Below are 50,145 nucleotides of genomic sequence, written 5' to 3' on the forward strand. Positions count from 1 at the left end.
CCTATTTCGGGAATGGCTAATTCATCTGCGTTTTTTAATCTGTAAAAATCAAATATCATATCAAAACCTGTCCAGGATTCAAAATCCTGAATCGCTAAATGATTCGACAATAGCTCTTGTTCGACTTCTGCAGTGTTTGCATTGATTTGTACTAAATCTTTACCGGAAAGTTTTATAATAGCCGCCAGAAATTCAACCGGAAAATCTTCAGGCAAAAAACGCAGGCGAACCAATTCTTTCAAATGCCATCTTGTAAAATCCTCATAATCTTTAGCTTTCAGAATATCTTTATTCCAAATATCAGGACTTTTTATATTTTGCAAATGAGCGTACTCTTCTTCATAAAAAGGAAACAAGTTGTTAAACTTTGAAACGGAACCCACCACGATCGTTTCTACCTCAACTTCTGAATTAGAATGAATCGTCAGTATTTTATACGCTGGTTTATAGGCCGCCAATGAAGGCGTTTGAATGTTAAATAAAGTATTGCCTTTTGCTGTTGTTCTTACTCCTGTATCGTTAATATGCATGTGTCCGCCAAAATGAATTTGAATTCCTGCATCGGCAAATATCTGGGCAACTTCTTCATCCGGCACTCTGTCTAATTGCATTTTATGGGGACCAAACAACAGTTTTAATTCCGGTGAAGCATCATCGTTAAAATCAACCATTGGATAATGACTAAAAGCAATTACTATTTTCCCTTTTTGTCTGGCTTCTGCCGAGACTTTTTTTATCCAGTCTATTAAATGTTTTTTATAAATAAGCACATTATTGTAACCAATGCTGGCTCCGGAAAAATCATTAGGATTATCCAGCGCTCCTGATAATTTTTTGTTAGGAACATACACATTTGCGTCTATTGCCAAAAGCCAAACGCCTTTGATTGGCTCAACCAAATAACTAGCGTCCGGAAGTGATAAATTGGTATTTACAACAGCATACGTTCTTTTTTGTAATCCGGACTCTTTTAAAGCTTTGTCAAAATTATAGCCTTCATAAGTATAGGTCGAAAAAGGAGTTTCCCAATACAAATCATTTTTCTTTGGAAAGAATCCAAAATCAGCCATTTCATTTATGGTCTCTTTATATCCCCAGTTTTTTATATCAGATGTGATTATTGGTTCTAATTGATCTTTATCTTCGGGCAGATTATTTTTAGAGCTGCTTATAATTTGTTCTTTACCTCCTTTGCCTAAAAAATCTGTTTTAAGGGCTTCTTGAGAAAAAGGTCTTACTACATCATGATTTCCTGTTGTTACAAAAAACGACATGCCGTGTTTCCTGGTGTATTTATTCAATATTTTTTTTAATCCCCTAACATGAACGGGTTGTCCGTCATCACTAAAATCCCCCGGAAGTACAACTTGTTTAATTCCTCTTTTTGAAATGTCATTTAAAGCTTCTAAAAATGCAAAATAATTTTCGTTGAAAATTCTGGTAGAGTGTAATTGCGAATTCATTGTTCTTATATTGACATACTCTCCTGTTTCTGGGTTCTTAACTCCTTTGTAATTATTATCTTGAAATTTCCCGAAAATATCCTGCAAATGAACATCGGCAATAAAAGCAATTTTTACTGCAGTATTTTTTTCTGCCTGCTTTGATTTACAGGCATACATAAAAAGTAATAGCAATATTAATCCCAATGCTCTTAACATATAATTTATTTTATAATTATTTATTATCACTATCCGTGACGAATACCAAGCAAAAATAAGATGAAAAAGTTTGCCACGAATTTCTCGAATTTTTATTTCGAAACTGCCTAAAAAACTAGCCACAAATTGGACAGATTTACATAGATTTTTCAATCTGTACAATCAAAATAATTCAGGGTAATTCGAGAAATTCGTGGCAAAAAAACATGTTTGGTATTCTTTGTCCTGCAGGATTAAGAAATCATCATTTTATGAGTAAACGGTGTAAATCCTGTAATATAAACATGTACTCCGTTTGTATGCAAGCTGCCTTTGTGATAGGTGTATTCTTCACTATCTAAATTTTCTATGTTTAGATGTTCGCACTTTCCTGGTCCAAAATGTATAGCATCTTCTCCCGTAGCAACTTCTCCGAATCCAGATCTAAGAAAATAGTTCTTTTTTTCGTCTATTTCTGCTCCTTTGACGATGCTTTCTTCATTAAAACACATTTCAATTGTTACTTCAACGTTTGGAGGTCCGTCGACTTTAAAATCTAAACTCAGCGTTCCATTTTCTTCCGTGATTTCAATTATAGTAATTTGCTTTTTTACATTGCTTTTGGTTCTCGAATCAAAATCCATTTTATTCCAAAATCGACCGTCTGGTGATTCAGATAATTTATAATCCCCATCAGATCTGCGAAATTCTTCGGCAAGCGGCTGGTAATAATCTGCTTCTTTGGTTTCCTTCAGGATGTATTTATTTCCTTCTTTTACGATACCATCGCTGCTAAAATATCCCATTCTAAAAAAGGAAGTAGACAGTCGCATGTATTTTAGTATAGAATCTTGTTTTCTATACATTAGAAAATTAGGATTTGAAGATCTTCCGGAAACAATCTGAACCGGCTGATCGTTACCGCCAAATAGTGTCACGGAGGCTTTTCCGCGCCTGATTCTTGCCAGATTCGAGACTGCAAAAAACTTTTCAAAGTCATTTGCAACTTTACCTTCAACAGGAATTTGTTTCTGAAGTTCCTCATTTTCCATAAAAAAAGCTAATGAATCTGATAAGATATCGGTTGTAAAATCCGGTAGATTTTCAATGCCATTGACCATATACGCAAACATTGCATTATTAGTGCGAATTGCCATGTATCGATACTGCAAATAAAACTTCGTTACTGTTAAAGTCATAAACTGATCCTGCCTTTTCGAATCAACTGTAACCAAATCGCCATTGGGTTCTGTATAATAAAAATAAGTGGTTAGATTTTGGTTCACTATATCTAATAATTCCGGTCTATTAAGTGTTCTTGCCATCGTAATTAATGCTCTGTCAATTACTGCAGAGTAAATCCCGCTTCGTTCAGAATAATGCCCATCTTCATTGATATAAATACCTTCTGCCAGCCATTGATCAATTCTTTTAACATATCTGACATCCGGATACAGGGAATTAATATTGGCTAATGCCGCACAAATAACCCATCTGTGATTTGGAGTATGAACACCTCCTGTTACCATAGCCTCGCCAGCATTCAAAATAAACTTTTTAAATTTATCTTTTAATTGTACTAAATCGCTTTGTTTGTTATTTTTCAAAATAAAAGCAGCAAGACAAATATATTCTAAGACAAAAGCAGTATCGGGAGGAGATTGTCTGTTGCCTCCAGCATCTAATGTGCCATCGCTATATTGTTCTTTTAATAAAATATCTATTGCCTGATTCAGCTTTTCAACTAAAACTTTTGATTTATAATATTCAGATCCGGAATTAGCCATCGAAGCCGTCATTGTTGCAATGGAGTTGGCTACACCACGAAAACTGCTCAGTCTGATTGTGGGGTCAAGAGGTACTTTGCTGAGGATTGTTCTAACAGTGGCATCATTGTTTAAGATGAGCTTTTTCATTAATTGAATATCCTCTTTAGAAGTATTGTTTTTTAAAAACAAATCATTGGCAAAAATAGCATCACTAACTAAAGCTCCTGCCAATGTTAAACCTGATAATCTAATAAATTCTCCACGGCTAATTTGCTTTTTCATCTGTTACTATTTATTGTTTTGAGCGATAAAAGGCTTATTATCTATTCTTTGGATAAAGCTCCGGAGGAGCAACATATTTATAGCCAGTTAATGTCAGGTTAGTAGAATCAAGCTCCAGAGGAGCGATATGTTTACAGGCGACATAATAATTTTTCTTTTTTGAATCTGAATATTTCACCCCGATGGGGTTCTCTCTCATAAATTCATAAACTGCTATAAATATGCTGTTCCGCCGGGACTTCGAATTAATTTCAGTCAACGATTTCCTTATATGTAATTACCTATCATTTATTTTTGAACAGAGACCTAACAGGTTTTAAAAAACTGTTAGATTTAATGATCAACTACTTTTACTAATGTAAAATTTATTCCTAATGGGTTTTTAGTCATTTTACAGATTAAGGGAAAATCCGGATTTTTTATAATCCACATTTCTGTTTCATCAATTTGAGCAATCACGTGCAAAGTATCTAGTAATTTCCCTTCCAGATCAACACTGTTTTTAGGGGCATTTTTATCTAAAACATACGTTGTATTGTTATAAATAAACTTGTTGTTTTTTAGTAAATCGCGATAAGCTGACTGCGAAATCATAAAAAAAGTTTCTGTTGGTTTCAGGTTTAAAACCGGCGCATATTCTCCCTGATTGTAGCTTAATGCTGTTCCGTTTTTTAATGCTTCCGGCAACGTTCTAATGCTGCTTTTTACTCCTCTTGTGTCTAAATTTAATACAAGTGTATCGCCCGCCATTTTAGTAGTAAGCATTAGCGTTCTTGTCTGTCCGTGCAGTTTACAGATATAACTTAATTCTGTATTATTTTTAAGAGACGGAATGTAGTTTTGTGCTATTCCTATTTGATGTATTGTACACAAAAGAAGAATTAATAGTGCTTTTTTCATCTGTTGCATATTTATTTTGTTGGTGGTAAAATGGTTGTTCCCCAAGCCGAAGGTTTTGAATCCATTTCAAAAATCAATTCGCCTCCTTTAGCAATATCATCGTGTAAAATCCAGGCTTTATTGTATGGTTTTCCGTTTAATAATGCTGATTTTATATATTTGTTTTTATCACTCCCTTTCTTCGTGGTAATCTTAAAAATTTTGCCTTCTTCTAACTGCAAAGTAGTTTCTTTAATTAAGGGTGTATTTAATAAATAATATGGCTGTCCGGCATTTGGGTACAATCCCATCATGTGAAACGCCAGCCAGGAAGACATTGCTCCTGAATCATCATTACCGGGTAAACCTTCGTGCGAGGTATTGAAATTATCTTTAATAATGGCTCTGATTCTGTCACTGCTTAAATACGGTTTTCCTATCCAATGGTACAAACAAGGCGTTAAAAAAGAAGGTTCGTTGGCTACATTATATAATTTGGTATCAAAAAAAGTATCCAGTCTGTTTTTAAAAGCCACTTCTCCTCCTGATTTACGAACCAGCTCCGGAACATCATGAGGAATACTTAATGAATACTCCCAAGAATTTCCTTCGTAAAAAAACACGCACCAATGGCAGACATACCAAGGAGATTCAATAATAACAGGTGTATATTTAAAGGTTGGTTTCTGAATTTTTGATTCTCCAAAAACAACATCGTCAAGCCAATTTCCTGCTGCATCTTTTGGCATAATAAATCCTTTAGAACCTGTATTTTCATAATCAGAACGCCATAAATTTTGCCAATTGTCGGCTTGTTTTATGTATTGATTGTATATCTCTGTGTGATTTAATCCTTTGGCGACAGTGGCAATATTATAATCGTTATACGAATAATCTATAGTTCTGTTTCCTGCGCGATCTATACCATACGGCACATAGCCTAAACGTAAATATTCCATTAAACCACCTCTGCCCTCTTTCTCTTCATTTCCGCCGGGAGGCACTGTGGCATCTTTAATCATAGCTCGTAAAGCCACTTCATAATCTATCCCTTTTAGATTTTTTACAAAAGCATCGGCAAGTACGACAGAAGCATTAGAACCGCCTTGTGTACGTCCGTTATCATTACCGCTTCGGCCTTCGGGCAAATAGCCTTCATTTTTGTAAATGTTTAATAACGCATTGACAATTTCGACCTGACGTTTAGGATCTATTAATGTAATCAAAGGACTTGAACTTCTAAAAGTATCCCAAATACAATAAAAATCGTCATAATATGGTTCGTCATTTGTCCATAACGGATTTTCTCCTGTTCGGTTTACAGGCATAATCATGGTGTGATACAAACCTGTATAAAACATTTTTTTATACTCATCCGATGTATCTGCAGAAAGTTTTATACGGCTTAATAATTGTTCCCATTTATTTTCCAGGGAAACTAAAACGGTATTAAAATCCCAATGCGGAATTTCTGCTTCTATATTATTTTTTGCTTTTAATTCACTTAAAAAAGAGATTCCAATTTTAATATTGAGTTCCTGTTTGCCGTCTTTTCCGAAAGAAACTAAAGCTGCTGTTTTTTTTCCTGAATCAAATTGTGCGGATTGATTGTTGTAAAATTTTCCGTTTTTGTAAGTAACATATTTCGCAATTGGCTGATCAAAAACTGCCCAAAAATAAACGGTATAAGCACGACCATTATTCCATCCGCCTCTAATTCTGCTATAGCCACGAACTTCGGTATCAGAGACAATTTCTATTTGAGAACCTACAAATTGCTGGGCTTCTCTGGCGTTTGGTATTGCTTCTTCTCCTAAGAAAAAACCAGGATCAATCTTTAACTCTTTTGAGGTATTTTTGGGATATGTAATGCGATAAAAAGAAACTTTTTCGCCTGTTGTTATTTCGGTTTTTATCTGATTTTCTTTGAAAACAGTTTCATAATACCCCAATTTCACGTTTTCTTCTGCCCTATATGACGTTTGATCTAATTTATCTAATGTTCCTGAAAAGGGCATAATCTGAATGTTTCCGTATTTAGGTCCGCCTCCGGTTCCGCTTACATGAACCTGACTAAATCCTGTAACTTCTTTTGGTACTGGCAGCCAACCGCTATTGGGGCTTGATGTGCAGTCCGGACTTGGTTTTACCATTCCGTAGGGACACGAAGGTCCAATAAAAACTCTGCCAACGCCCTCTGAACCAATCATTGGATCTACGTAATCATGAAGTTGATTTTGCGCATTACTTTTAATAGTAAATAATGCTATTCCTAAAAATATGATAACCTTATTATTTATTTTCATTTGCAATTTTTATTTTTTAGAAAACATTTTTAATGCTTTGGCACACTAGACATTTCTAAATTTAATTCTCCTCCGCCTGTAATATCTTGATGCGAAATAGTAAAATTTTGTACTGCTGTATTGTTGTATTTTATTTTATTTATATAAATGTTATCTGCGTTATTATTAGCCGCTTCAATAACAAATTTTTTACCTTTATAATACTTTGAATTTAACTGAATTGAGATTTTATTGAATAAAGGACTTCCTATCTGATATTGAGGATTTTCATCTGTACCTCCATTCATTTGAAATAATCCAATTTTTAGTAATACATTCAAACTTCCCATTAAACCCTGATCTTCGTCTCCATTGTAACCTGTGTTTGTAGATAACCCGCTAAAGGTTTCTTTCACTACATTTCTCGTCCAATACTGTGTTAAATCCGGTCTGTCTAATACATTAAAAATATAAGATGTTTGTATAGAAGGCTGATTGCCAAAATTTATGGGAATACGGCTAAACTCAGGATGTAATTCGGCATTATGTGAAGTTCCTGAAGTGAATTTTAATTTTTGAGCCGTTTCAAATTGCGTATTTAATTTTGCTGCTGCTTTTTCTTTTCCGCCCATCAATTCTACTAAACCATCAATATCATGAGGCACAAACCATGTTGACTGCGCGCCATTTGATTCTATAAAACCATTTTCATATTTATACGGATCAAAGTTTTCAAGCCATTTTCCATCTACATTTTTAGGACGCATCCATCCGGTTGTTTTGTCAAAAATATTTTGATAATTTTTAGACCTCCCCATAAAATAGTTATAATCTTCTATATGGTTTAATTTCTTGGCCAATTGTGCTAAAGTCCAATCCTGATAAGCATATTCCAGTGTTTGACTGGCACCATCCTGATGGCTTCCAAATTCACCTTCAGGAAGCGGATATGGTACGTAACCTTTTTCTAAATAATATTTTAATCCTCCTCCGCTATTTGTATTGTGTTCATAGCCTGCTTTTCCCATAATACCATTTAAAATATGATTTTTTTTAAGGGCTGTATAAATAAATTCTAAATCATCTTTTACTATTCCTTTTTGAATGGCTGTAATGATAAAAGGTGTGGTCGAAGCTCCGGTCATCACAAAGGTATCATTGCCTCCGGATGGCCCGCGGGGAATCATGCCTCCATCTTTATAATATTGCATTAATGAATGTACAAATTCTTCCATTATCTCCGGATAAACAAGACCCCAAAGTGTATTTATCGTCCACTGAGCTCCCCAAAACGAGTCAGAGTTGTATTGATTGAATTTTGGTTTTCCATTTGCGTTTAAGGGCAATTGTCCTATTCTAAATTTTTCACCTGTGTTATCAGGATAGGCACCATTTGCATCACTAATCATTTTTCTTCCTTGCAAAGCGTGCCAAAGATCTGTGTAAAATCGTCTTTGATCTGTTTCGGTTCCGCCTTCTATTTGTATTCTGCCCAGCAAATTATTCCATTCGGTTTTTGATTGGGTAACTATTTGATCAAAATCCCAATGGGGCAATTCCTCTTGCATATTAACAGAAGCATTTTCTACAGATGTATACGAAATAGCCACTTTCATCAATACTTTTTTATCTGTTTTACCCAAATTAACTAAATAATTGCCTGTAGTATTATTGCGTTCTATTGAAGTAATGGGTTCATTAAGCTTAATTTTAAAAAATACCGTTAATGGTTTTGGACGTCGGAAATTAGTACTCAGTACCAATGATCCGGAAAGTTCATAATCGTTATTTTTTTCCAGAACTCCTTTTGTATTATTGCAGGGTCCTAAGATTGTATTTAGGTTAAAAAGGATTGCTTTTTGTGCGTTTTCCGGAAAGGTATATCTATGAAATCCTACTCTTTTTGTGCTGGTTAACTCAGATGTTATTTGATATCTGTCTAATATCAGATTATGATAACCTGGTGTTATTTTTTCGGTTTCATGACTGAATTTAGAATAAAAATCTGTAAAAATTTTTTCTTTATTTTCTTTAGAAATTATTACAGGCATTACAGAAACTCCAGACATCTGCCATTCATGAATATGGCTAAAGCCTTTTATTGTATCTGTCTTATACTTGTATCCGCCTCCCCAATCACCATTAATTTCTGTATCCGGACTTAAATTTACCATACCAAACGGACGACTTGCCGATGAAAAGAAAAACCATCTTGAATTTTCGGTATCAAGTAAAGGATATACCATATCTACTAATGGCTTCTTTTTTACAGAAGCATTTTTTTCGGTTTTACACGACACTAAAAAAATAAGAAAAAGACTTATTCCTATACGTCCTATTTTATAAATTTTATCCGGTTTCATTTTATTCTATTTATTGGCAGGGATATATACTTGTTTATTCTAACATGTAAAAGTGTAAATACGTGAGTTGAAAATTGACTTGAAAATCAAAATCAACTTTTAGATAAAAAGGAGAAGAAATTTTAATCTTCTTCTCCTTTTATAAAATTAAAATCTATTTACAATTTGCTTTTTCTAGTATCCGTCATTCTGGGTTAGAGCAGGATTTAGAACCAAAGCATTGGTTGGAATTGGGAAAGTACGACGATAGACATCTGAATTTGTTTTGAATCCCCATTGTCCTTCGTATTTACCAAATCGGATCATATCGTTTCTGTGCCATGCTTCCTGCACAAACTCGCGAGCTCTTTCTTTATAAAGATCTTCTAACGTTACATTACTCCAGGGAGCAGAAGTAGATCGATTAGCACGAATCATATTTACCAATGATAAGGCTGATTGTCCTAAAGTTTCATTTCCTCCTCGAAGAATTGCTTCTGCTTTCATAAGGATCACATCTGAATAGCGTAAAAATGGCACATCATTATTTTGATTACGACTTGTTGAAGTGGCATCAGGATAAAATTTGATATTTCTATATCCCATGTTCCATGCAATTTCATCATTTCCGCAATCAAATAAAGCAGGATTCTGACGAAGAACAATATCTGGTGTTAAGTTTACCTGATACGTGTAAGCTGCACTACCATCTGATCCTGTATAGAACTGATCGTATCCTTTTTTGGTTGTACTAACCGTTACCGGAGTAACACCATCATTCATAAATTGCAGGCCTGTTAACCATTGCTTGTTACGAATATCATTTACATCATCAAAATAGGCGTAGAATTCCGGCAAGGTACTTCTGGGTGCACTTGGTGTAAAAGGAATACCAAACTTGGCTCTTTCAGAACGGGGAACATCATAACGGGCATGATACATTTGACCATTATACCCTACAGTCACTGCCGAAGGATCATAAGGAACCGCAAAAATAAACTCTTTCATTAGTGGTCCGTTTGTTGGATAAAACATTTGAAGATAGGTACTTCTTGGTTCAATGGCATACAATCCGGAATTAATAACACCGTCGCAAGCTGCAATACAATCATTGTAACGTGGAGTTCCGGTATAAACAGCAGCATTCAAATACAATTTTGCAAGTAAAGCATTTGCTGTTTGCTTATTTGGTCTTCCGTAAGTTGTAATTCCAGAGGCTGGATTTAAGTTAGGGAGCGCTTTTTTTAATTCTCTTTCGATAAAATTGAAAACAACTTTTCTATCCGATTTAGGATGAGCAGTAAAATCTCCGTAAACGGTATCCAACGGCACATTTCCGTAGCTGTCCATCATAATAAAATAAGAGATGGCGCGCATGGTTTTTAATTCTGCAAGCATTGTAGCTTTATCAGCACCTTCCGGCATTGTTTTTTCTAAAATTGAAACTGCCTGATTACTTGTTCCTATCACTTTTGATGACCAATCCCAAAGACTCGAAATATTACCATTATCAGCTGTCCAGTCATGGTAATGCAGCATTCTGTAACCTTGGTTATCGTACCAGTTACCGCCTCTTGCCGGCATAATAGATTCATCTGTACTTAACGATTGTGTAAACCAGTAAGAGAATGAAAATTCTCCGCGAAAAGCGGCATACACCGGACCTGCTGTCTGGATATATTGTGTTGAATTTTGAGGAAAAACATCTGGTGTAAGCTGCGTTGTAATGGGCACATCAAGATCCTCGCAAGACCATAATAAACCAACCATAAGTATTGGAAGTCCTAAATATTTTAATATATTTTTCATAATTTTTTAGAATTTAATTTTAGAATATCACATTTAAACCAAACAAAAAGGTTCTGGTTTTTGGGTAAAAATTATTTGAATCTACCCCTGGTGCAGTTCCTCCTTGTTCTACCTCCGGATCTATTCCTGAATAACTTGTAATAACAAACAGATTATTTACTGTTTCGTAAATACGGATCTTTTTGATGTATTTACCCACTTTGCCAAAATTATAACCTAACGTCAAGTTGTCCAGTCGAAGATAACTTCCATCTTCTATAAAACGCGTTGAATATTTATACGCATTCAAATCATTGGGCGATTCATTTTGTGCATCGACAAGAATATTGGTTGTCATTGCAGTAGCTGGTCTGAACAAATCAGCACGAGTGGCGTTGAAAATTTTGTTTCCAAATACACCTCTGAAAAAGATGTTTAAATCAAAATTTTTGTATGTAAAATTATTATCCCATCCTAACAGAAATTTAGGCTGTGCACTTCCTGCATAATGATAATCAGTACCAATTGCAGGATTAGTTGTTAAGCTTCCGTCTTTAGCAACGTATTGAGAAACTCCGTTTGCATTTTTTCCAGCATATTGAAGTGTAAAGAATTGTCCTAATGGTTTTCCTTCTTTAAAAATTTGTAATGTACTTCCTGTCTGTCCTCCACCATCTGGCTGTACTCTGCGTATAGAATCTCCTCCAATAAATAATGGGTTTCTTAATTTTGTTATTTCATTCTTGTTCGTTGACCCGTTCAAAGTAGTTGACCAGCTGAAATTTTTAGTTTTAATGGCATTAATAATTAAAGAAGCTTCAACACCACGGTTTGACATATTTCCGCCATTGGCCACAATTGTTCCTACTGGTACTAATACCGGATTAACGGCATAGTTGAAAATCATATCTGTTGTTTTCTTTTCGTATACATCAACAGAACCGGACACTCGTCCTTTCAATATGGTAAAATCAACCCCAAGATTGGCAGTAGCTGTTTTTTCCCATTTCAAATCCGGATTAGCCGCCTGATTTGGTCCATAAGCTCCAATTTGTTGTCCGTTGTAATAAAATGTTCCAAGACTTCCTGAAATAAATTGAGATGTATAAGCATTAAATCCAGAAGAGTTCCCTGTTTGTCCCCAGCTTCCACGAATTTTTAAATCGGTAAAAACATTTTGGTTCTTCATGAATCCTTCTTTATCAATTCTCCAGGCACCACCTACAGAAGGAAAGTATCCCCATTGATTATTAGTTCCAAATACTGAACCTCCGTCTCTTCTAATGGTTCCTTGCAAAAGGTATTTGTCTTTGTAATTGTAATTTAAACGTGCAAATTGAGAGATCAAACGTCTTTTTTGATAGGCTTTACTGTCACCAAAATTTACAACATAACCATTAACAGAAGTATAATTACTTAATGCAAGGTTATTATAACTCACATTATCTACAGGAAAATTAGTTGCTGTGGCCTGAAATCCGTCTCCAAGAACATCTTCCTGCCATGAATAACCAATTACTGCCTTGATTTTGTGATTGCCAAAAGTTTTATCCCAGTTTAAAAAGCTCTCTACTATGGTATTGCTGTTTTGGTAAGAATTTCTTAACGCAGATCCGTTTACACCAAAATTTACTAATTGTTTTGTAAAAGGTGGATCTGGATTATTGTAGAAAGTGGCACTATTATATTTTTGATAATAACTATCATAATACTCTCCGTGTAATGAATTTAATTGTTGATAGGAGAAATTTAAATTATAAGAGAATCCATAAGGAAGTTTTAATTCTCCCGTAATACTACCCACAAAATTATTGGTTTTCGTATCATCATCACCATGATTAATTAAAGCAACGGGATTGAAATAACTGGTTTGAATAAAGTTTTCAAAATAAGATCCGTCCGGGTTTGTAACCGGAGAAACAGGAAGGTGGCTAACCGACTGTAAAAGTGCCGAGTTACGCTGCGGAACATTTGTATACTTACTATTAGAGTTCGTTACGTTTATACCAATTTTTAAGTTATCATCAAATGCAAATTGCTCAACAGCTAAACGTGCAATTATTCTTGAAAAATCACTGCTCAAGAGAACTCCTTCTTTGTTTACAGCGGTTACACTTGCAAAATAATTACCATGCTCTCCACCTCCGCTTAAGGAAAGGTTATGACTGCTTGATTGCGCTCCTGAATTTCTAAGAATTGCTTTTTGCCAATCTGTATTTGCTCCTTTATCATTTTCAGGGGTGAAACTTAAATTGTTCTTAGCTGTAAATGCTCTCAATTGATTCGCATCCATCATATTAAGCTGGTTCGAAACATTCTCAACACCAAAATAATTGCTATACGTAATTTGAGTTCTGTCTTTACTTCCTTTTTTTGTAGTAACCATAATTACTCCATTTGCAGCACGGTTACCGTAAATAGCAGTTGCAGCAGCATCTTTTAAAACATCAATAGTAAGAATGTCATCTGAAGCAATAACCGAAATATCAACGCCAGGAATACCATCTACCACATAAAATGGACCTTGCGAGCTATTTAATGTCGATACTCCACGTAAAACTACTGAAGATTGTTTCGTTGGATCTCCACTTGTAGAGACATTAAGCCCTGAGACTTTACCTTGCAGCATTTGACCAACATCACTAATTACCCCTCTGTTCAATTGATCTCCTTTTATAGAAGCGACTGCAGTTGTTAAATTTTTACGAGTACCTTTTCCATACCCCATTACAACAACTTGTTCTAAATTTGTAGAACCTGAAGTTAATTTAATAGTGTAATTCGTTTTAGAACCGTCTAATTTAATACGTTGTTCGTCAAAACCTATGTATGAAACTATCAATAGAGCATTTTTATTTGAAACGGTCATTTTGAATTTTCCATCAAAATCTGTTACAATATTGTTCGAAGTACCACTTTCAAGTACATTGGCCGCAGGTAACGGCATACCTTTTTCATCCAAAATAACACCTGATATTTCTGTTTTTTGTGCCCATGAGTTGATTGAAAGGCTAAGAAAAAAGGTTAGTAATAAAAGCTTAAGTTTTTCCATAATTATTAATTGGTTAATTGGTTAATATCGTAAAGCGAAAATAATATTAAAGAAATGTTAAGAAATGGACAGGTTATTCAGAAACATGGATTTTTTGATTAAACCCAATAAATACAGGGTATTAAAAAATAATTTTTATATTTTCATACCCTAAAAAACTGACACTATTTTAAAAAGTTCGTGGTTTAAAAACAACATGATTTGACATTTAAATTAAAACTGACCTTTTTTTTAAGATATTGTTAAGATCATATTACGGATTAATCTCGAATTACAGATTAGCATTTACTCCTTCTTTGTTTATTTATTTTAATGTTAAAGATAAAATATAAGATTATCAGGTTTTCGAGGTTTCAGACTTTTAAAATCAAAAATAGTTAGCCAAAAACGACCTGATAAGATATTGTCAACCATAATTTATTCCATCGGAACATTTCATTGGTAGTAGAAAAAAATAGATCGTGAGAAATATCGTCCTGTAAGGACGTTTGATAAATTGTGTGTCTAATCTGTATGTATTTTTGCCGTTATTATTTATAAAATCAAACGTTCCTACGGAACGTAAAAAAATATCGTATTTATTTGACTACCGATGAGATGTTCCAATGGAACAAAAAAGCGATGAGGTTTTAAAACCTCATCGCTTTTTACTTATTTAATTAGTGAGACAATACCAAATTAATATATGCTTTGCTTTACTCCAATTCTTTACTTTCACACCATTTTATTTCCCATTGCTTTATTGATCCTGTTACTTTCAATTCATCAAAAGGAGTATTATTAATTGCTGATTCTCGTTCTGCCTCTAAAAACATTTTCCATCTGGGCCAATAGAATCCTTTATACATACCACGCCATGATCTGGACGCATAATCATTCAAATGACCTTCTCCGCCCCAAAGCGTTATTAACATTTTTGCATTTTTTAAATACAATTTTGATTCATCAGCAGAACTTCCGTAATCCCAAGCCGATTTTAGCCAATAACTCAAATTATTAAAAGGTTGTCCAGAAATCATATTGTCTATATCTAAAGCCTGTTTTTCTATCGTCTTAAATAACTCATCTCCTTTTGCAATGTCTTTTAACTGATAAGCGGTCACGCACTCTATCAATAAATCATCAATACAAAGTGAGTAATAATGTCTGGAAACGTCTAATAAATCATAAAAGAAAAGGCTCTTCTTGTCAAAATTTTTAGCTTCTCTATTCAAAATATCTATAGCCTGTTTTAGTTTTTCTTTGTCTCCGGGATTTCCTTTAAAGTCTGTTATTTGTAATGTAGGCCGTTTAAAAAACAAATAAGCTCCGGCTTTATCATTCCACCAACGGGTTTCCCAATACTTAGTACTATATACGGATTCAATAAGCAATTGCCAGGCTTGAAAAACAGGTGCCGTTGTTGCTTTTCCATATCTGGCGTTCAAATATTGCTGCAGCCAATCGTTTACAGATTCTTTTCCTTGTGTCCACGGAAGATCATAAATATATTCGTAAACAATCGAGTTGTTGTTTAACCCCTCGGGCATTACTCCGTATCCTACAACATTTCCTTTATTGGAGTTTTTTAATAAACTCGTCAATTCATTTTTGTAGAAATTCAAATCTCCATAAACCGGATTTGATCCTCCATAATTATGTACATAACCATAAGTCCATTGTTTTCCGTAAAAGGCTTCCTGATTTTCCCATACTTTATACCTGTCATTAGCATAATCCTGAATTATCATTCTGTCGTCAGGCACTTTACTTAAAAATGCTTTAGTTGCTTCTTTAGTCCAAAATTCTTTATTATCCCCAAAAAGCCAACCCTGCATAACCCAAGTGGCTCCGGGTGAAGCCTCATTAATGGTTTCGAATATTGTATTGCCATAATCTGAAAGTTCTTCATTTTTGTGATCTTTAGAAACAGGCGGGGTTATTTCGTTAAAAGAATCGGCTAAATAAAAATCAGCTGGTCCGTAAAATTTAGTATAAATTTCTATAAAACGTTTTCCTAATTCTTTAAACAATGGATCTTTTGAATCTAACAAATAGGTACTCTCAAAACCTCCTCCGGACCAGGATTTCAATTCCGTTATTTTTGAATTAGGGTGTTGCTCCGCAAATACTTTGGGTACGTAACCACTAAAAGCGGGTACTACAGGATGCATACCCAATGCTTTCATTCGTTGCAATATTTGTTTTTGAATAGTACTCTTTTTAGTAATCCATTCCTGAGGCAAAGGTCCCTCCAGACTATTTATATTTCCCATTCTCTGCCATGGCAAAAAAGCCGGTCCTGTAAAGTGAGCTTCTAATTGACTGCGGGTCAATCCATATTCTTTCCATAATTCCTGCCAAACCGCTTCTTGCCCTTCCATTGCTGTTGGCAGATTAATACCATGAAGTGCCATCCAGTCAATTTCTTGTTCCCATCGTTTCCAATCCCACCAAGGAGTGGTATAACCAAAAGTACAAGCATTTAAATATTCTCTGTATTTAAACGGCGTTGATTCCTTTTTTGAATACTTTGGCCAACTTTTGGGTAAATCAATTCTGTTTCCTTCCCAACTGACTAAAACTGCTCCTATTTCTCTTAGAAAACGATACGTTGCATAACATAGTGCCGTATTAGAGGTTGCTTTAATTTTTACCCTGTTTTTTATAGTTTTAACTTCAAACCAATCCTCTCCATTGGAATCTTTGTTATCAACAATAAAAAAATCAAACTCATTCACTCTTTTTCCAATAAGCCTTTCCAGTACACCATATGCCATTTGGGTATCTTTCCCATTTTTGCTGTATCCGTTTGTTACAAATAAAAAAACAACAAGAAAAGAAATTAACCTTTTCATTATTCTGTTTTTAACGATTTCCTTTATCATTTTGTATGCTATTTTAATTCCTTAGACTAGTATTTTTTTATCAATTATGAAATTTATTTTGATATGCTTTTTTCTAAATTGTCTCCTGATTAATTGAGCACTTTCTTAACAAGAAGTAAATAATATTATTTTACCCGTTTAGAAGTGCCCAATCAAGATTTAAAAACAAAAACAAACTTTTTTATGAATCACAAAACTATCTAAACAACGTCCTACGCAGATGGACGCATTATTCAAAACTATAGATTTATTGACCTTTATTGTAAAACAGCACCAAACTGAAGGTTCAATAAGAAGAATTATTGATTTATGGAGATGAATGTTTTACAATTATGGAATCAAAAAGGGACTACAATACGGTAATGTCTGAACACAAGTATTATAAATCAATTTTAAATACGAATTTGCACAAACTTCAATAACCAACTTACTCACTTCATTTGAAGAATAAGAACCAAATATCGATTTTATCATTACTTTTAAAAACTGAAAAGAAAAAAGTATATTCTTTATGCCGAATTAATACTTAACAATTTAATTCAAAAAAAAACGGCTTTAGTATCATTGAGAAAGGTATTTTATTTCACAATTCCTTTTAGGATGCAAGAAGAAAATGTATCAAAAAAGTATCTCTTTTTTTTAATATCAGTTTTATAAAAGACATAATTTTTAAAAAAAACAATCAAAAAAACAGTATATGAAAGCACTCATTTTCTCATTTTTACTCTTATTTTCCAATTCTTTTTTTGGTCAAAAAAAAGCAACATCTTTATTATCAAACCCAATAAGTGAGGGCTATTTTGCAGATCCAAGTATTGTTAAATATAAAGATACTTTTTATATTTATGCTACAATAGATCCATGGGGAAGTAATGAATTGGCCGTTTTAGCTACTAAAGATTTTAAGACCTTCGATCAAAAACACCTCAACTGGCCTACAAAAACAGCCTGTACAAGTGCTACTTCCGGCGATGCAATGGTCTGGGCACCATCTGTGGTTAAAACTAAAAACGGAAAATATTTTATGTATGTTTCTGTGGGAAGCGAAGTTTGGGCAGGTGTTGCAGATAATCCTCTTGGTCCCTGGAAGAATGCAAAAGCAGATAATTCTCCTTTAATTAAAAAAAATCTTTTTGAAGGCTATCATATGATCGATGCCGAATGTTTCATAGACGATAATAGTCAGATTTATTTGTACTGGGGTTCCGGACTGAATTGGGTAAATGGAAAATGTTTTATAGTAAAACTAAAAAATGACGGTGTCACTTTTGATGGTGCTCCACAAGATATTACTCCGCCAAATTATTTTGAAGCTCCTTTTATGTTAAAGAAAAACAATACATATTACTTAATGTATTCTGAAGGAAAAGCGACAAATGCAACTTATAAAGTACGATATTCAACTGGTAAAACTCCTTTTGGTCCATGGAAAGAAGGTGTTAACAGCCCAATTTTGACAACTTCAAAAGATAGTACGACAGTTGGACCCGGACATCATACTGTTTTTAATGTAAAAGGTCAGGATTATATATTATACCACCGCATATTTCCTCAAAAAAAAGATTATGTTTTACGACAACTTTGTATCGACAGTTTAAATTTTGACAACAAGAGAAATATCAAAAAAGTAATTCCAAAAGGAGTATCCGAATTCTAGAACCTTTTACTCTTGTTCTTAAAAGAGTTTGTGAGACCCCGTATTAATTACGAACTTAAATATCTCAAAAGTGATGGAATTGCATATTAAAGAAGAAGGTCATTTGCGACCTTCTTCTAAACTAAAACTTCTTTTTTTTTAATTAATTCTCCCCCCAGTCATATCTTACACGAAATACACCATTACTTGTTATATCAATATGGTATAAAAGCAAACATTTAAATTATAATTTTAAACTTCTCGAAAAGTCAAAATAGGACTAAGATGTTGGATTAGAATACTTATTACTTCTGCAAATGTCAAACGGTACCAACTGAACACAGGTGATGCTTTTTTCTTTAAAAAACTGTGTCCATGTGGTTTTATTAAAAAGGTATTTATACTTTATCTTCAGCCCCCACCTATCTCGTATCATTAAATAATTATTGTGTTTTCATCTATTCTACTTTCAATGTTATAACTTTGTTTAGATGAAAATTTTAGTAATAGAAGACGATCAAAGAGTAGCAGAACTCATTCAAAGAGGGCTCACAGAGCACGGATTTATTCCAACACTAGCTTATGATGGTTTATCCGGAAAAAAACTAGCCCTTAATAATCAATATGATCTGATTATTACAGATATTATCTTGCCCAAACTTGACGGACTTGATCTCTGTAAAGAGATACGCCAAATTAAACCCGATTTACCTATAATAATGCTTACTGCATTAGGCACAACCAATGATAAAGTAGAAGGTTTTGATGCTGGAGCAGATGATTATCTGACAAAACCTTTTGAAATGAGAGAGCTTTTAGTTCGTATTAGAGCCTTATTAAAGAGAAGTAATAATACTATAAATAATATCGGTTTTATTCTGAAATATGCTGATCTTGAAATGAATCTGCAAACCAAAAATGTAGTAAGAAACAAAACGGAAATAAACCTTACTCCAAAAGAATTTAAGCTCTTAGAATATATGCTCCAAAATTCGGAGCGTGTTTTATCCCGAACAGAAATTGCAGAGAAAGTATGGGATACTCTTTTTGATACTGGCACAAATTTTATTGATGTCTATATTAATTATCTAAGAAAAAAAATAGATAAAAATTTTGATAAAAAACTCATTCATACCCGATCCGGAATGGGATTTATTTTGAAAGCAGAATGAAAATCAGAACCAGACTAACCATATTGTTTACTATTATAACAGCTACTATTTTATTGGTATTTGCTGCTATTATTCTGGTTTCTGCAAGAGAAAACAGGGAAAAAGAGTTTTATGCATTATTAAAAAAGGAAGCAATTACCAAAGCCAATTTATTCTTTAATGCCAAAGTAAACAGTAAGACATTACAAGATATTTATAAAAACAATCGAGCGACATTAAATGAAGTTGAAGTTGCCATTTATACCACCTCATTTCAATTATTGTATCATGATGCTGTTGATATAGATGTTGTAAAAGAAACCAAACCAATGATTGATCAAATCGTCCAGAAAAGCGAAATACAGTTTTATCAGAATGATTGGCAGGTAATTGGAATGAAATATAAATTTCAAGAAAAAGAATATGTAATTACGGCTGCAGCATACGACGGATTTGGCTATATAAAGTTAGATAACTTGCTCGAAACCTGCATTATTGTCTTCATCATATCTATTTTGCTGCTCTATATAGCAGGTCGCTTTTTTTCAAAAAAAGCATTTGAACCTATCGTTAGAATGACAAATAAAGCAAAAAACATTTCGGCTACAAATCTTGACCTGCGATTAGACACAAACCAAAGTAAAGATGAAATATCAGAACTGGCAGCTACTTTTAATAAAATGCTAAACCGTCTGGAGAATTCCTTTGATTCACAAAAGCAATTTGTTTCTAATATTTCTCACGAATTACGAACACCTCTTTCGGCTATTATTACAGAACTTGAATTATCAACCAATAAAGAACGAAATAACGAAGAATATAAAGTCGTAATCTCAAACACATTACAAGATGCTAAAAAAATAGCGAAATTATCTAATAGTTTACTCGATCTTGCTAAAGCAAACTATGATCCTGCAGAAATTGCATTCAAAAAAGTACGTATTGATGAAGTTTTACTTGATGCCCAACAACAAGTTCAAAAATCAAATCCAAATTATAATATAGCTATTCATTTTGAAAATGATTTTGAAGATGATGACCAAATCACAGTTAATGGAAATGAATATTTACTAAAAGTAGCTTTTGTAAACCTGTTCGAAAATGGTTGTAAATTCTCCGAAAGCAAGCAAAGTAAAGTTGCCATCTTGTTTAAAAAAGAGGCCATTATTTTGCGATTTTCCGATAATGGTATTGGAATTTTAGAAGAAGACTTAAAACATATCTTTAAACCATTTTATCGAGGATTAAATAAAATTTATGCCGATGGAAATGGTATTGGATTGTCTTTGACCCAAAAAATCATTTTACTTCATAACGGAACAATCTCTGTTACATCTAATAAAAAAACAGGAACGATATTTACGGTTGAGCTTTGTCATGATGTAAAAAATGTTACAGCTTAAATCTTGCTAGTACAATTAAATTATTTTTTCACGCAGATTTAAACAGATGCACGCAGATAATTTTTTAATAGATCAAAAAAACAAATCTGCCAAAATCTGCTCCCGATAGCTATCGGGAGTGGCTAAAAACAATTATACTTACAAGGTTGAAAAAACCTGGCAGGATAGCCAAAACAACTTTCTAATAAAATTCTAATTTTTTTCTAAAACATCTCTAACAACCCCTCTTCAGGGGTTGCTCTATTTTTGCACCATTATAAAAGGAAGCTGTTTTGTTTAATAAAAATAGTTCTCGCCTAAACTTCAACGTAAACCTAACAGCTTTTCATAACCTGTTAGGTTTACATAAAAACAAACTATTATGATGCACAAAAGAAAATCCAAGTACAGACTCTTAATATTCAAAAATCTAAATCAAAATAGTATTCTTTTTTTAATTGCAATGACCATCCTTGCTGCATGTAATGATAAAAAAATAACAATAGAAAAAGATAATTATTCCGTACAAAACGATACTATTCTTGTTCCTGAAACATCTACAATTGCACCTAAACTAAGATTGGAAACTGTTAAATCCGAGCAATATCAATCCCAATTAATAACGGCTGGAACGGTAAAAGCAATTCCTAATTTTTATGCAGAAATTGCTCCTCCATTTTCTGGCAGAGTAACCAAAGTATATTTAAAACTAGGCATGAAAACTCAGGCTGGAACACCCCTTTTCGAAATGGTTTCACCTGATTTTATTGATGCACAAAAAAACTTCTTTCAGGCAAAATCGACTTTTCAAATAGCGAAGCTTTCGTTAAGACGCCAACAAGATTTAAAAAGTAATGGTGTAGGTTCTCAAAAAGATTTAGAAGAAGCAGAAACCAACTTTCAAGTAAACGAAAAAGAGTATCAAAATGCTGTTGCGAGCTTAAAAATATTTGGGGTAAATGTGAACAAACTTGTTTTTGGTCAACCCTTAATAATTACCTCCCCTATTGCGGGAGAAATCATAACAAACGAAGTAGTCATGGGGCAATATATAAAAGCTGATGATGCTCCCAAAGCTAAAGTTGCCGATTTAAAAAAGGTTTGGGTTGCAGGACAGATTAAAGAAAAAGATATTCGTTTTATACAGGAATTAGATGGTGCCGAAATTCAGGTTGCCTCTTGTCCTGATAAAAAAATCACAGGCAAAATATACCATGTCGACGAAATGGTTGATGAAGCCACCCGTAGTGTACAAGTATTAATTGAATGTCTTAATAAGGATCACACTCTTAAACCCGGTATGTATGTAACTGTGAAATTTATCGATACACCAAAAAACACCTTATTTGTTCCCGCCAAAGCTGTCTTACAGTTTAACGACAAAAGTTTTGTATTTGTAAAACTCGCAAAAGGAAAATATGCTAGACGTTATGTTGAAACTGGAATTTCCAACAATGGAAAAATAGCAATACAATCCGGATTAAAATCAAATGAAACAGTTATAAGCGAAGGTGCTTTTTATCTGCTTGAAGCGAAATAAAGTCAAGAGGTTCTGAGTTGCAAAGGGACAAAGGGACAAAGGTTTTCTGTAGATAGCGTTAAAAAACTTTTGAATCCTTTTAATCCTTTATCCCGATAACTATCTGGAGTGGCAAAAAAATTAACCGCAAAGATTCACCAAAGGTTCGCAAAGGTTTGAAATCCTAATAATCTGAGTATTCCGGGAGCTATCGGGAGTGGCAAAAAAAATACCCAATCTTTAAACCTTAGTATCTCAGAACCTCTGAACCTCTGAACCTTTGAGCCTTTGAGCCTTTGAACCTTTGAGCCTTTGAACCTTAACAAGAAAAAAAATGAAACAAAATATATTTGAAACAACAATAGCAAAACGCTGGCTTATTCTGGCGTTATTTTTACTCCTTTCTTTATTTGGCTACTATTCGTGGACAAAACTCTCGGTAGAGGCTTACCCTGATATTGGAGATGTAACCTCGCAAGTTGTAACACAGGTTCCCGGTCTTGCTGCCGAAGAAATAGAACAACAAATCACTATTCCGATCGAACGTGCAATAAACGGTTTACCGGGCATGCATGTTATGCGAAGCAAAAGTACTTTTGGATTATCTATGGTAACCATCGTTTTTGATGATGGTATCGAAGATTACTTTGCACGAACAAGAATTCAGGAACGTTTAAATGATGTCGAATTACCATATGGAGCAACACCCGGATTAGACCCGCTGACCTCTCCTACCGGCGAAATATTTCGCTATATCATTGAAAGCAAAAGCCATGATTTACGCGAGTTAAGTGAATTACAGGAGTACACCATTATTCCTAGAATCAAGCAGGTTTCAGGCGTTGCTGATGTTACCAATTTTGGCGGAATCACAACGCAATATCAGGTTGAACTTGATCCTCGAAAAATAGAGCAATATGGTTTATCACTAAGCGAAATAACTGAAACTATCGAAAAAAACAATGCCAATGTTGGCGGGAGCGTCATCAATCGTGGTGATCAATCATATGTTGTACGCGGAATAGGTTTGGTAAAAAATCTGAATGATATTGGCCGAATTGTAGTGAAATCGGTAAATGGAGTTCCTATTTATTTAAACGATATTGGAAAATTAAAATACGGAAATCTCGAGCGCAAAGGTGCATTGGGATATACAGACAAACGTGGTGTCGACTATTCGGATAATATCGAAGGAATTGTGCTTTTGCTGAAAAATCAAAACCCATCGGTAGTTTTAAAAGGTGTAAACGAAGCGGTTGATGATTTAAATAAAAACTATCTTCCGGAAGGAGTTCAGATCCATACTTTTTTAGACAGAACCAGTTTGGTAGAAACAACACTTTCTACTGTTTCTCATACTTTATTAGAAGGAATGGCACTGGTAATTATTGTATTAATTGTTTTTCTGGGTAGTTGGAGAGGTGCTTTATTAGTAGCAATTACAATTCCTATTTCACTTTTAATTGCTTTTATCTTAATGAAACTTACCAATATTCCAGCCAATTTACTTTCGCTGGGAGCAATTGATTTTGGAATTATTGTAGATGGCGCAATCGTAATGATGGAAACTATCCTGAAAAAACGAGAGGATAATGAAGACGTAGAACTCACCGAAAAAAGCATTGCAGAGCGAGTAAAAAGTGTTGCTCGTCCTATCTTTTTTGCTACTCTGATAATTATTACGGCTTACCTGCCCTTATTTGCCTTTGAGCGTGTAGAGAAAAAACTATTCACCCCAATGGCATTTACTGTCGGATATGCACTTTTTGGAGCATTATTGGTTGCTTTGCTGCTTATTCCGGGATTGGCATATTTTATCTATCGCAAACCACAAAAAATGTATCACAATAAATGGCTGGACAAACTCACGGGTTCTTATCATAATCGCATTCAAAAAATAATGCAGGCTCCAAAAAAAGTATTTGCACCTTTAATTGCAGTATTAGTCCTTGCATTTGCGCTTACTGTATTGGTAGGAAAAGATTTTTTACCTCCTTTGGATGAAGGCTCAATTTGGCTGCAAGTTTCATTACCGCCAGGTATTACTTTAGAGAAATCAAAAGAAATGAGTGATACGCTGCGTCATCGAACTTTAAAACATGATGAAGTAACTTATATGATGGTACAAGCAGGACGCAATGATGATGGAACAGATGCCTGGACGCCTTCTCATTTTGAATGCAGTATTGGGTTAAAACCTTATAATGAGTGGAAATCAGGTAAAACCAAAGCCGATTTAATCAAAGAACTTGCTGCCGAATATGCAACTATGCCCGGATATAATGTTGGTTTTTCGCAACCCATGATCGATGGTGTAATGGATAAAATCTCTGGAGCGCACAGCGAATTGGTTGTAAAAGTTTATGGTGAAGATTATAAGGAAACGCGCCGAATTGCCGAAGATATTATTCAAACGCTTAAAAATGTAAAAGGAGCTGTAGACTTAGCTATTGACCAGGAACCTCCTTTACCACAAATACAGGTTATTGCCGATCGTCAAAAGATTGCTCAATACGGGTTGAACGTAGATGATGTTTCAGAATTGATAGAAGTTGCTATGGGAGGAAAAGCCGTTTCTCAAATTTTTGTTGGCAACAAAGTCTACGACATCACTACACGTTACAATGAAGAAAGCCGTGATAATCCTGAAAAAATAGGAAACCTAATGCTTACTAATTCCGAAGGAATAAAAATTCCTTTATCACAAGTATGCGACATCAAACTCAATACCGGAGAAAGTACTATTGCCCGAGAAATGAACAAACGACATCTTACTGTTCGTTTAAATTTAAGAGACACCGATTTAAGTTCTTTCCTGAGTGAAGCACAATCCAAAATTGAAGAAAAAATAAAATATGATCATGAACAATTTAAGATAAAATGGGGTGGACAATTTGAAAATCAAGAACGCGCCTATAGCCATTTGGCAATAATAGTTCCTCTTGCTCTGGCGCTAATGTTTGTATTATTATATGGTGCATTCGGGAAATTTCGTCAGGCAGGATTATTAATGAGTATCGTTCCGCTGGCATTATTTGGAGGAATGTTGGCACTTAATGTACGTGGCATGACGCTCAATGTGTCTTCGGCAGTTGGTTTTATCGCCTTGTTTGGCGTTGCGATACAAAACGGAGTTATCATGATTTCGCACATTAACCAGCTTCGCAAAAAAGGAATGGACTTACTCTGCGCAGTTACAAATGGAGCAAAACAACGCTTCCGACCAGTATTAATGACTGCAACAGTAGCTGTATTGGGCTTATTACCAGCTTCACTGGCAACCGGTATAGGCAGCGATGTACAAAGACCCCTTGCAACAGTAATTGTCTACGGATTGCTATTTTCTACGATACTAACGCTATTCGTTTTACCATCACTTTACTATCTCATCGAGAAAAAATTTGATGAGGGAAATGAAGTGCAAAAAGATGAAATCAATAATCAATAAAATGATGAATTATGATTAAAAATATAATATCTAAATGGGTAATGCTTTTGCTGCTGCTGAATATTTCAACAGTATCAAACGCTCAAATTGATACCACATTTACACGAGTAAAAATGAATTACCCTGATTTCTTATCATTAGTAAACAAAAATAATTTAGGATATGCTGCCGAAAAATTTAATGTCAATATCGCTGAAGCTAATATTGAAGCTTCGAAAGTTTTTCCGGATCCTGAACTGGCAATAGGAGGCCACGACAATGGTCAACGAAGAATGCAAATGGGTTATGGTTTTTCGACTGAATTAAGCTGGACATTGGAACTTGGCGGGAAAAGAAAAGCCCGAATAAATGTAGCAAAAAGCAATAATGAACTAACCAAAGCTTTATTGGAAGACTATTTTCGAAATCTGCGCGCCGATGCAACTTTAAATTATCTAACCAGCCTAAAGCAAAAGGAAATCTTTAAAGTACAATTAACCTCCTTCACTATTCTTAAGAATATAGCTGTAGCAGATAGTATTCGTTTTAAGTTGGGTAGTATTACCGAAATTGATGCCCGTCAAAGTAAACTTGAAGCCAACTCTATGCTTAATGACGTTTACCAAAGTGAAGCCGATTGGAAAACTGCCTTATTGGAATTGGGCACTCTGACAGGGAATCAAAAAGCAGATAGTTTGTATTTGCCTATTGGCGATTTAACAAAATTTGATCGTTTATTTGATTTAAGTGAGCTTATCGTTTCTGCCGAAAATAATCGAGCCGATTTATTGGCAGCGCTAAAAAATAAAAATGTATCAGAAGATGTTTTAAAATTGGCCAAAGCAAATAGAGTTTTGGACTTAGGATTAAATATGGGAGTAGAAAGTGCCTCTGTAGTAACCAATATTGTTGCTCCTACTCCATCTTCAAATACTGTGTCGATGGGTATTAATATTCCGCTAAAATTTTCTAATCGCTATAAAGGAGAGTTAAAAGCTGCTGAATATAGTGTGCAACAAGCTGATGTTTTATATAAACAAACAGAATTACAAATCCAGACAGAGGTTAGAAAAGCATGGTTTAACTATCTCACCACACAAAAACAGGTTCGCCAATTTAATACTGGTTTGCTAGCTGATGCACAACGATTACTCGATGGAAAAATCTACAGTTATAAACGTGGAGAAACCACTCTGCTCGATGTATTAAATGCGCAACGAACCTTTAATGAAACTCAACTTAATTATTATGAAACCCTGTACAATTATGCCGCAGCACTGGTTGAACTAGAAAAAACCGCTGGCATTTGGGATATTAATTTTTAAAATAATCTAAAAAATATGAAAAATACATATACAATTTTCTTCATGCTCTTTTTTATATTAAAAATCAGCGCGCAACAAGAAGGACTTACTTTTGGAATAAGTGGCGGTTTAAACTCTGCATATTTGACAGGAAAAAATATTGATAACTTATCTAATGATGGTTATCAAAAAAGTACAATTGGGCAAACAATTGGAATTACGCTCGACAATAAAACATCTAAATACTTTGGTTTAAAACACGAATTATTTTACAGCCGACGATTTATGACAATCAAAATTAATGACGGGATAAATCCAGAATTCACAAGTAAATTTAAACGTCAGTATATAGATATATTTCCTGCCAGTCCCTGTTTTTATTATAAAGGATTTCAGGTTTATGCAGGACCATATCTGGGTGTTTTATTAAACGCTTCTGTACAACATAAAGATACCAACGGAAATACATATACTGATAAATCAATTTATGGCACTGGTGAAGCTCCAAGCAATTATAGTCAGAAAATGGATGCCGGTTTTGTTGCAGGTTTAAATTATGAATTACCAAATGGTATTAATATTGGCGGAAGATTTATCCGTGGCTTTGTACCACTAATCGAAAATGCAAATACAAAACAGCAATGGAAAATTTATAATGAGAGCTTTTTTGTTACAATAGGGTATACTTTTAGTAATCCTTGATTTTCAACAATAGATCCTAGTTGCCATATCCTTGAACAAACTGGTTAAATGATACTGATAAATCGCTAATAAAATTAGAAAACTATTGATTTAGATCAATAGTTTTTATTGACCTACCTCATCGTACAAATTAATTATCAACCCCGAAATTTGCCATTTTTAATGTGGATCTGTTTAAGCTTATTTCATATCAATGAGAAGGAAGTAATTAATCCACTGCGTAGATCAATATCTTTTGTTTGATCCTTTAATATTGGTCTATATAAAAGAAATAGATTTTTAGGAGTATCGTTTATGTCTCGTCCTGAAATAAATTGACATAAAATTTACAATTTCTAAGAAACCCAAAAAAAATATGCAAAGTCAGTCCCGAAGGCTTTCGGGATTGCACAGCTTTTTATTAGAATACTTTGGAGATCTTGAGGTTTTAAATTTCTCATTGAATATTGGAATGATATCTTAAAAAAATGCAGTTTTCAAATTCATTGATAGATATATAAAGTTAACTACTATTCTTCAAGCAAACCAGAAAGGTCTCTAATAAACTTTCTTTCTAAAATAATTATAGCAGAAAAATCATCTCCTAATCATATAATGAAAGTTTGACATCTTTGATTGGTGTCACCTTTGGATTATAAATTTAAATTGAGTAAAACAATAAAATAAGATTGCTCTCATACAAAAAAGCAGTGCTTTTGATCTGTAGAATCAAAAATCTCGTATTCCATAATATAAAAACAGGTAGAATTACGCTTAAAAATACGGATTTTACTGAGTTTATTTGTTAAAGAATTTCATCCGCAAAAAGAATAAACCAATAACTAAACTACCTAATCATGGAAAACTATTTACACGGCTTACTCGACGAAGACAACGACCTTATTGTCCAGCAATACTTAAAGTACATTGACGAGGGAATCCCGCGTACGGATAAACCAAAAGATGTATTGATCATTGGTGCAGGAATGGCAGGAATGGTAGCCGCGGGTCTTTTAAAACAGGCGGGGCATAATGTTACGATAGTCGAATCAAACACCCGTGTTGGCGGCAGGATCAAGACTTTCAGGAATTCTAAAAACAAAAAATATTTTGAAGACGACAGTGTTTATGGTGAAGCCGGTGCGATGCGCATCCCAACCATACACCAGATGGTACTCAAATACATTGATAAACTCGGACTCAAAACCGAGCCTTTTTATTATCTGTCTGTCGATAAGGAACAGGCAATTGCACATCAGGCAGACCCCACTAAACCAGAGCCGGAGGTTACTAGAAATTCCCTTTTCTACGTTAATCGCAAACGTGTTGTCCAGAATGAATATATCCCAAAAAATAAAACTACAGTTGTCGATGTAAACAAACTACTGGATTTTCATCTGGGTAGCAGCGAAAACATGCGTGCCGACCAGTTAATGGCCAATCTCATTAATCCGCTTAAGGCTTTTATTGCAGAAGATCCTGAGAAGAACTGGCCTTTGCTGATTGAACGTTACGGAGAATATTCGATGCGTCGTTTCTTAAAAGAAAATTCGATGTATTCAGAGAATGCCATCGAGATGATTGGGGTCATGCAAAATCTGGAATCCAGGATGGCCTATGATTTTATCCAAAGTTTTATTGAGCAAAATATCATCAAGGATTCTACTCGGTTTATGGAAATTGTTGGCGGAAGCGACATGCTGCCAAATGCATTCTTCAAAGCTCATAGTCTCGAAGAAAACACCTATTTTGATTGCAGGATGACCAAAATGACGCTCGTTAACGACAAGGTAAAGATAGAAGTGGATATTGAAGTACAGCGAGACTTTCAGTTTTATGAAGACGCAGGATTCAAAGCATTAAAAACGCCGATCAGTGACCTGGAATTTGATGAAGTGATTGTCACCATACCCTTTTCGGCATTAAGACATGTGTATGTAACGCCACAATTCAAGCAGCATAAACGAAAAGCAATCCGAGAACTGCACTACGATTCTGCTACTAAAATATTGCTGGAATTTCGTGAGAAATGGTGGCAGGAAGCACCTTATAATATTGTTGGTGGCGGTACGATTACTGATTTTTCGAACCGTTTCACCTATTATCCTAGTAATGATTTGGGAAGTAAAGGACATGGTGTTGTACTGGCATCTTATTGCTGGTCTGACGAAGCAAGCCGCTGGGATTCTATGGATGACGACGACAGGTATTTTTATGCGCTTAAAAACCTGGCCATCATGCACTCCGATGATGAGAAGGAACAGCAGCGCATTATCGACCTTGCTGTAATTAGCTCGAGCATCAAGGACCATAAAGAAGACAAAGCCGGAAAATTGATCGGTGCTGCAACACAAAGCTGGATGCGCGACCCGTATGCTTATGGTGAAGCGGCAATATTTAATCCAGGACAGTTACAATTATTACAGCGTCACATCATCTCAACCGAATGGAATGGAAAAGCACATTTTGCAGGAGAGCATACTTCCCTGAAACATGCCTGGATTGAAGGCGCCATCGAGTCCGGAATCCGTACCGCACTCGAGGTCAACGAAAATACTGGTAACCTGAATAACCCAATTTAAGATGTCACAGAAAAAAATCTCCGTTGCAAAATACCTGCAAATACGCCTGGAACAATTAGGACTCACGTATTTATTTGGAATTGCAGGCAATTATACCGCGCCGTTTTTAAATACGATTCACGAAGACAAAAATGCAAAAATTAAAATCGTTAACGACACAAATGAAATAAACGCCGGGCATTGCGCTGATGCCTACGCACGTCTAAACGGCTTCGCTGCAGTAGCGGTAACGTATGGCGTGGGAGCATTTACGCTGCTCAATTCAGTTGCAGGTTCTTATGTAGAGCACTGTCCCGTGCTTGTCATTAATGGAGCTCCAACCAACAAAGACCAGCAACGAAGTCTCGTTCAGGGCATGCTGGCATCGCATATGACAGGTGATATGTATAGCAACATCAATGTGTTTCGAAACGTTACCGTTGCGGCAGAACAAATCACAGGTTCATCAGATGCTCCTTATAAAATTGACGCAATCTTGAATGCCTGTATCTTATATGGAAGACCGGTTTATCTTGAGGTTTTTGAAGATGTATGGCGAATGGAATGTAATCCACCTGTCACTCCATTGGTAGAAAGAGAGTTATCTAAATGTCAAACAAGTGCACGCAAGGCTGCTCAAAGAGTAGCTGCATTGGCACGCGGAAAAGAAATTATTTTCTGGGGTGGCATTGAAATCCAGCGCTACGGTATTCAAAAAGAATTCCTGGATCTGATCGAAAGTACCGATACAGAATTTGTGACCTCTATACTCGGGAAATCAATCGTATCCGAAAACCATCCTAAGTTCAAAGGTGTTTTTAATGGCAAAGCATCTCCAAAAGATGTTAAGGAACAATTCGAAAAAGCTCAGCTAAAAATTGGTCTTGGTGTATGGACCACCGGCAAAAACCTGGGTGGTTTTGATGTCTGGAAAGAAGATACTGTACTTGCCAATCACAGCGGTGTAAGGATTGGCGCTTCTTATGTTGCCAATGTATCGCTAAGAGATTTTATTATATTTCTAAAAGAAGAACTTACCAAAGTTACTTTTAGTGCTTACGAAATGTACGATGCAGAGAAGCTGCCTGAGTCATTTTTCCTGGCTAATAACAAAATAACGAAAAAAGGAAAACCGGCTCTTACTTATGATACGTTTTTCAGCCGAATCAATAGTTTTATAGACGAGAGACATATAGTGGTTGCCGATGCTGGTTTTCCTTTATTGGGTGCCCAAGGTATTCGTATTGCAGAACCTAACGGATTCGTAGCACAGGCATCATGGCTTTCGATAGGTTATTCTGTTCCTGCAGCAACCGGAATAAAATGTGCCAGACCTGATAAAAGGCCGGTAGTATTTGTTGGAGATGGTGCTTTTCAGGAAACCTGTCAGGCTATATCTACACAGAATAAACTGAAACACGACACCATTGTTTTTGTTTTGGATAATGGTATTTACGGTATTGAACAAATGCTTGTTAATCCAAATCCGTTTCGTGGTGCAGATAAGGTAGAATATAGTGTTCCCGATTTAAACAACGTTTATGATTACAACGAAATGCACCGTTGGAAATATGCAAAACTCGTTGATGTATTTGGAGGTAAAGGTTTTGAAGTCAACAGTCTCGACGAACTCGAGGGAGTTTTGATACAGCTAGACAGCATTAAGGAAAACACCATTATACATGTAAACATACCTAAGACGTCTATTCCAGAAGCAATTGCTTATAAGACAGAGGAGCCAGGAGAGGATGAATTTCTGGATAAAAACTGGAGTTTATGTTAGGTTTAAGACGGGTTAATTTTTAAAACATTTCGTCAGGACAAACAAAAAAAGCCGTCTCAGTTCTAATTCCTGAGATGGCTATTTTAATGAATCTGTGTTTACTTATTTTTTACTTTATTATTTTTACACCTTTTTCTGATTGCACTTTGCCAATGTAAACTCTGCTCTGCGAAGTATTCATCACCAAAACTACAAATGTCTCTGACTTTGCCTCAATTTAGGATTTATTTTAAAATGGAGTTTTCTAATTTGCTACAAAAAACTAAGGCAGTTAACTTAATTATTATCTAAATTTTCAATGTTTTAAATTTTATGGCAAAATCGTGGCACATGAAGTTTTTGAAAACTAAAAATTCAGCAAAATCAAGTTTTAACGGGGCTAGGTTCGAAACTTTAAAAGTCAAAAAAACAAAAGAGACGATCAATTTTGGTCGTCTCTTTAATTATTCAAAAATTATAAATTTGTGTTCTTTTTTAGTTAGTTATATTGCTATTCTATAAAAACACCTTCTAAAACATTACCAGTAATTTTGAGATGGAAAATCAATTTTTCATAATTGAAATATTCAAATTATTAACGCTCTGACTTTAAATTTATTTTACCTTTCTGAAGTCCTTTACCTGTTACTTCCAATTGTATTGCACCTGTAGTTTTGACTGCTTTAACCAAGACCACTAGTTTACCGCTGAAAAGCTTCATTTTGTTTTCGTGAAATATTTCCAATGATGTGGCATCGCCATTGCATGCAGCCCTGTACGTTGCTGCTCCGGTTACTTTAAATTGAAGTTCATCAACTGCTGTAGGACACGGAATTCCGTTTTTATCTACAACCGAAACGGTTACAAAAGAGATATCATCGCCATCGGCTTTAATGACTTTACGATCTGCTTCGAGAATAATTTTGTATGGATCTCCGGCGGTTCTAACCTCGCTTTCGGCAGCTATTTTTCCATTTGAATCAAATGCTACAACTTTTACCGTTCCAGATTCATATTTCACATCATTCCACATTAAACGATAACGGTTTTGCGGAGTTGAATTGTTTTTTTTCTGAACGCCCATACTTTTTCCGTTTACGAAAAGTTCTGCGCTGTCATAATTGGTGTAAACAAAAACGGGAGTAATTTCGCCTTCTCTTCCTTTCCAGTTCCAATGTGGCAATATGTGAAGCGTTTTATCCTCCTTATTCCATCTGCTTCTGTACAAATAAAAACGGTCCTTAGGAAGTCCCGCTAAATCAGAAATTCCGAAATAAGAACTTCTTGATGGCCATTTTTCATCATAAGGCGTTGGTTCTCCTAAATAATCAAAACCGGTCCAGACAAATTCGCCAATAACCCACGGTTTATCATCCTGAAGCACAAAATCTTCATCAGGAACATTCGACCAGCTGCACGCTTCAAGATCATAAGACGAAGACTGAAGATCATCGTATTGTTTCTCTTTTTGCTGTACAACAGGAAATTTATAAATTCCTCTTGAACTCACCGTTGAAGCAGTTTCTGAACCCAAAATAAATCCTTGCGGAAATGATTTATAAGCTTCTTCATAAAGATGAACTCTATAGTTCAAACCTGGTACATCTAATAAAGCCCCAAAACCGGATTCCATAGTTTGTTTTACCTGATCCATTCCCACAGTTACCGGACGCGTAGGATCTTCTCTATGAAAAACATCCTGCAAAAATTTAGCTCTTGTCAAACCTTCGGCTCCATATTGATCCGGAACTTCATTTCCTGAACTCCACATTACAATACAAGGATGATTTCTCGTAGCTCTCACTAAATTTACAATATCTTTCTCTGCGTATTCTTCAAAAAAGCGATGATATCCGTTTTGTACTTTTGGCTTTGCCCATTCATCAAAACTTTCGGCAAGAAACATAAATCCCATTTCGTCAGCCAATTCAAGCTGTTCAAAAGAAGGCATATTATGAGAACTTCTAATCGCATTACATCCCATATCTTTTAGAATCGTAAGCTGTCTGCGAAGTGCCGCTTTGTTTACCGCAGCACCAAGCGGACCAAGATCATGATGAAGACAAACTCCCTTAAATTTTGTTACTTTTCCGTTAAGGCTAAATCCTTTATTGGCTTCGTATTTAATCGATCTGATTCCGAATTTTATACTTTGTTCGTCTTTTAAAGTTCCGTCGGCCGCATATAATTTAGTAATCGCTGTATATAAATAAGGCGTTTCAGGACTCCATAAATGAGGTTTTGCAACATCAATAGTCTGATGAAATTTTCCGTCTTTTATTTCTGTCACTTTCTGTGTTGCTACTGTAGTATTAGTTGCATCTTTTATCTCCGTTACCATCGACAAATTATTGCCATTGACTTCAGCTTTAAGATCGACAACAGCAGTATTTTCTGTGATGTATGGAGTTGTAATAAAAGTTCCCCATTGTACAAAGTTTTCTTCTTCTTTTACTACAATGCTCACTTTTCTATATAAACCTGCACCGGGATACCATCTTGAAGAAAATGGTTCATTAGTCAATTTTACAGCCATTACATTTTCTGATCCGGCTATTAAATCTTTCGAAATATCAATATAAAAATAGCTGTATCCATAACCCCATTCTCCAACCTTTTTTCCGTTTAAATAAACTTGTGGTTCACTCATTGCGCCTTCAAAAATAAGAAGTGCTTTTTTTCCTTTTTTAAATTCTGGAATAGAAAATGTATTGCGATACCAACCTGTACCAATATGCGGAAGTGCTCCGGTACGACCCGTTTTTTCTGTAGGCACTTTTTCTCCATTTTGTTCAATTGCCGAAACTTGTTTGTCCCATTCTTTATCAAAAGGTCCATAAATAGCCCAATCGTGTGGTACACTCACTTTTTCCCACTTTGAAGTATTAAAATCTACAGAAAAGGCATCTCCTTTTACGGCTTTAGAAAAGCGCCAGTTATCTTTTAAAACAGTAGTGGATTGTGACATCATTTTTCCAGAAGAAAAAACCAGAAGAAATACGAACAATATTGATCTAAAAATTAATTTCATTTTATGTTTTATTTTTTCACTATTAAGAGATTAAGATCATTTAGCTTAATGAAACTTAATATCTTAATGGTAAAATTTAATTTTTAATTTTTGAAAGCATCCAAAGCCGGCGACGGTTTCCCATCAGAAAGCCAAGCGTTTAATTGATAACCGCTCCAGCTTTTTTCGCCTTGCGGTTCCCAATAAATAACACCTAAACCTTTATGATCAGGTACGCTTTTTACGGCTTTTATAGTAGCTTCAAGCATTTCTTTGGTATTTTGTACTGCTGTATAATCGCCACCAACTTCTACCACCATCACTTCTTTATTGTAACGGGAAGCCATGTCTTTTAGATTATTTTCTAAATCTAAAATTGTACTTTGATAATCGGTTTTGATCCAATATGGATAATAGGATAAACCAATTACATCATATTTTACCTTATTTTCAGTCGCTTTGTCAAAAAACCATCTGAATTTTTCACTTTTATTTCCTTCGTCCAAATGAACGATTACTTTAATTTTTGGATCGATGGCTTTTGTTGCTTCGTATCCTTTATCCAGTAATTGTGCCAACTGACTGAAATTATCTGTACTTCCTTCCGGCCAAAGCATTCCACCCGGAATTTCATTTCCAACCTGAACCCATTCCGGTGTTACTCCCGCTTTTTTCAACATTTTCAAGACATCATAAGTATGTTGGTAAACATCGGTTAACAATTCAGGAAAAGAATGTTTTGCCCATGCAGCAGGTTTATTTTGTTTGCCGGGATCTGCCCATGAATCGCTGTAATGAAAATCGATCATGATACGCATTCCCTTTTTTTGCGCGCGAACCGCCATGACAACTGTTTCTTGGGGACTGCAGTGTCCGCTGGCTTTATCATCATTAGGGTTTACCCAAACGCGCAAACGAATGGTATTTATTCCTCGGTCTTTTAGTAATTGCAGACAGTCTTTTTGAGAACCGTCTGCGTCATAAAACTTATAACCTGTTGCTTCCATTTGTGGCAGCCAGCCTACATCTGCTCCGTTTGAAAAGGAGTTTTTTTTGCTAATCATTTTTGATTTACAAGAAGTAAATGCAAGGACAATTAGCATCAAAAAAGATATAATTTTAAGTAAATTTTTCATGTTTTAGTCTTTGCTGAAAGCTTGCATTACTGATAAAGCGTTGTTATCAAAACTGTATAAAGCCTGATTTTCGAATGTAGATCCGCTTGTAGATTGTGGTCCTTTAAAAGCAACCCATTCGCCTCCCCAATACGCAAATCCTTGTCCAAATTCTGATGTTTTTACGATGTTTTTAATATCCATCACAAAAGTTCTTTGTCCCGCCGGAGTTGCCGGATAACCCGCTACCAACTGATCGTTTGTTCCTACGATATTATTAGTCTGATCATTGTGCAATAGCGTAAAAGGATAAGCGGTTTCTGCAATCAGTACTTTTTTACCGAATTTCTTTCCTAAAGCATCAATAGTATTTTTTACTACTGTCAAATCTTTACCATGCCAAACCGGATAATAGGATAATCCGATATAATCGTAATCGATACTTTTCATTTTAGTAAAAAACCAATCTGTAGCGCCGCCGTCTACACCTGCATAATGAATCATTATTTTTGTGTTTGGTGCTTTACTGCGAACTGTTGCACTTGCAGCACTCAATAAAGCGATACATTGTTGTTCGTTACTGATTAGATTTCCTTGTGGCCACAATAATCCGCTATTGATTTCATTACCAATTTGGATAATATCCGGTTTTACTTCTGTAATTATTGTTGATGTATAATTGGTAACGGCTGTTTTTAAATCGGTAAAAGATAAATTTTTCCATTCTTCGGGAGTTGTCTGAGCGCCTGGATCTGCCCAATTATCAGAATAGTGAACGGTAAGCCAAACTCTTAAACCGGCTTGTCTTGCTTTTTGTGCCAATTGTTTTACTTCGTTTAAACCGGAACGACCGTTTACAGGATTTTTCCATAAACGAATTCGGACTGTATTACAACCTGTATTTTTTAATGTTGTAAGCATTGGTTCGGCTTTGCCATTGCTGTAAAATTTAGTTCCCAAAGATTCCATTTGAGGAAGAAAAGAAACATCTGATGCTCTGATAAAAGTATCCGTTGCATCAGGCGGATTTACAGCTTCTGTATCTGCAGCATCATTACTTGAGCACGAAAATTGAATTGCAGTTACAGCAATTAACCCAAGAATTTTTATATATTTTTTCATGATAGGAGTTATAATGATTGAAATTTTGAATTTAGAAGAAGCCCCAAAATAAGCTGAGGCTTCTCTTATTTTTTAATTCAATTTATGGAGTTGAAATGAACATGTAACGACCATCCAAGTCATTGAACCAGATTTCATATTTTCCAGCTTCAACAATAATATCTCCGCCATTATCTCCCCAGCTTACATCCCATTTGCCATTAGCTTTAAACTTCATTTTTCCGGCTTTTAAAGTCTGAGTAACTTTCCAGATATGTCCGTCAAAATCAGATTTTACCAAAGGAACTTCTGTATCCCAACCTGTATCATCGCCTGTTAATACAGAACCAGTTAGACCAATTGTTGCGTACATTGTCATTGGTCCTGTATAAGGCGTGATTTTGTATGTCAATTCTTCAAGATTAACTTCAAAACTATAATAACCTGAAGCTGTTGTAGGGAAAACACCCGGATCAGTATCGCTTTCTGTTGCTCTGTATTGTACTGCAGCACCATTTGTTCCGTAAGCCGGAGCCCAGAATCCAATTTGCTCTATTAATTTGAAACCGTCTTTATTAAAAAATCCTGTATAATAGAACTTTGCAGTTTCTTTTGTATCTCTGTAAATTGGCATATTGTTGCTCGTTACACTCCATCCTGCAGCAGTTCCGGGTCCTACTAAAAACAAATCAATTCTAGGGAATACGCCTCTGTAAGGCGTTAATGCAATCGTAATTGGCGTAGAATTTTTTGGCTCAGAAAGTGTTGTTCCAACCGTAGATTTAATTCTAACATCAATTGTTCCTTCAACATCAGGCGTAAGACCCAATTCAAGTGCTTTTGCATTAAGTTCTGCTACTGTAATACTTGCATGAGTAGAAGTCGATGACGTAATATCTACCGGAGCTGCAAATTCAGTATTACTGGCTGCAAACTGTAATGTATAAGTAACGATTGTAGGTGTTCCGTAACTCACTTTTTCCCAGGTAAAAGTCAAAGCAGTATTGTTAGGCGTGTCTTTATTTAAAACAGTCGAAGAACCATTATCAGGTGTAATCATAGAAAAAGCAGCTTCCTGAGGCTCCAAGATCATCAAATCTGTTTCGTTTTCACAAGACCAAAGTCCTGTAACTAAAGCAATAGCTATAAAAATTTTATATATGTGTTTCATTTTTCGTATCGTTTATGTTTTAAAAAAAGTTTAGTAACCCGTGTTTTGAGTCAAATTTCTATTGGCTCCCAATGATCCTTCCGGAATTGGGAAAACGCTCATGTAAGCCGGAATCGAAATCCCTTTTGAAGAATTTCCTTTCCACGCCCAATTGTAAGATCCTCCGGTATATTTTCCAAAACGAATTAAATCTTGTCTTCGGTGTGCTTCCCAGTGTAATTCACGCGCTCTTTCGTCAATTAAAAAATCCAGCGTTAAGTCGCTTAAAGCAATGTTTCCAATAGTCGAATTATTATTTGCTCTTTTTCTTAAAGCATTTACATAATCTAATGCTTGTGCCGTAGTTCCGTTTCCTCCTCTTAAAGTCGCTTCTGCATACATTAAATACACATCGGCTAATCTGAATAATGGAAAATCAGTATCAGCATAAGTTGAGCTTATTCCGTTTACTCCTGTTGACGTTTTATTCGAAAATTTAGATAAAATATAACCTTGAGTTTTTACACCAATATCTTCAATATCAATAGATCTTTGTTTTGCAGGATCGCCCGCAACACCTTTCCCTATGGTATTTCTTGTGTCTTGACTAAATTTTACACCATCAAATTTTTGAGCAAATTCTTTTCTGATTCGAAGTGCTCCAGTCCAGCCACCAATTCCAAAATCGGCACCATTGTTTTCCCATGCACCAATTTGTCCGTTTGTTAAAACCGTTGTCGCTCCCCAGTTTTGAGAAACTGCTCCATCTGATTGGATTCCGAAAATAATTTCTTCAGATGTGTTGTTATCTGCTTTAAAGTTGTCCAGATATTTTGGCTTCAAAGTATATCCGCCTGCAATGATTTCGTTACACATTGTAATACAATCATTAAAACGATTTGCCTGAATATATACTTCTGCATTCAAATACATTTTTGCCAAAATCATACGTGCCATAGATTGGTCTAAACGTCCGTATTCATTTGTTCTTGCTGCTTTTAAATCTGGTAAAACCGCTTTTAATTCCCCTTCGATAAAATCAAATAATTGTTTTCTGTTAAACTCAGGTCCGGCAAAATTTACAGGATCATTTTCGGTGTACATTGGTGCTTTTCCAAATAAATCCATCATGTTATAATACGCATACGCTCTTAAAACACGAACTTCTTTACGCCAAAGTGCAATATCTGCCAGTGTTGCAGCATTTGTAATACCTCTTGAACTTAGTTTTTCCGGTGTACTCTGACGTAAAAATTCGTTTGCATACGAAACAGAAACCATGGTTCTACTAAACATTCCGAGAATAACAGGATTTGCCGGTGTCCAGATATTACGTTGTAATTCTGCCGTTCCTCCGTCATTTTCATAACTCCAAACCAGTTCGTCTGTAGTTAATTCCTGCATGTACAATAAACACCTTGTAAACTGGCTTGTTCCGGCATCTACACCTTCAAGCGAAGAATCATTAGGACCAATAACTCCTGTTAGAGTTAAATTTCCGTAAACTCCTGCGAAAGCTTTTTTATATCCGTCAGGCGTAGAAAATAATACATCAGAAGAAAGAACGTCGTCATCTTTCGAAACTACGTTTAAATCATCTGTACATGACTGAAAAACCAAAGTCAATGCTACTATTGCTATTACTATATATTTTTTCATGATTGCTGTATTAAAATTTAAGATTAAGACCAAATAATACTGATCGTTGTCTTGGATAAATCGTTTTGTCTACACCGTTGTTTGTAATTTCCGGATCTAAACCAGTGTACTTTGTAAGTACAAAAACGTTCTGAACTCCAGTTGATACTCTTAACGACGCTTTACTGTTTAGCCAATTGTTTAAAGTATATCCTAACGTAACGTTGTCCATTTTTAAGAATGAAGCATTCTCGATATAAAGATCTGACAATACTACATTTGAAGTAGTGTGAAAATTAGTATCCAATACCTGAGACGGAACATTACTTAAAACTCCACCGTTTTCCATAGCATCATATTGCGCTCTGCTGGCGTCTACGGCATTAAAAATTCTGTTACCAATACTTGCTCTTAAATTGAATGAAAAATCGAATTTTTTATAATTCATATTGGATGCAAATCCTAAAGTAAAATCAGGATCAGGATTATTATAAATGTATTTATCCGAATCATTTTTGATATTATCGCCATTTAAATCTGCAAAAGCACCTTCAATTGGTTTTCCTTCATTATTGTATAATTGTTTGTAAACGTAGAAAGAATAAGGTGTATAACCTTCTCTGAAAATTTGTCCCGGAGTTCCTGTTCCTGCAATATTGTCTCCTAAAAAGATATCGCTTCCGTTTACCAGATTTTTGATTCTTCTTTCGAATTTGGAAATATTAAAATTCATATTCCAATTGAAATTCTGTGTTTTAATGGCATTCGCATTAAGCGTAAACTCGACACCTTTTGTGGTAAAGCTTCCTACGTTTTGATATACACGATTAGAAAAATTACTACCATCAGATATTGCTGCATTTACCAATAAATCTTTAGATTCTTTGTAATACACATCAAGTCCCGCAGATAAGCGATTGTCTAAGAAACCGAAATCAAGACCTGCATTATAAGATGTAGTTTCTTCCCATTTCAGGTTATTTGTTCTTTTTGAAGGAAGTGCAACCGGAACCGGACTTGTACCAAAATAGTATTCAGAATTTCCGCTGCCAACCTGGTATTTTTGCAAGTATCCGTTAGGTTCAGGAATATCTTGTTGTCCTGTAATACCGTAACTTAATCTTAATTTTAAGTCCGATAATACGGTACTTTCTTTAAAGAAATCTTCTTTGATCTTCCATGCAAAAGCTACAGAAGGGAAATTTCCCCAACGATTCGCTTCTTCAAATCTTGAAGAACCATCTCGTCTATAAGACAGCGTTAGTAAATATTTGTCTCTGAAATTTAAGTTTGTTCTCGCAAAAAATCCTAATAAAACAACATCTGTATCCAGCGTAGTTTCAGGAAATGTTGATGGTAAATCCGGATTTAGGATATTACCAGTTTCAAATTTTGAACTTTGAAATTTTTGATACGAATAACCAGCTGTCGCTTCAAAATTCAATGATTTGAATGTTTTATTATACACTAAATAAGTATCTAATAATTTATTTTTTCTCGTTGCTTCTGTATATTCATTTGTACCATACGGAATGTTGTTGTTTGATGGAGCAGAACCTGCATCAGCACCAACCAATCTTCTTCTGTCTCCATTTGATTCATCATAACCAACATTTACAACGGCTCTTAAAGCAGGTAAAAAATGGAATTTATAATCAATTTCAAAATTTCCAAAAATCCTGTCATTCGTTCCTCTGTCATTGGTATTCAACAATTGCGAAACAGGATTTCTTGCAGCAGTTGAAACTAACGGATAATTTCCGTTGGAATCAATTCCGGTAGTATATTCAAAATAACCTCCATAAGGCGCACCGTCAACTTTTATGGGCTGAGTTGGGTCAAAACCAATTGCAGCTCCTTCAACAGCATCTGTAAATCTGTTTTTTTCGTTGGTATAATTTGCCGAAAGTCTCAATTTTAAATGATTGTCAAGGAAAGTTGGATTCATTACTAAACCAACCGTATTTCTTTTGAAGTTATTCGTCAAACGCAAACCTTGTTGATCTGTATTTCCTAAGGTTAAACTCGTTGGAATGATATTGAATAAACTTCCTCTAACGGCTAAACTTTGATCAATCGTTCCTGTGTTTCTGTAAATTGCTTTTTGCCAATCTGTATTTGCAGTTCCCAGTTTATTTTGATCATCGCTTCTTCTGTCGGCGATAACACTTCTAAATTCATCTGCACTAAAAACATCAACAGTTTTTGTCAATGTTCCTGCAGCATATTGTACATTATAATCTACAGATAATGCTTTGCTTCCTTTTTTAGTAGTGATAATAATAACACCATTTGAAGCGCGAGAACCATAAATTGCAGAAGCCGATGCATCTTTTAAAACCGTAATAGATTCTACCGTTGCAGGATTTAATGAGGCTAAAAATGAAGAAGATCCCGTATTTGTAGTATTATCCAGAGGTAATCCGTCGATAACAATAAGTGGATCATTACTTGCAAAAAGCGAACTTCCTCCTCGAATTCTGATTTGAGAACTAGAACCCGGAGCACCCGTTGAATTTACGGTTAAACCGGCTACTCTTCCATTAAGAAGATTCTCCGTAGTAATGTTATTTCCTTTGTTAAAGTCTTTGGTCGTAAGTGCGGTAACAGATCCTGTTGCGTCTTTCTTTTTAACGCTTCCGTAACCTACCTGAACAACAACTTCTTTCAGTTGATTATTGTCTTCTTCAAGATATACAGTTATATTTTTTTGTCCCGCAACCGCGACAACTTGATTGGTATAACCGGTATAAGAAAACGCAATCTGACTATTTGCTTTTACTCCATTTAATTGAAATTTTCCGTCAAAGTCAGTAGAGGTACTAATGTTTGCCCCTGATACTTTTATGTTTACTCCTGGTATGGGTTGCTTGGTAGATTTTTCCAAGACAATACCACTAATTGTGCCCTGAGCAAAAACACAAAAAGGAAGTAAGAGCAATAAAAGTAAAAATTTGGATTTAATTATTTTCATACTTTTTTAATTGGGCTGGTTTAAGTTAGTTTTTATTAATTAAGTGTTGGTTACAAAATGATTGTAGAGCTATTAGTTTACTCTTTCTTTTACGATAAGAAAAGGTTTTGCTCTGTACTTTTTAATTGAAATGTTGGTCATGTTTAAATTGTTTTTGGTTAAATAATTGGTTAGTTTGTTTTCGTTGATTTACTAATTAACTATTATTACTCAATCGTTATAGCTTATCAACTCATTCTGCAAATTAAGCACAGAGTATGGTATTTAGACAGGGAAAAATTCATTTATAAAAGGGGACAATTTCGTAAAAGTGTTCATAAAACACTTAATAAAAACATATTCTTTAATTTTTTACTCCAAAAAAAATCAAAACATGAATTATTAACCTTTATAATCAGAGATTTAATAATCAAATAGTTTGCGGTTTTTAATCGGTATATTCTCAAAAAAACAATTTCAAAAGGTCTGAAATCTTAAAAAAGAAAATTTTAAAAACGGATCAATTTTAAAACCTTCGAGAGAAAAAAAATTTTTACCGCAAAGAGCGCTAAGTTTTTTTAAATATGCCAAGTTTAGTAAAAACGCAAAGTTCGCAAAGCTTTGTATTGATTTAGCTTTGTGATCTCTGTGCTTTTTTAAAGCAATCTTAAATACAAATCTTTGTGTTCTTTGTGGTAAAAAATATTAAGCTTTTAGCAAATAAAATCCGTTTTTATCAGCGTCAAAATTAGACACTGATTTTACTGATTCGCTAAAGCGAAAACGCTGATAAAAACAGATTTTTCTAATTAAAATCTATATTTCTATGTGTATAATTTAATTTTTATACAACCAGCAGGTTATTGTAGATCTAAAAAAACCAGTAGTGTTTTTTAAACATTACATAATAATTGTGTTAATTTCGCAAAGTATCAGATTTCAACTATTTTCACATAAAAAATTGATTCAGCTTTTAGATCGTATCCCTTTTATTTTTCATATATCAAAGAATAGCACGCTTTTAAAAAATTTTCTATGAATAAGCTAAGGTTCTTTCTTATTATCGTCCTTCTGTATATAAATGCATTTGGACAAAATTACCCGATAAGACATCTTGATATTTCATCGGGACTTTCGAACAATTCTGTTGCATCAATATATCAGGATCAAAATGGCTATATGTGGTTTGGAACTTTTGATGGATTGAACAGATATGATGGAAACGATTTTAAGATTTACCGCCATATTCATACTGATCCAAATTCGATTCAGGGAAATGCTATTAGCTGTATCGAAGGTGATTTTGAAAATAATTTGTGGATAGGAACAACTGCCGGACCTGTAGTTTTTAATGCAGAACGATCTTCTTTTAGTCCCTTGAAATATTATGATACGAACAAAAAAATCAAACCTTTAAATGTTACCGCTTACGAAATAATTGCAATACATTCTCTACACATCATTCTTGTCGCTGCAAAAGAAGCGATCGTAGTTTATAAAGAAGGTGAGAAAATTGGAACGGCGATTCCTTTCAACGGAAAACTAAATTACATCGCAAGATCAATTTCTTATAATGCAAAAAAGCAAATCTTTTATGTTTTTATAACCGGAACTGGTCTTTGCCAATATGATATTAAATCACAAAAACTAACGCTTCTCAACAATACAATTACGGGCGCAAATTGCATTAAGTTGACAAATGAAGAGCTTTGGATTGGTTCAGACGAAGGCGCTTACTTATATAATGACAATCTGAATGCGTATTCGAAAAATTACTTCTCGGAAAAAACGGTTGTACGCGATTTTTTTCAACAGGAAAACAGACTTTGGATTGCTACTGATGGTGCAGGACTTTATACGATTACCAAAAATCAATCTACTCCAATTTTATATCATGCCAACGGTCCAATTCCGTTGCTTAACAGTAAATCTTTGTATGATATATTCCAAAGCAAAACCGGAGAAATGTGGTTCGGAACCTTGCGTGGCGGTGTAAGCATGATGGGAAAAAAACCGCTCGATTTTAATCATTTTAAAAGCAAAGATCCGCTGACCAATAAAGAAGATGAAGATCCTGCCGCAAACTTCATGCTTTCTTTCTGCGAAGACGAAAAGAAAAATGTCTGGATTGGTACTGATGGCGCGGGAATGCGATATTGGAACAGAAAACAAAATACTTACGATGTTTATTCAACAACATCTCCTGCAGGCAGAAAAATTCAGAGCAACTTTGTTACAAGTATTGTAAGGGATTCTGATAATGCCATTTGGGTTGCGATGTGGAAAGGCGGTGTTTGCCGAATTGATCCTAAATCTAAAACAATTCAGAATTTCTTCATTTATAATCAAATCACCAAAAAAGCAGAACAGGAATCTTGGCTGCTGTTTATAGATTCGAAAAAAACGCTTTGGCTTGCCGTTACTAATGGCGGAGCATTATATCAATTTGATAAAAAACAAAATAAATTCATTTGCTACAGCACAGCTTTGCGCGATGTTACTTGTCTTTATGAAACCAAAGATGGAAAAATCTGGGGCGGAACTTTCAATTCCTTTTTTGAAATAGATCCAAAAACAAAGAAAGTAAAAAACTATCATTCAGAATATACAATAAGATGCATAACTGAAGATGAAAACAAAAATCTTTGGATTGGTACTGTCGAAGGTGGTTTGCTTTTATTCAATAGAAAAACAGGCACTTTCAAAAAGTACACCACACAAAATGGCCTTTCGAGCAATACAATCCTTCGCCTTCTTGAAGACAAAAAAGGGAATTTATGGATGAGTACCTATCACGGAATTTCAAGATTGAATCCGAAGAACAATACTTTTAGAAACTTTGGCGTTTCTGATGGACTTCAGGGCAGTCAATTTAGCTGGAATGCAGGTACGAAACTTTCGACTGGAGAATTTATTTTTGGCGGTATCAACGGATTCAATGTTTTTGATCCCGATAATATAAAAGACAAAAAAAATACTGGTAAATTTTTATTGAATGATTTGCTGGTAAACAATCAGTCTTTAAAATTGGATAGTCCTTTTATCACAGAAAAAAAGCTTGAAATGATAAGCGCAGCTGAACTTCCTTATGAAAAATCGGCAGTAAGTTTTGATTTTGTGTATCTTGATTATGTCAATTCCGAAAAAATAAATACGGCGTATTTTCTTGAAGGATGGGACAAAGACTGGAATTATACCTCAAAAAATAATCGTGCAAATTATTCCCGATTGACAGAAGGAACTTATGTTTTTAAGGTAAAAACTACCGATGTTTTTGGAAATTGGACCAATGAAGTAAAGCTAGCAACAATAAAAATACTTCCCCCCTGGTACAGAACATGGTGGGCTTATCTATTTTATTTAATCGCTGCTGCGGCTGCCATCTATGCTTATGTGGGTTATCATAAAAATAAGGAAAGACTTCGCTACGAGATTAAACTTGCCCGAATGGAGCATAAAAAAGATAAGGAACATGCCGAAAAGCAGTTTTCAATGTTTACTTATATGGCGCATGAATTGCGAACTCCACTATCTTTAATTATAAATCCGCTAAAAAGTGCCATTGACAGAAAAAAACCTTCTGAAGATGATCTTGACATTAATCTCGCTTACAAAAATGCCAAAAGATTATTGAGTCTTACGGATCAATTACTTTTGTTTAGAAAAGCCGAAACGGATCTTGACGAACTCAAAATTTCTAAGATTAATTTAAACAGTTTGTGCCGCGAAATCTACGAAAGCTTTACGCAAATGGCAGCGGTTAAAAGTTTAAATTATCAGTTTATTGAAGAAAAAACATCTGCTGAAATATATGGAGATTATGAAAAAATAGAGATTACGCTGTTTAATTTAATCTCAAATGCTTTCAAATTTACACCAAATAAAGGATATATAAGTATTGAGATCATCGAGAATACTGCTGATGTTTCGATTATTATAGCAGATACCGGAAGCGGAATTAATGAGAATGATCTTGATACTATTTTTGAAAAATTCAAGCAAATTCAGTCTAAAGCCAGCAATGGTTTTGGAATAGGACTTTATGTGGCGAAATATTTTGTGACTAAACATCACGGCGAAATAACCTGTAAAAGTGAAGTAGGAAAAGGTACTTCGTTTACTATTATTCTTCCGAAAGGGAAAAGTCATTTTGCACAAATGAGCATCAATGAAAATCATCCGCAAATGTCGCCTCTTGTGGGTGAACTTCTGGAAGGAATGCCAGCCGATCGCCAAAATACACCTAAAACCAGCGATCAATCCTCAAATCCGGAAAGTATACAAGAAGAACTAATCAGTACAAAAAAAGTACTTTTAATTGTTGAAGACAATCCCGAAATGAATCATTATCTGGTACAGCTTTTCACCAAAAACTATATTGTTTATTCGGCAGTAAATGGAATTGAAGGACTGAAACTTGTCGAAAAACACATGCCTGATATTGTATTAAGCGATATTTCGATGGAAGGCATGAACGGTTTGGATTTATGCAAAAAAATCAAACAGAATGATGATTTAAGCCATATTCCGGTGATACTTCTCACGGCTACAACCAGCAATGATATTCATTTGCAAAGTATTACCGAAGGTGCGGACGATTATGTTACCAAACCTTTTGACAGCGAAATACTTCTCGCGCGTGTAGATTCTGTTCTTAGAAACAGAGGGCAATTGCGCAAATATTTCTTAGACAGTATTACACTTCGTGAAAATGTCAATAAGGTTCCTGCTGAATACAAAGAGTTTCTTGATAAATGTATCGAAATCGTCGAAGCCAATCTTGAAAACAGTGAGTTTAACCTAAAGACTTTTTCCGCCGCAATGGGTATGAGTCATTCAAGTCTTTACAAAAAGATTAAGGCAATTTCGGGGCAAACCGTAAATGTTTTTATCCGATCGATCAGAATCCGCAGAGCCGCAGTAATTATGCTTACCGAAAATATTAATATCGCACAGGTTGGCCCTCAAGTTGGTATAGAAGATCAGCGTTACTTCCGTCAGCAATTCATAAAATTGTTTGGGATGAAACCTTCAGAGTATATCAAAAAATATAGAAACTCTTTTAATAAGGAACTAAATATCATTCAGAAAAAAGATATTACATAACTAAAGTTTTAATGATTAAAACTTTAGTAAATTCACTGAGATTAAAATAAACATATTACTGCAAAATAACAACATCAAAATGAAGAAAAAGGGAAACCTTTATTCTTCCCACCGCTATTTATAAAAGAAATTCGTATTTTTAATTTCAAAAGAAATCCGAAACCAATTATCAAAATCTAAAAATATGCGTGCTATTCTCTTCTTAACTGCAATTCTACTAATGGTTTCTTGTAAAAACGAAACTAAATCTGAATCTCTTAAAGACTATTTTACTTACGATTCCAATAATACTGTAGAATCAGCTGGTGTAAAAATGATACCAATTCAAACACCTGTCGGAGAATTTAAAGTATGGACGAAACGTTTTGGCAATAATCCAAAAATAAAAGTACTCTTATTACATGGCGGACCAGCAATGACACACGAATACATGGAGTGTTTTGAAACATTTTTTCAACGCGAAGGATTTGAATTTTACGAATATGATCAACTAGGATCTTATTACAGTGATCAGCCAAAAGATAGTTCATTATGGACTACAGAACGTTTTGTCGAGGAGGTAGAACAAGTACGTAAAGCAATTGGAGCTGATAAAGACAATTTTTATGTTCTAGGAAACTCCTGGGGCGGGATCCTTGCGATGGAATATGCCTTAAAATATCAACAAAACCTAAAAGGTTTAATGATTGCGAATATGGTTGCCAGTGCTCCAGAATATGGAAAATACGCCGATGAAGTACTTGCAAAGCAAATGAAACCGGAAATCTTAGCCGAAATTAGAGTATTAGAAGCTAAAAAAGATTTTAGCAATCCACGTTATATGGAATTGCTAATTCCAAATTTTTACAAAAAACATTTATGTCGCTTAAACGAATGGCCAGACGGCTTAAATCGTGCGAGCAAACATATCAATGGAGAAATCTACACCTTAATGCAAGGACCAAGCGAATTTGGAATTAGCGGTCGTTTAGCGAAATGGGATATAAAAAATCGTTTACACGAAATTACAATTCCTACCTTAATGATTGGTGCCAAATATGATACAATGGATCCAAAAGCAATGGAAGAACAAAGTAAATTAGTTCAAAAAGGAAGATTTTTATTTTGTCCAAATGGAAGTCATTTAGCCATGTGGGACGATCAAAAAGTTTTTATGAATGGCGTTATTCAATTCATAAATGATGTTGACTCTGAAAAATTTTAAGATCATACATAAAACATAAGAAAAAGCACTTTTAAAAACTTTCAACGGAGCTTAAATATAGACTTCTTCTTATTCAGATTATCTAATCTTTTTGCCTAATCCCCCTTTTGCACCTGATCCGTTTTCGGGTTGATCCCCAGAAAGATGATGCCCCCGATAGCTATCGGGGGTCCCAGATAATTATAGTATTTTTGTAAAACAAAAAACCCCGTTTCGTTAGAAACAGGGTTTTAAAAAGAAAGGCGACGACATACTCTCCCACATAACTGCAGTACCATCTGCGCAGGCGGGCTTAACTACTCTGTTCGGGATGGGAAGAGGTGAGCCCCGCCGCAATAACCACCTTAAGGTCGTTGTTACTTGAGGTAACTTTTAATTATTAATTATCAATTATAAATTGTTAATTATCAATTAAACAATATCTTAACATACTGAGATAAAGAAACATAAAAGTATTAGAAAGTTTCTTCTCTCTCGTCTTTTGGACGAGAGAGAAAAGGGTGTACATAAGCTTACGGATTATTAGTACTACTCGACTATG

The 50,145-nt window shown here is 34.8% G+C and carries 26 protein-coding genes and 1 rRNA gene (1 of these 27 cut by a window edge); 11 read left to right on the top strand and 16 right to left on the bottom strand.

All coding sequences use genetic code 11. From position 1 onward, the window contains the following. From CHB81_RS15845 to CHB81_RS15880, 9 genes are all read right to left on the bottom strand, one after another. A protein-coding gene (locus tag CHB81_RS15845) for a metallophosphoesterase (RefSeq protein WP_089352837.1) crosses the window boundary here: on the bottom strand, positions 1-1,661 show its 5' portion. Its footprint begins 169 nt before the window's first position; only the first 1,661 of its 1,830 coding nucleotides appear in the window; the start codon lies at positions 1,659-1,661; its stop codon lies off the left edge, out of view. A 233-nt stretch (positions 1,662-1,894) separates the two neighbouring features. Beyond that, a complete protein-coding gene (locus CHB81_RS15850) occupies positions 1,895-3,691 on the bottom strand; it encodes a hypothetical protein (RefSeq protein WP_089352838.1) in 1,797 nt (598 codons plus the stop codon). A gap of 37 nt (positions 3,692-3,728) precedes the next feature. After that, a complete protein-coding gene (locus tag CHB81_RS26905) occupies positions 3,729-3,890 on the bottom strand; it encodes a hypothetical protein (protein ID WP_176427535.1) in 162 nt (53 codons plus the stop codon). A gap of 134 nt (positions 3,891-4,024) precedes the next feature. After that, positions 4,025-4,591, bottom strand: a complete 567-nt coding sequence (locus CHB81_RS15855; protein ID WP_089352863.1) for a hypothetical protein — start codon at positions 4,589-4,591, stop codon at positions 4,025-4,027. Positions 4,592-4,602: 11 nt separating this feature from the next. Beyond that, complete coding sequence (locus CHB81_RS15860; protein ID WP_089352839.1) at positions 4,603-6,876, bottom strand: GH92 family glycosyl hydrolase; 2,274 nt, start codon at positions 6,874-6,876, stop codon at positions 4,603-4,605. Between the two features lie 29 nt (positions 6,877-6,905). Then, positions 6,906-9,218, bottom strand: a complete 2,313-nt coding sequence (locus CHB81_RS15865) for a GH92 family glycosyl hydrolase (protein ID WP_089352840.1) — start codon at positions 9,216-9,218, stop codon at positions 6,906-6,908. A gap of 174 nt (positions 9,219-9,392) precedes the next feature. Further along, positions 9,393-11,006 (bottom strand): RagB/SusD family nutrient uptake outer membrane protein, encoded by a 1,614-nt coding sequence (locus CHB81_RS15870; protein ID WP_089352841.1) that lies wholly within the window; start codon positions 11,004-11,006, stop codon positions 9,393-9,395. Positions 11,007-11,025: 19 nt separating this feature from the next. Beyond that, a complete protein-coding gene (locus CHB81_RS15875; protein WP_089352842.1) occupies positions 11,026-14,037 on the bottom strand; it encodes a SusC/RagA family TonB-linked outer membrane protein in 3,012 nt (1,003 codons plus the stop codon). A gap of 695 nt (positions 14,038-14,732) precedes the next feature. Beyond that, the gene (locus CHB81_RS15880; RefSeq protein WP_254921128.1) at positions 14,733-16,874 is read right to left on the bottom strand and encodes an alpha-N-acetylglucosaminidase; all 2,142 of its coding nucleotides are present in this window, start codon (positions 16,872-16,874) and stop codon (positions 14,733-14,735) included. Between the two features lie 727 nt (positions 16,875-17,601). Between CHB81_RS15880 and CHB81_RS15885 the strand changes: the two genes are divergently transcribed. From CHB81_RS15885 to CHB81_RS15930, 9 genes are all read left to right on the top strand, one after another. Beyond that, the gene (locus CHB81_RS15885; RefSeq protein WP_089352844.1) at positions 17,602-18,561 is read left to right on the top strand and encodes a family 43 glycosylhydrolase; all 960 of its coding nucleotides are present in this window, start codon (positions 17,602-17,604) and stop codon (positions 18,559-18,561) included. Between the two features lie 470 nt (positions 18,562-19,031). Beyond that, positions 19,032-19,712: a response regulator transcription factor gene (locus CHB81_RS15890; protein WP_089352845.1), complete on the top strand. Its 681-nt coding sequence runs from the start codon at positions 19,032-19,034 to the stop codon at positions 19,710-19,712. Next, positions 19,709-21,094: a HAMP domain-containing sensor histidine kinase gene (locus CHB81_RS15895; RefSeq protein WP_089352846.1), complete on the top strand. Its 1,386-nt coding sequence runs from the start codon at positions 19,709-19,711 to the stop codon at positions 21,092-21,094. Before CHB81_RS15890 ends, CHB81_RS15895 begins: the two co-directional genes overlap by 4 nt. 361 nt (positions 21,095-21,455) lie before the next feature. Continuing rightward, positions 21,456-22,613, top strand: a complete 1,158-nt coding sequence (locus CHB81_RS15900; RefSeq protein ID WP_089352847.1) for an efflux RND transporter periplasmic adaptor subunit — start codon at positions 21,456-21,458, stop codon at positions 22,611-22,613. Between the two features lie 313 nt (positions 22,614-22,926). Then, positions 22,927-26,040 carry an efflux RND transporter permease subunit gene (locus CHB81_RS15910; RefSeq protein WP_089352849.1) on the top strand — a complete coding sequence of 1,038 codons (3,114 nt, stop codon included), beginning with the start codon at positions 22,927-22,929 and terminating at the stop codon, positions 26,038-26,040. A gap of 11 nt (positions 26,041-26,051) precedes the next feature. Next, positions 26,052-27,344 (top strand): TolC family protein, encoded by a 1,293-nt coding sequence (locus tag CHB81_RS15915; RefSeq protein ID WP_089352850.1) that lies wholly within the window; start codon positions 26,052-26,054, stop codon positions 27,342-27,344. Between the two features lie 15 nt (positions 27,345-27,359). Then, a complete protein-coding gene (locus tag CHB81_RS15920; RefSeq protein ID WP_089352851.1) occupies positions 27,360-28,025 on the top strand; it encodes an outer membrane beta-barrel protein in 666 nt (221 codons plus the stop codon). A gap of 836 nt (positions 28,026-28,861) precedes the next feature. After that, positions 28,862-30,586 (top strand): FAD-dependent oxidoreductase, encoded by a 1,725-nt coding sequence (locus CHB81_RS15925; RefSeq protein WP_089352852.1) that lies wholly within the window; start codon positions 28,862-28,864, stop codon positions 30,584-30,586. 1 nt (position 30,587) lies between these two features. Continuing rightward, entirely contained in the window at positions 30,588-32,348 is a 1,761-nt protein-coding gene (locus CHB81_RS15930) for an alpha-keto acid decarboxylase family protein (protein ID WP_089352853.1), read from the top strand. Between the two features lie 574 nt (positions 32,349-32,922). Here CHB81_RS15930 and CHB81_RS15940 read toward each other — a convergent pair. The 6 genes from CHB81_RS15940 to CHB81_RS15965 all read right to left on the bottom strand — a co-directional run bounded on the left by CHB81_RS15940 (position 32,923) and on the right by CHB81_RS15965 (position 43,315). Then, complete coding sequence (locus tag CHB81_RS15940; RefSeq protein ID WP_089352855.1) at positions 32,923-35,358, bottom strand: DUF4982 domain-containing protein; 2,436 nt, start codon at positions 35,356-35,358, stop codon at positions 32,923-32,925. An 83-nt stretch (positions 35,359-35,441) separates the two neighbouring features. Beyond that, positions 35,442-36,401, bottom strand: coding sequence for a glycosyl hydrolase 53 family protein (locus tag CHB81_RS15945; RefSeq protein ID WP_254921130.1), 960 nt, complete (start codon positions 36,399-36,401; stop codon positions 35,442-35,444). Positions 36,402-36,476: 75 nt separating this feature from the next. Beyond that, positions 36,477-37,574: a glycosyl hydrolase 53 family protein gene (locus CHB81_RS15950; protein ID WP_254921131.1), complete on the bottom strand. Its 1,098-nt coding sequence runs from the start codon at positions 37,572-37,574 to the stop codon at positions 36,477-36,479. 82 nt (positions 37,575-37,656) lie between these two features. Continuing rightward, positions 37,657-38,724, bottom strand: a complete 1,068-nt coding sequence (locus tag CHB81_RS15955; RefSeq protein WP_089352857.1) for a SusE domain-containing protein — start codon at positions 38,722-38,724, stop codon at positions 37,657-37,659. Positions 38,725-38,754: 30 nt separating this feature from the next. Beyond that, complete coding sequence (locus tag CHB81_RS15960) at positions 38,755-40,362, bottom strand: RagB/SusD family nutrient uptake outer membrane protein (RefSeq protein ID WP_089352865.1); 1,608 nt, start codon at positions 40,360-40,362, stop codon at positions 38,755-38,757. 10 nt (positions 40,363-40,372) lie between these two features. Then, on the bottom strand, positions 40,373-43,315 hold the full coding sequence (locus CHB81_RS15965) for a SusC/RagA family TonB-linked outer membrane protein (protein WP_089352858.1): 2,943 nt from the start codon (positions 43,313-43,315) through the stop codon (positions 40,373-40,375). 1,014 nt (positions 43,316-44,329) lie between these two features. Between CHB81_RS15965 and CHB81_RS15970 the strand changes: the two genes are divergently transcribed. Then, positions 44,330-48,400 (top strand): two-component regulator propeller domain-containing protein, encoded by a 4,071-nt coding sequence (locus CHB81_RS15970; protein ID WP_089352859.1) that lies wholly within the window; start codon positions 44,330-44,332, stop codon positions 48,398-48,400. A gap of 184 nt (positions 48,401-48,584) precedes the next feature. Further along, positions 48,585-49,604, top strand: a complete 1,020-nt coding sequence (locus CHB81_RS15975; RefSeq protein ID WP_089352860.1) for a proline-specific peptidase family protein — start codon at positions 48,585-48,587, stop codon at positions 49,602-49,604. A gap of 237 nt (positions 49,605-49,841) precedes the next feature. Here CHB81_RS15975 and rrf read toward each other — a convergent pair. Next, positions 49,842-49,951 (bottom strand): 5S ribosomal RNA (gene rrf, locus CHB81_RS15980). Positions 49,952-50,145: the final 194 nt, after the last annotated feature.

The organism is Flavobacterium sp. ov086, from assembly GCF_900187965.1.
Lineage (GTDB): Bacteria > Bacteroidota > Bacteroidia > Flavobacteriales > Flavobacteriaceae > Flavobacterium.

Excerpts from the sequence above, each read along its gene's own strand:
- CHB81_RS15850 (WP_089352838.1), bottom strand. The coding sequence starts at position 3,691 with ATGAAAAAGCAAATTAGCCGTGGAGAATTTATTAGATTATCAGGTTTA.
- CHB81_RS26905 (WP_176427535.1), bottom strand. The coding sequence starts at position 3,890 with ATGAGAGAGAACCCCATCGGGGTGAAATATTCAGATTCAAAAAAGAAA.
- CHB81_RS15855 (WP_089352863.1), bottom strand. The coding sequence starts at position 4,591 with ATGAAAAAAGCACTATTAATTCTTCTTTTGTGTACAATACATCAAATA.
- CHB81_RS15860 (WP_089352839.1), bottom strand. The coding sequence starts at position 6,876 with ATGAAAATAAATAATAAGGTTATCATATTTTTAGGAATAGCATTATTT.
- CHB81_RS15865 (WP_089352840.1), bottom strand. The coding sequence starts at position 9,218 with ATGAAACCGGATAAAATTTATAAAATAGGACGTATAGGAATAAGTCTT.
- CHB81_RS15870 (WP_089352841.1), bottom strand. The coding sequence starts at position 11,006 with ATGAAAAATATATTAAAATATTTAGGACTTCCAATACTTATGGTTGGT.
- CHB81_RS15875 (WP_089352842.1), bottom strand. The coding sequence starts at position 14,037 with ATGGAAAAACTTAAGCTTTTATTACTAACCTTTTTTCTTAGCCTTTCA.
- CHB81_RS15880 (WP_254921128.1), bottom strand. The coding sequence starts at position 16,874 with ATGAAAAGGTTAATTTCTTTTCTTGTTGTTTTTTTATTTGTAACAAAC.
- CHB81_RS15885 (WP_089352844.1), top strand. The coding sequence starts at position 17,602 with ATGAAAGCACTCATTTTCTCATTTTTACTCTTATTTTCCAATTCTTTT.
- CHB81_RS15890 (WP_089352845.1), top strand. The coding sequence starts at position 19,032 with ATGAAAATTTTAGTAATAGAAGACGATCAAAGAGTAGCAGAACTCATT.
- CHB81_RS15895 (WP_089352846.1), top strand. The coding sequence starts at position 19,709 with ATGAAAATCAGAACCAGACTAACCATATTGTTTACTATTATAACAGCT.
- CHB81_RS15900 (WP_089352847.1), top strand. The coding sequence starts at position 21,456 with ATGATGCACAAAAGAAAATCCAAGTACAGACTCTTAATATTCAAAAAT.
- CHB81_RS15910 (WP_089352849.1), top strand. The coding sequence starts at position 22,927 with ATGAAACAAAATATATTTGAAACAACAATAGCAAAACGCTGGCTTATT.
- CHB81_RS15915 (WP_089352850.1), top strand. The coding sequence starts at position 26,052 with ATGATTAAAAATATAATATCTAAATGGGTAATGCTTTTGCTGCTGCTG.
- CHB81_RS15920 (WP_089352851.1), top strand. The coding sequence starts at position 27,360 with ATGAAAAATACATATACAATTTTCTTCATGCTCTTTTTTATATTAAAA.
- CHB81_RS15925 (WP_089352852.1), top strand. The coding sequence starts at position 28,862 with ATGGAAAACTATTTACACGGCTTACTCGACGAAGACAACGACCTTATT.
- CHB81_RS15930 (WP_089352853.1), top strand. The coding sequence starts at position 30,588 with ATGTCACAGAAAAAAATCTCCGTTGCAAAATACCTGCAAATACGCCTG.
- CHB81_RS15940 (WP_089352855.1), bottom strand. The coding sequence starts at position 35,358 with ATGAAATTAATTTTTAGATCAATATTGTTCGTATTTCTTCTGGTTTTT.
- CHB81_RS15945 (WP_254921130.1), bottom strand. The coding sequence starts at position 36,401 with ATGATTAGCAAAAAAAACTCCTTTTCAAACGGAGCAGATGTAGGCTGG.
- CHB81_RS15950 (WP_254921131.1), bottom strand. The coding sequence starts at position 37,574 with ATGAAAAAATATATAAAAATTCTTGGGTTAATTGCTGTAACTGCAATT.
- CHB81_RS15955 (WP_089352857.1), bottom strand. The coding sequence starts at position 38,724 with ATGAAACACATATATAAAATTTTTATAGCTATTGCTTTAGTTACAGGA.
- CHB81_RS15960 (WP_089352865.1), bottom strand. The coding sequence starts at position 40,362 with ATGAAAAAATATATAGTAATAGCAATAGTAGCATTGACTTTGGTTTTT.
- CHB81_RS15965 (WP_089352858.1), bottom strand. The coding sequence starts at position 43,315 with ATGAAAATAATTAAATCCAAATTTTTACTTTTATTGCTCTTACTTCCT.
- CHB81_RS15970 (WP_089352859.1), top strand. The coding sequence starts at position 44,330 with ATGAATAAGCTAAGGTTCTTTCTTATTATCGTCCTTCTGTATATAAAT.
- CHB81_RS15975 (WP_089352860.1), top strand. The coding sequence starts at position 48,585 with ATGCGTGCTATTCTCTTCTTAACTGCAATTCTACTAATGGTTTCTTGT.